The organism is Paenibacillus planticolens, assembly GCF_013141725.1.
Classification (GTDB): Bacteria; Bacillota; Bacilli; order Paenibacillales; family NBRC-103111; genus Paenibacillus_E; species Paenibacillus_E planticolens.
In genome coordinates, this window is sequence record NZ_WHNZ01000045.1 from 288,358 (window position 1) to 346,028 (window position 57,671).

The window sequence follows — 57,671 nt, forward strand, 5'->3', positions numbered from 1 at the left end:
CAAAATCGATAGTGCTTTTACATCATACTTAGCGGCTAAAGTATAAAGGGCTGTGCTTTCCATTTCTACCGCTAATACGCCGAAATCCATAAACTTGTGAAGGCGATCTAAGGTCTCACGGTAAAATTCATCAGAATTATAGATGTTGCCAACAAAGACATTTAAATTCTTACCTTGTGCTTGTTGATAGGCTTTCATTAACAATGAAAAATCTGCCGTAGGAGCATAATTACATCCATGGAAAATTTTCTCCGTATAGTTACTATCTGAAGAAACGGCTTGAGCTAATACAATATCGCGGATATTAATTTCTTCCTGCATCGCGCCGCAAGTACCGATGCGAACCAATGTCTTAACTTCATAATCAACAATCAATTCCGTTGTATAGATACTCATCGATGGATTTCCCATCCCTGTCCCCTGAACCGACACCGGCACACCTTTGTATAATCCCGTATATCCATACATGCCTCTTACTTCGTTATAACAATAGGCTTCATCTAAAAAGTGTTCTGCTACAAATTTTGCACGCAAAGGATCTCCTGGAAGCAGAACACGGTCCGCTATTTCTCCTTTTTTTGCGCCTAAATGTCTACTCATATTTTCCCTCCAACTTTTCATGTTAAACTCTGGTTTACCGAAATCGCTTCCATCAAGAAAATCAGCTCCGGAACTACCTTGAGCATAACGGTTTTCTATCCTAGCAAACTAGACCAAAATCTTACGTAGGATACGGAAAATAATTGGTCAAATCATATGAGCAATTCTTGACGAATATTGTCTATATCCCTTTTGGAGGGGATTGTAGAGATCATAACAACAGGCACTGTCTTTAATGCAACCGGGATATTACTGATGACAAAATCAATATTATTTTGCTGCATCATTTCGTCGGTTAGCCCTTTCATGATGGAAGTATTAATGATCAACTGCTCCCCAATTTCCTTCTTTATCAAATCCGCTATGTAATGACGAATTGAAAATTCTTCCCCGATCACTAAGAAGGCCCTCTTCCTTTTATAACGCAAACTTGAACGAACAATTAAGGTTAACTTGGTTAAATGAAAATCATTATACAAAATGGAAGGGTAAGCTTTATTCCACGTTTGCATGCAGGTTTGCAATTCTTGATAAATCGGCTGGCACTCTTTTTGAACATATGCAATTAAATTACTTTTTGAAATCATCATCCATTCAGGAATGGCATTATCGATTAATAGCTTGTCAAAGAACTCGTAGATCTCCAAAATAAATCGTTCTTTCTTATCCAAGTTGGGGTATACCTTTGCCAATAGCGTTAGAAGCAGATTACCCATTTGATATTCTTCTTTACTTTTGTATAATTCGATTTCTTTCATCGGCGTTATTTCTGATCCTTCATAATAATGATATTGGCTGAGACTAACCAGTGATTGCATAAAGAATACTTCACTTTCGGGAAATTCAATGGCGTGCTTTTCTTCGAGACTCTTCGCAAGGGTTTTCACTGGTAAATAAAAAAAACCCTTTCCCCAAGGGTAACTATTCTCGTCGATTTTTACATATTTTCCTTTCGTAACTCTTTCTACAACAATGGCCAACAAAAAGGATAATTTCCTTTTGGAATTGATAAAATAAACAATGTTTTTCTGTTTCTCTATATTTGTGATTAACTGATTTGTATAAGCAAAATCGACATTCTCAAAGGGCCATCCTGTGAACTCATACGCATCACAATATAGCTTCCAATAGAAATATCTAATATTCATTTCATTCCCTTTGATCATAGGTGTAGAATAAGTAATGCTTAACTTATACGCTTTTAGATCATTATTATTTAAGTGCACAATCAGTTTCTTCAAAGACGAGGTACTCATAAACATAGCCCCGGCAAGCTCCTCCACGGACAGTCGACCCACATTCGTAAACAACACATTCATCAGCCTATAAAAGGTGGTTTGTCTGAACATAGAAGAAATCACTTCACTAATCGGCTCACTTCGCCCATCACGTCGAAGAAATATTCCCTTTCCTCTAGAAACTTCAATGGTAACACTAGGTGGCAATTGCTTGCTGATTTCCTCAACCATCTTACGGATTGTTTTATCTGAGATACCAGAACTTTTTTCAACTTCGGCTAAGGTAAACCATCTTTGTTCCGTATCCAGCAGCGTTAATAGTTGGCTAGCTAATTTAAATTCCTTATCCATTTTTCCACCCTGTTTCAATTCAATTTGAATGTTTAGGCAACGCTTAAGTCTATTTGCAGTTTATATCAAATTGTTCTTGGGTAAATTCAAGATTACATTAAATTGATCGCCATGAATCTCGATTTTGATATCTCCTTTGTGCAGCTCGACGATACTTTTGACAATTGCGAGGCCTAGTCCAGAACCTTCTGTCTGACGGGACTCGTCCGCTCTTTTAAACCGTTCGAATAACTCTTCCGCAGCAAAATCAATTTCATAGACAGCTGTATTTTGGATTTTGAATAAAACGTTATCTGTAGATTCGTCCAAATAAATATATATTCTGGTGCCAGGAAGAGAATACTTCTTAGCGTTGCCAATTAAATTTTCAAATACACGCCAAATTTTATTTCCGTCTAAATTCGCATACATAGGCGATTTGGCTATTTTTACACGAACCTCAATGGAAGCATCGCCAACATTTGTGCTGAATTCAGCAATGGCCTGCGTCAGCAATGTTGCCACATCGATGGTTTGAATATCCATTTCCACCGCGCCACTGGTCATTTTGGACACCTCAAACAGGTCTTCAATTAATAGCTTGAGCCTTAAAGCTTTACGATCTAGAACTTGGACGTAAGACTGTGCTGTTTCTGAATGTAGCTCTTCTTTTTTTAATAAATCTACGAAGTTGATAATGGAAGTAAGCGGTGTCTTCAAATCATGCGACACGTTCGTGATAAGCTCAGTCTTTAACCGTTCGCCTTTAATTTGACTATCTAGTGCATTCTGATACCCTACCTTCATATTATTGATGTAACCCGCAAGCTTGGAAAGAGCGCCTCTCCCGGTTTCTTGAATCGTATATTGAATATTCCCTTCAGCGATTTCTTTGGTCCCGTTGACAATCTCAATGAATCGCCTGAATCTGCTAATTGTATAAGGAATAACAAGCAGAATATACAACACCTCGTAGAGAATGAGCCACACCATCTCATACCTACTAGAATAAGTTGCTGCTATCCAACCACAAATACCTGCTATTGCTGTTAAAACAAAAATAATAATGATGGCAAGCGTAATATTTCTGTCTTTAACCGCACCTTTCCATAAATGAATATAGTACACCAGCGCACTCCCCCGCCAAAGTTCACGTTGCTTAGGTGTATAGTTCGAATGAAAAAGCGCCTTTCCCACTATTAAGCAGACAACAGTAGCTACTAAAAAGCTTTGTATAAATTCAGAAATTCCTTGAGCCACGTAAAAGTAATAACGCAGAGATAGAGCACAAATCGACAATACGGTCGCAACAGATATTGTTATAAGATCAATAGGGACTCGTCGTTTTGATTTATTTTTTTTCAATTTTGTATCCAATCCCCCATACCACCTTCAAGTATTTCGGGTCCTTGGGATTAATCTCAATTTTCTCCCGGATATTTCTGATATGCACAGCGACAGTATTTTCCGAGGCTAAGATGGGCTCATTCCATACCCTCTCATAAATCTGTTCAATCGAAAAGACCCGGCCCTTGTTCTCCATCAGCAGTTCTAGAATTTTATATTCTTTTGAGGTCAGCCTGACATCTTCGCCATCCACCTCAACGGTCTTCGAGCTTTTATTTAGGACCAAACCTCTTACCTGAATGATCTCGTCCCCAGTCATCTGAAATGCACCTAAATTCGTAAATCTTCGCAGCTGGGATCGAACTCTCGCGACTAGCTCTAAAGGATTAAACGGTTTTGTAATATAATCGTCGGCTCCTACGTTAAGTCCAAGAATCTTGTCATTAGCTTCCGACTTGGCAGAAAGCATAATAATCGGTATATTTTTACTTTCGCGAATTTTAAATGTAGTCTTGATCCCGTCCAATTGCGGCATCATTAAATCCATGATGATTAGATGGATTGTTTCTTTTTCTAGTATTTCAAGAGCTTCTAGACCGTTAGAGGCTGTAAAGACCTCAACGCTGTCGCTTTTTAAGTAAATCACGAGCGCTTCTCTGATTTCCAATTCATCATCTACGATAAGAATATTATTTTTAGCTATTTTTTTTCACCTTCATTAATATTTTACTTATACTGCTTATTTTCGCCAAACCAGCGTTGATATATCCCTGAAAACTTACATTGCTTGGGTTAGCGGTTGCTTGCGCTAGTGTATCCGGGGAAGCCTCTTGATCCGTGTAGAATCCATGCACCCCGAAGCTGCGTAATAATGTCATGGTTTGTGTTTTATCAACTGTGTGAACATAACTTTTTACCCCTAGCTCATTTAGAGAGTGAACCAGATTAGGGTTGATGAATACCCGGTATGTGGGCATAGCCACGACCGAAATATGATTATCCTTCACAAATTTTACTATACTTGCTGCCGAAGCGTCAGATTTGTATAGCGAGTAAATTTTATTGGGAAAGGGGTAGATTCCCATTACAATATTATACATTTCGGAACTGAAAATTTCGGGAATCATTCGTTCTAGTAAAGAAGGATCTGTCCTAAGCGTCTCATTTACTAAAGACTCAAATTGTTGCTGGATTTTTTCTTTGCTATTTGCTTTCGTATCGATTATCAAATTAAAATCAGGATATTTCTGCATCAATCGTAAGATGTCATGTAATGCAAGCGGATGATATTTGCCCAGTATAAGTGAGCTCTCGAATTGCGACATCGTTAATACACGACCTGGCTGATCTAAGAGACCTCGCTGTAACTTCTGCGACCAATCATGCCTTGCAATAAGTTCCCCATCTGTCGTTTGCAAAAGATCTACTTCGAATAAACGATACCCTCTGTTATAGTTTGATAGGAATGCCTCATAAGAGTTCGTATAGCTGGAACCATCGACTCCGCCTAATGCATGTGCAATAAATTCATTTTCTTCCCAATTGCTACTATGACTGGTGGAAGCCTGATTCTCCTTCCCGAACCAGATAACTCCCCATCCGCACCAAACAAGAGTAAGTGTTATCAATAAGCTTAAGAATACTGTTTTCTTAACCATTTGTTTTCCTCCTTAATAATACCTGTAAGCCATGTTACAGGACTGTTTTTAAGGAGGACTGGCGAAAAAACGAAAAAAAGTATGAAGTTTATAGAAAATAGAATAAACCCATGCGTAATTGCATGGGCTTCTCATAAATCCAGACGTGTGGGTTATCGAAATTGTAATTTAAAGCAACTTAATCAGCCCTTCTAGCTCATCAACCAATACTTTTGCAAGTTCAAAATTAGTATCTTTTAAAGCCAATTCTATTTTCATTTCAACCGATTTTTTATTTTGCTCAGTTTCTAAATAGTCTTTATCAAAATGACTAGCATAAATCATCTGTCTAAATTTCCGCATACTCATTTTTCTAATCGTCTTATCGTCAATGATTAAAACATAATCCATACCATTTACAACAGAATAGAAATCATGAGAAATCATGAGAATCGCACCTTTATAGTCTTCAATGGCTTTCTCCAGTGCTATTTGTGTATAGGTGTCTAAATGGCTTGTCGGCTCATCAAGAAGCAATATGTTTGCTTTACTGGCAGAAACTTTAGCCAATTGAAGCATATTTTTTTCTCCACCAGATAGAGATTCTATCTTTTGATTAACGATTTCTCCTTCAAAGCCATAGTTTGAAATATACGATCTAACATCATCATACGTTTTAAACCCAGCATCGATGAATTCTTCCAGTATTGTATTAGAATCCTTTAGCACCTCTCCTTGATTCTGAGATAGATAAGCCACTTTAACATCAGCATTTATTTCAATTGAAGCATGATTATTTTTAAAGATATCTCGGAGTAAAGTCGTTTTCCCGGTACCGTTTGGACCAATAATGGCTACTTTATCCGTAGATTTTATCTCAAAATTAACATTGTCTAAAAGCAACTCATCAAAGGTAACACTATAATTATTGACATTTACAACAATGGTGTCTTCAATTTCATTCTCAATACCGAAACTGATATTCGGTTGCTTAATTTCAACAAATGGTGCCTTAATTCTACGCGCTTCCAATCTCTCTTGAAACCTAACTCTAGCTTTTAACGCTCTACCTCTAGATGCTTCTGAATTATACGTTGCGATAGCTCTAAGATTATCAATAATGTTATCGTATCTCTCAATTTCTTCTTGTTCAGCGACTGCGATTTCTTGCAACTCAATTTTTGTCTGAAGTAATGAGAAATTATACTCAATATACCGCCCATCAAACTCTTGGATCTCCATGTTTTCAAGGTGTATAATTTTGTTGAAACAATGATTCAAGAGATATCGGTTGTGCGTAACGACTAGCAGCATTCCTTTGTGAGAATTAATAAGATTTTTAAGCGCATTTAGGTTTTCAAAGTCTAAAAATACATCTGGTTCGTCCATAATGATTAAGTCTGGACTACTCAGCATTTCCTTCATCACTTGAATAAGTTTGAATTCCCCGCCACTCAGGTCGGATACCCTAAGATCTTTTAGCTTCATGAGGTTTGCTAGATTTAGTTTCTTATTAATGTTGCTTTCAAAATCTTCCCCACCGATTGAATCAAATGCGTCTAAAGCTAATTGATACTTTTCTAATAACGAATCAATATCCGATGATGTTTCCATTTCAGTACAAATAGATGTTATTTCATTTTGTATCTTAATAAATTCTTCCCCTATATATTCAAAAACTGTTGTTTCTTTCGTTTTATCTAGTTGTGAGAATTGACTTACATGCCCAATTTTGCAAGTCGGATCTATTTCTAACATGCCCTCGAACAAATATCTTTCTGGATCCATCAGTATATCGATCAATGTACTTTTCCCACTGCCACTTGTTCCTATAAAAGCGCAATGTTGTGCCTCTTCAAGCGTAAATGAAATGTTTTTATATAGTTCTTTTTGCGGAAATGAGAAGGATAAGTTTTCAACTTTTATCATAGTATTACCTTTCTTTATAACTAAAATAGTGACTATTATTAGATGTATTGCAAAACATTGACTTTGAGTTTACCGTTGTTAGAGTAACACTGTTTACAACCAACTTCAATCCCTTTGGGTTACAGAATGGGTCTTCTTACATATTATTTAATCAGTCATTTTTTTAAGCTCAAAAATAGTTGCCTCTGATAACAAGATAAGCCTGTTGTTATTAACAACAAAAAAACTTACACTTACAGGTATGCTTTGTTTTGTAGAAGGGTCACTTATAACTATTGCTTTTACTACATCATTTATATTTAAGTCTGGGATATCTATTTTATATAATCTATAAAAAGAGAGGGAGTTTTCGCATGCCGCTGTAATCTCATATAATGGATTTTTTAGTTCATATTGATATTTCTTATAGTTTTTTAGTCCTTTTGATGAAAAAAAGTCTTTTTTGATGATAATTTCATCTCCAATAAATTTTTGCCCTGTTGGATATTCAGAAGCATCATTATATGAATTTGCAAATCCTAAAAGCTTCTCAACTTTCCAAGTTCCATAGAAATATTTTTCAGTTTCACTATCCAAATTTATACGTTCTACAGTACAATATTCGGATGTGTTTTTTGGAATAATAGACTCATCCGTTTCAGGTTTAGGCTCACTAGAAGTATTTGGATTTGATGTCATTTCAACATTTCCACAAGCCGATGCTAGCATCAACATTATCATAATATAAACCAATAATATTTTTTTCATATTTCACACTCCCACTATAAAGTTATGTTTTCGCCCTGTTTACTCGCTTGCTAACTGGAAGATTTGCTCAATGAACCGGAAGTTGAGTAATAATAAATCCTAGCCGTTGCGACAATCTACCTTCAGTTTAAACTTGATTCACTACCATCAGGTATCTTTAAATTTTGTAGACAATAAAAAGCTCGCATAAGCCTGTTTACACATTGTTTTCCATAGAGAGTGGCCTATCCCACTCCTTACGGTCTGCATGCTGCAAATACAGGCTCTTGCGAGCTTTCTTTCAAAAAAACTTGCCGCTACTTATGATACGGTTCAGCATATCACTCTAACGACGAATATTCAAATAGATTTTGACTTAGCTCTTTTGAAAGCCCTCTATTCTCAAGAGGAAAACAACCCGAAAATAGAACCATGATAATCCGAAAAATTAATATGTCCCCCTAGAAAATACCCAATTGAAATAAAAATCGCACACCAGCACAGGGCTCCCAAGCCCGAGTAGAGTATATATTTCCGTGGGTTCATGGCGCTTATCCCTGCCAGATAACAAGTCAGATGGCGGAGCCCAGGAATATAGTAGCCGACGCATATCGCCCAGGGGCCGTAACGCTCGAACCAGTTCTCTGTTTTCTCTATCCTTTTGGTCGTGAGCTTGACCCATTTTCCATACTTCGACAGCAGCGGCTTGCCGAACTTCCGCCCAAGGGCGTAGCTGCACAGCATGCCACACATAGCCCCGAGGACGCTGATCACAAGGGTTACCGGGAAGTAAAGCAGACCAATTGAAGAAAGATAACCAACAATCATCATGAGAATCTCATCAGGCACAGGCAAACCAATAATGCCAAGCGTAAGACATAGGAAGATGGCAATATAACCGTATTGGATAACGATATCTTGTAAGAAAGCGATGATGTTCACACTCCAGTTCTAATGATTTTGGGCAAGGAAGACTGTCATGTGCTCCACCGGAAAATCCACACCCCAAGTCAACCCGTTTTCCATAAAGGTTAATGAGGCGGGCTTGTCCTTGTACGCTGTGAAGCATCTCGTCTCCTGAATGATTCACCGCCCTTTCAGTATCTTAATGCCTCCCTTGTCAATAAACCTAGTGCCGAATTGTCACATGACGCTTTCAAAGTGGCTGGATGTCATGGATGACGAAATGCAGCTTGTTGGTGTGACAACTCCTTTGCCATACTGGGCTCAGCCGATTGTTAAGCGGCAAATCTAATGGTCAAGGAGACATCATTTATGAAGAAATGGATTCGCACAAATCGAAAAGTTCAGCTAGTAACTGCACTACTATTAACTGCTACGGTCATTACCGCATGTATGGGACCAGGGAACGCACCCAATACCCCGCAGGCTTCTGCGCCAGTTACATCAGTGAAGCCCGGCCTGGAGGGGCCGCGGGATGCCAAGGAACTGGAGGCCTTTGCAGATGGCATTTTTGCGGACGCGATGAAGAAGTATAATACGGTTGGTTCTAATTTTGCGGTCGTATCGAATGGGAAAGTGCTGCTAAGCAAGGGTTACGGTTATGCCGATAGGGAAAATAAAATTCCGGTAGACAGCAGCACCGTATTCCAAATTGGTTCTGTGACGAAGCAGTTCACGGCATTGGCAGCTATGCAACTAGTTGATAAGGGAAAGATTGATTTGCATCACGATATCCAGGAATATCTGGGAGGGATGAAGGTACCGAATACAACAGGAAAAAAACTGACGATGTACGACCTGCTTACGTATACAAGCGGCTTTGACAAACCGGATATCCTCTCGGGATCGGAACCGGAATATGTGAATCAATTCTTCCCGATGAAAGAATCTCTCGAATCGAATATGCCGACTGTTGTCAGGCCTCCGGGGGAAGCGTACACCTACGATAATTTTGGATTCACACTGGCGGGGTACGCGGTAGGGGAAGTATCGGGCATGTCATTCGCCCAGTATATGGAGGAAAATATTTTCAAGCCGTTAGGCATGAACTCGACGAATGTGCGGTTTAAACCCGAACTGCTCAGCAGAATGGCTGCCCATTATGGGCCAAAAGGTGAGCTGATCGCCCTGGAGGGATTCAAACCAACCGATCGGCCTAGCGGCGGCATGGTATCAACCGCAGATGACATGGTGAAGTACCTTATGATGCATCTGAACAATGGAACGTATGAAGGCAAAGAAATCTTAAGTCCCAAGAGCATCGAGCAAATGCACACCTACCAGGTGTTCCCTGACAAAGAGTTCCCTGTCACAACCATCGGATTCGAAGGCTACTTCAAAGAGAAGATGAATGGTCAACATGTGGTTCTCAAAGGGGGAAATGTGACCGGTCATTCTTCCTTGATTGTTCTTCTGCCGGAGAAAAATACAGCGTTCTACATGTCCTACAATAACGACTCCATGATGAGTCTCGACGTGTATGAGGCATTTATGAATCATTATTATCCGAGAAAAGATGAGGCTCCACAGCCATCCTACTCTTCAATCAGTGAGCAGCAGGCCAAGGACTACACAGGATTGTACCAAAACACGCGTCTTGGATCCATGAGGACCCGCGTTTCCTATTCAGACGGAAAATTGGTTATGGAGACAGGAGATCTGGGCAAAAGTACGTTGAAAATGATCCACCCTTTACTCTTTGAGGATGAATCCGGCAATAAAGTAGCCTTTCAAAAAAATGGGGCAGGCCAAATCACCTATTTCTATTACATGAAGCTTCCGCACTACGTGGGTTATGCACAAAAAGTTAATATGGATGCGCCATTCACTGATGTACCGGCGGACAGCAAGTATACGTCTTATATTCACAATCTCCATGCTTTAAAGATCATGGACGGAAAGTCGGCTACCCTCTTCGATCCGGAAGGAACGTTAACTCAGGGTGAGTTCTCGGAGTTGCTACTTCACGCCCATGGCTGGGAATCCATGCCTTATACGATTGAACCAAACAAGAAGCAGATGTTGTCCGGATTGCCTAATTATCAGCCTGATTCTCCTGTCACCAGACAAATGGCGGCAGTCATGATCCAAAATCTGAGACAAGCTGAGCCTGGAGCCAAGGTTACATTACGTGGCGAAACGGATGCCTGGGCAGTTGAAGCCATTACAGCCCTTGTATCCCAAGGCATCATGGACCCGGATACCAAGATCAATTCGGACGGCTCCATCAACTTCCGTTCCAAGCAGCCTCTGAAGCGGCAGGAAGCGAGTGCCTTATTGGATCTGGCATTTGATTACTACACATTGCCAATCGGTAAATGAACGGAAACCATAATTCCGAAAAAGTAAAAACCGGCCTTTAAAAATCCAAATGGCGGGTGTTCGATCTTACGAAGCAGAATCACTCCGTAAGTCGGCACCCGCCACTTTGATAAATAACTTGAGGGTTATTCCAGAAGCCCGGCCTCCCTCGCTTTTTGCACCGCTTCCTCCCGGTTGCGGACCCCCAGCTTCATATAAGCCGATGATGCATAGTTTCGAACCGTACCATCGGATAAATACAATTTGGAAGCAATGCTTTTATATCGCTGCCCTTTCGACACAAACTGTAAAATTTCAAGCTCCCGCGGCGTTAACTCATAGGCCGATGACGCTTTGATTGGCGAAGGATCATCCCCGCTATTGTCCGCTTCCAACTGGGCAAACAATTTGTGCGACATGCCCTGATCGATCAGCGTACCCCCGCGGTAGACGGTACGTATCGTTTCGGCCAGCTCTAACGGTTGCATAGACTTCAATAAGTATCCATCCACCCCGCTTCGCATCGCCTCCAGAGCCTGTTTGGTATCCTCAAACGTGGTGAGAATCAGAATGCGGATATGGGGCCACTTTTCTTTTATCGTACGGGATGCGGAGATTCCATCCACATTCGGCATTTCCAAATCCATAAGCACCAGCTGCGGCTGAAGCTGCCTGCACAGCTCGATCGCTTGCTCGCCATCCTCTGCCGTCCCAACAACTTGCAAATCCTTCTGCTCCTCCAGCAGAGTCCGCAGACTTTCACGGAAAAAGGGTTGGTCATCGACGACCAACAGGCGGATAACTTCATCCTTAAGCTCCGTTTGTCTGGGCAGTGTACAGGTAACGAGAGTGCCTTCTCCCGGCTCCGAATAGACGGCCACATGGCCTTGCAAATTCATCGCCCGCTCCTTCATGGCGCTTAAGCCAAAGCCCTCCCTCCCATTCTCCATCCCGCGGCCGTTATCTTGAATTTCCAGTCTCGTCTGCTGGGGCTCGAATTGCACGGAAACCTTAATCTCTGTCGAGTTTCCATGACGCACAGCATTCGTCAGCGACTCTTGCAGGCAGCGATAAAGTGCTGTCTTCGCTTGCTTCGTTACAGGGTATTCCTCCCCGTAGGCATGGAAACGAACCGTCACCTTGGCATGCTCCTGAAACTCCTCCGCCAGCTTTCTCAAAGACTGAAGAAGCGGGAGCGCCTCATGCGGCGATTCGATTTGATGCACGTAGTTTCTGACCTCCTCCATATTTTGGCGGGCCAGGTTCAATAGGGCGTCAAGCCTTTCCGTTCCTGTATCCGTTGCCAACTCAGGACGCAACGTTTCCAATCCCATAATGAGCGAAGTATAGGCGAGACCGACGGTATCATGAAGCTCTTTGGACAGTCGGCTCCGCTCTTCGGCAAGCGTGATGCGCTCGATTTGGGAGAGGTACTGCTCCAGCACCGCATTTTGCTCGCCAATAATTTCGCCTTGACGATGATTGAGCACGAGTAAATGGAAGGAAAATCCGAAGACATATGCCATCCCTATGTGGACAGCCATGACCCAGTATTCACTCTGCTCTGCAAGCAGCTTGATTATGGCAGGCAGGAGCAATATGGATACAGGCCCTGACCAGAAATAGGCCCTTTGCGCGCTGTGGGCGGCAATTAAAAAGGCATACAGCAGGAATGAGAAGTAGGCTTGCGGAAAAAATGAAGCCAGATACAAGCACAACCCGCCCGAGATCACGATTTCGGCAAACAGGTAGTATTTATAATCAAGCTGCAAGCAAAGCCATGGAACGGAAAAAGCAATCAGCTGCCACAGCACAAGGACCACAATTGGCAGCGTGAAATATTCTTGCAGCTTTATGCTCGTAAACACGAGAGAAATGCTGCATATCAGGCGGATTATGAACATGAGCCAGTCGTACCAGTACCATCGCTTGACCATATCGAACAAAACCATCAACCCCTAAGACCTTCAGTATGACATTACGTAACTAGTATAGAGTAAACTGCTATAGAGTAAACTACCACCCGACGACCTACGAGGCCAAGCCGGGCATGACGTCTACCGGTTCACATGCTTGATCATCAGACGCGTGTAGCCGCCTATCAAGCGCACCAAGCGGCCCGCAAGCCTGTAGCTCACCATCATCAATACGACCCCTGCGGCCGACACCATCACGGCTTTGGCAACCGTATCTATCGACGCACCCATAATGGAAAGGTTGATAAACCGATAAAGAAACGGGACCACAATCAATACAAGCGGCGCCGCGTAGAGCAACGTCGCACTGATCAGACTTAAAATCCCTATCGGAAATTTCAACAGCAGCCAACCAATTACGATCCAGTTGCTTAGGTTCAGCAGCTCCTTTTTCGCTTGAAGCCAGTTGGACACATCGGGGTTGACGGATTTAACGCAAGGCTCGGTGGTAACGTCCGTATAGATCTTGGTCTGTACTCGTTCAAATTGCAGGAAAGCGGTCGTCGTCCGCAAAACGTGAGTCAGGAGAGGAACGCCCGCGACGGTAAACGAAAGACTCAAGCCCAATGTAAGAGCGACCAGATAGAAGCTGAAGTAAAACAATCCGGTGACAAAAGTAAGCAGCAGGAAATAGCCGTTTTGAACAAAACTGACGACGGTTCTGGCCATCAAAGAGCCCACATCCTTTCCAAGTAGTAGATGTATTCTACGGATCTTGATGTCAAATCCGCCAGTGTCATAATGTCATGTGACATAAAATGAACGGAGCTATCCGCAGCAACGTTAATAACTTTCAAAGCAGAAGTAAATTTTTTCTGCGGCGTCGACGACGAGCATTAAAATACCAAGCACATCGTACGGGTTATAAGCCGTCGATCGTTTTTTCGCCGTCACTTAACGGCTAAATTTTGTCCACTTGTGGCAAAGACTTTTACAAGAAACAAAGGACAGTGAAACTTTATATGGGCTTTATCCAACAGATAATTCATTTAGCAGCACAAATCAGAATTAAAGCATTGCATCTCAGTTCTGTGCTAACCAACTTTAGTTAGGAGTGGCAACGATGCACGATAAGGTATCTGATATGCAAAAATTTAGTCATCACTTATGATAAGTCTCAGCTTAACGGGTCTATCAGCGAAAAATGCGATAAGACCTACCGCGGCTTGGTTTTTATAGATACCAAGCTTCTCTTATGTACGCTTAGAATTCATCCTCATTTTCCATCACTTCTGACAGTCTTCGATTTAAGAATACTCCATCTATCAATCCTTGCCTGTACATAATTTCAATGGCTAGTGCCAATTGAGCTTGTTCTTTCTCTTCGTAAGAAAAAATTGTTGGGTGTCTGTCTATTGGAACACACTTAAAAATTTCTTTTAATAAGGATTGAAGTTCTTTAGATAATTCTTGATATTCCTCATCTTGCTTCAGAACGTTATTCCCAATTTCATCTGTTCTCATAGCAATAAAATCATACAAATAAGTTCTAAGACTCTTTATCAAATTCAACACTTCCCCTCAAAAAAGTGACATCAAAGTGAATTCTCAATTATTAATATTGTAAGGTGAAATCACTTAGGTGTCAACGTGAACGTATACCCACCATATTCATATTGGTATAATATTGACATCACTTTGAAGGGGTATTGATTTTTATGGCCACAAATAAACGGGTCTTTACCTTACGATTAGAAGAAGAAAACTTTGAGAAAATCAAAATTATTGCGGATAAAAACAAACGCTCCATTGCCATGCAAATTGAGTATCTCATCGAGCAACACATCGCTGAATTTGAACAGAAGAATGGGATTATTGAGATTGAAAAGTAATATTTCTCAGGTAATTCCGATTTGGTTGATTACGGCTATTTGTCTTTTGCGCCGATTGAAATTTTAGTTTCCTTGGAATAAAATCGCCTTGAGTATTGTTTGCATGGCTGCATTATACTCAAGGTGAAATCATTTATGGTATTTTCTCCGAATCACAAATAGGGCGAAATTTAGCTTCATAATGTACTTTTGAATGCACCATCTAATTTAATAGCGCATTCTACTTCAGTTGATACGGGTGGTCATGCGACCGTAATGCCGCTAGTCAGTGCAGGATGTGTCCACCGACTCCGCTTTCTTGCTAATTCTCGGATGGACCAATTGAATGGCGTTAACCACCCCAACGCGTAAATTGTTATGGTATCAAATACCGATTACTTCAGTGATTAACGTTCACTGTTTTTATTTGATAACTCCTCAATATGAGAATGTAATTCTTCAATCCTCTTTGGTAATACATATAAATATTCAATCAGATAATCGAGCATATCAATTATGTACTTTGAAACAACCTCATCAGGTTCCCTTTCCAAATCAAAATGAGCTCCCAGATTTCCTCCAATTCTTATTGCATGAGCTAATGTTAATAATGGTTTCTGCAGTTCAGCATGACCTGCTATAACTTCAAGTTGTTTATTTAATGGCTTATTTTGCTCACTTTCTGGTAATAGTGATTTTGTAATGCCTTCAAGTAGACGTCTGCATAACACAACGGCCCCAGACCACTCACCAAGATTATACACATTTACTGCTGAGTTATATGCTCTCAGCATACTACTAGAAAACTTTTCGGTAATTTCCACCCCATCAGCAATTCTTCTTAATTCTGCACTTGGAGATATATATAAATCACCGGTCAATGTTTCTTGTTCATTTTCTTTTATTTCAACAAAGTAGAATCTTGATTCTTCCCCACATCCAGAGCACCTTGAAGATGTAAACATAGAACTCTCATTATATGAATCCCAAACTAATAAGAAATTGACTGTTCTTGAGCAATGTCCACATTTGAAATCTACAGATTTGGCTATCTTATACTTATTCGAGTCTTGATATTTTGCAATATTCTTAGGTTCGATAAATCGCAACGATATACATCCTTTCAAATTAATTTGGATTTAGCAATGTCTTTGTTTGCGAAATTCATAAATAGTCGTAAGTGTTTCTTTAGCCATTCAAGGGTTAAACATTTCTATAACACCCTTCATTGCCAATCCTACTAGCCTCCAGAGCCTCCTCCATCAACAAATTTTTCTGCCGTAACATGATTCTATTTTCCTTAAAACTCCCGATATGCCTATTCCTGCAACAACATCAGCATCAATTAATACTAATTAGTCGTACAGACCGAAGAGCCGGCCGCGATGCGGATAGTAGGTGCAGGCGATCCGCTTCACTACCAACTGCTCCAGGCAGACCAAGGGATGGCAACAGCCGATCCGCCACGTGAATACGGTATTATATGAAATTTTGTACATCCCGGATCACTCGCAAGTTTTCTCAATAAATGCTTCGCAAATAAATTGTGCATTTCTTTTGAAAATCTGCTCTCGCTTAAAATCTCCTTGCCTTAGCAAACAAGTAATTTCAATTTTACCTTGTGGAATTGCACAACATTTATTACAAAGCTGCGGTTTCTCAATACTATCCGATAATTCTTGAACAGTCCTCAGAGTATCTCGGTCGTATAATCCCCTTAAGAATTCAAACGTCATTTCTAAATTATCATTGATTTGTTCCATATCATATCCTAATTGCTTAGCTATAATTAATGTTGAGTTACATATTCTATGGACTTCAACACCACAAGCAAAAAAATAAATAATTGAGGTATATGTTGAAGTCTTTTCTTCTTCATTGACTAGTAATGCTCTATTTGTAACTTCAATTGGGAAACTCATTAGTCCACCTAACGGATTGGCGTGTTTTGCCATTGAAAATCTTTTGTAATTTTCTTGTTCTGCATTCAATTCATTTTGATTCAAGTATAATGAACGAAATAAGAAACCTACTTTCCATGGTTTTGTATATTCTTTATCATGATTTAGCCATTCATTAGCATGTATATCATCCAAAGCTATATACATAAGATCTAATCTCATTTCAATTAGATTCAATATCAAAATAGATGCATCTCTTCTATGTCCCAATGTAATTAATAGTTTAATAGAACTAATACATTCTAGCATTCTCTTCATCATGACTATACCAATAAATAGGGATGGTTTAGTTTTTTTAATCCTTTTAGATTCAGAAATCACTTCAGATAGAACTTTATTCCCTATATGCTGGAGTTCTTCAACTACTTCAATGTATTTATAAAGTTTTGAATCTATCAATTCTTGTGGAATCGTTATCTTCAAATTCTACAACCACCTTTTATTAATTTGCCACATTTCATATAACATCACGAACTTCATTGAATTTCCCGATATAGCCAATTTCGAAGACTATTAGCCATATCTTTATGTTAATTATCTTTCATCACAACGGCTAGAAACAGGGTGAATGTATGGCGAGACGAACTTTTCCAGTTAATTTTTCACCGTCACTTATGGTAGGGCTCCCCCTCTACGCTATAACGGCTAAAAAAGTGAAAGGAGCTTGCCTCGGCAGCTCCTTTCTGGTCAAAAAAACCTTTATTGTTTCTTTCGTTTTATTTGTTTACCTCCAAAAGGACCACCTTTGACTTGGACACTGTAATCTTTCTCTCTTAAAGCAGATGCATCCTTTTTCTTATACTCATCAACCAGAGTAAATTTGTTTTGAGAACAGTAGATTTGGCGTTCACATCCGATTATTTGCATAGAATTATAGTATTTAATTACTCCCGGCTCGTAAATAGGGAAAAACAAGTTTTCAATCGGCTCCACAGCCTTGTGATAGCTACGCTCACACAGTGTAATAATTAATTTGTCCGAAATTGGAAAGGCAAGTTCTATGCCCCTAGAGGCCAATCCACTATAACTCATAAAATCCTCAGGCAAGTGGGCTCTTTTAACCAGAGGTGCATCTGATGTATAAAATGGATCATCAGTTAAATTAACACCAACAAACCAAATATGTGAGTTAAGTACTGATGCGAACTCTATTAATTTCTTGGGATCGAATAAGAACGATAATTGATCAATAACCGCATGTGCTGGGTCTAGTTCAACGAAAAATTCCCCGGGCATGTAATTTTTGTCCTCGCTGTACATTTCCAGATCAAATATCATTTGCGCAATTGCTTTTTTCATTTCTGAAACTTGTCTTCTTGAGTCGCGAGTACGTAGATCCTGAATAATCAAGTGAATTGATAAGACTTGACGATCTTCATTGGATAGTGCCTTTTTGAAGTAAGGATCTGTGCTAAGGAAATACTTGATGCACAAGTTATTTAGCAGAGAATTAAACTCTCTTTCGAGTTTACTAAACTCCTTTTCAATAAATTCAATGTCCTGATACTCTGGAGGGAATTGATCTTTTGTCTGATTAAAAATATCTTCGGGGATATCGTAAAAATATGATTCGGCAGCAACATTCCTTATGTTTGTCTTATAAGGAGTCTTATTTATTATTTTGTCATAAACAAAAAGCTGTTCGTTAATTGAAAAACGCTTTAGATATGATTGAGGCACAAAATGCTGATTTTTAACTTTGGACACCAAAAATCACCACTCAAAAATTATTTCCCAAACGATTCCGCTTTTTCAATGTCCTTCTCAAGCAAACTCCACGCCTGCTGCGGTGATAACAGAAGTTTAAGACCGGATGAAATCTGTTCTACTTTAGCAAGGAACGCTGCTTTAAATTCCTCTTTAGTCATTCCTTCCTCATCACGCAGTCTGAGCATGTAACTAATAACCCCAGGTGCAGTGAATCCAAGATCTTTCGGACGGAATGGAGCGCCGTAGCCACCATTCGATGGGCCATTTACATCCAGTGTCGTCACTTCCATGAGCATGTCGAGAGCGCCCTTGTATCGCTTCTCGCGCATGAGGTGTTCACCCATGGAAAGCCTCACATTCCGGTATAGACCCCAGTCATCTTTCACGGCGAAGTCCATTGATCGCTCATTAAATAAGCCCCACAAGATGTCCGATTCGGAATAGCCGGGCTGAGCTTTTTTGCGCTTCTCAAATTCCGATTCGGAAACGCCTAGGTTGCCTAAGTGCTTCTTCAGGGCATTTTGATCAGCAATGATCTTCCGCTCTTGCTCAAATCGTTCTTTGCCTTCTTCGTCGAGTAACATCTTGTGTCCGCTCTCAGGGTCGGTACGAACATAAATCTGCTCCTTGCAGTTCGGACATTTTCGGTTCCGCTGAGGGGGCTGATCGTTCAGAAACCCACAATATGGACAGCGCGGATATGGAGCTGGAATCGTTTCTTTTTTAGTCACTGACGATCGGGGTATTACCGAAATGGGAGGCTGAATGATCGTTCCTTTGCCTCCGCGAGAAGTCATTCGCACGGCTGCTTGTTTTTTATGCTCGCCATTTAAAGCCAATTGGATCAATTTTACAATGAGCAAGATTGGCCAAAAGCAAAGCCAAAGTAAGATTTTAAAAATCTCTTTCATTGTGCCTCTCCTCAAAGTTCCTCTGTTCATATTTAATCCTCTATATGTCATGGTTCATATACAACTTACTCTACATGAGTTCGACTATTTATGATAGTTTCCTTCCACTAATAGAGGATTATTGATGATGAAGGCTGTGTATCGCAGCAGTATGAGCTTAGAGCCATCAACCCTCTCTGTATACGCATGTAAGTATCATTAGTTCAACTTATATAGACAATACATTGGCGAACTGTGAGATAACGTTGTGATCGATCAAATACCTCTAATCTACAACGTGTGCTGTAATACTTATTCATCTTCGATAAATCCCATATTTATTTCATCCCTAGCCTTTAAAAGGCTTCTCATTTCGTCAGGAAAACATTCTAAACATATAGACCAAAAAGACGACGAGTCATCGAGTGTAATCATTTCCTTGGAATAGACTGTTTTATTGCAATTTCTACATACATTAGTTCCCTTAAAATCTTTTGCACACATAACTGAATAGGTATCCTTATAATTTAATCCTGAGACAAACGATGATGTATTAAAAATAATACCAAAGTGAGTTAAAGGATCCTCCACCTTTTCCTTACAGAAATCACAGGTATCATATTTAAGTTTATCTCTGACTGCTTCACCTATTAACCACATATACTCAAACTCATCTGTAAATTTTTGAATCCTTGAGAAGTCAGTAATGCGTATCATATTCTCCCAATTCCTAAAACTCGCTTGTGAGGTGAAATTAAATGAACCTGTCCAAACAATATTGTCAAGAATAATAAACTTATGATGCATATGGTTAGGATAGTTATCTCCAATCTTTGTACCTAAAATAGTAGTTTTTGCCCGTATTGCACTGTAAATATTACGTGCTTTAACATCACGAAATATATCAGAATAATTAACAATTATCCTTTTATCATCACATCTGACATCATTGATTTTTTCTGCTATAATCTCATCATTAAAGTATGCGACTGCAATAAGTAATCTTTCCTTTACTTTTGAAATATCCTCAATCAAGCGATCTCGAACTTCACACTTTGTCCCAGGTCTTGTAAAATAGACTTCCATGTGCCACTTCCCTAAGATACTATGTATTTTTGCATTTAAACGTCTTATTCACGAACTTAATAGATATCCCCTTCATAGCCCTATGGCCAAAAGTAATTACTTAATCTACAACATCCCCATCAATTGTCCCCAATAAAATTTTCCGCCGTCACTTGCACACGGTTCTCCGTGTTGTCTGTAACTGCAAGTTTAGAGCCGTCCAATATAGGAATACTATTCCTAGTCATCTTGCTTTAATCTGACGGATTTATGAAGAAAGACAGTGATATATTGATAATTAATATAAAATCATTGCCTCGATTAATCTGCCGGGATAGATGCCCCGATGCGTAAACATGGTGTTAGAAGAAGCTCCCTTATTACTTTGAATTTTTAAGTCTCAATTTAGATCATTAGGAAGCGCATCTATTAGTTCTTGTTTTAAATAAATAATATATTTCAAATTCCGATTGTCCCTCATGTCCTCATCTTGCAACTTAATAATTCTAACCGCATCAAAGCAAACAAGTGAAAAATGATTGCAATAAAATCCTCACAGTAACTATATCCGTTACAGAGAGTGACATCCCTTTATTCTCTTAAGGTTACTCATTTCTCGGCAATTTCAGGAATTCTTATTAAAATTTTCTCTTTAACTATAAATACTTCGAAGTTTTTAATACAAATTTCGGAATGTTCTTCAGCCCCCCTTATATAATAAAGCTCCACATACCACTCGGTGTCTTCTTCGAGCATCTTTAGATAAAGTTCATCATTTTTAAGCCTCTTCCTGAGAAACGTCAATAATTTTTTAGGTCCATCAAACTTCTCATTCAGCACAAGTTCAGCTACCTTGTTATTGTTCTTCTTTAAAGCAATAACACTACGCATTACAAACATTTCAAACTCTTTAACTAATGGAATTGTAGGATCATCATACTGCAATGAATTTAAAAACATAGTTACCACTTGAAATAGTTTAAATTCCCAAATTTTATATTTTTAGGAATTAATGAAAAGAATCTTCTGCACTCAATAAATCTTTCATGCTTTCAAAAATATTTAAATTTATCATATTCTTCTGCTTCTCTTCAACTTGAATAAATCCTGATTTAAGCATCTCAGAATATTGAAGATTAATTCGATTTATTATCGCATTATCAGTTCCCTGCTTTAATATCTTAGTTAGCTTAAACATATACCCCTCCTAGTTACAAACCCGTAAGACTAAGTCGAAAACAGTGCCGGTTGCGAAATATAAATAGTAAACAATTGTGCTCCACCTGAATCCGCTACCCTTAAAATGCCTCAGCCGGCTGAGGACCATTTAGCTCGAAGATCAATATGGTGTTATGGAAAGAATGAGTTGCTCAAAAAACACTTACAAGTCTATCTTAATTTCACACTCAATGATTCTATAAGATTCCTTAGTATTTTCAATTGGATACAAAAATTCAAAATATTGATTATTTAAAACATGAGGTGCCGTCAACCTATAAACTGTTTCGAGAATATTTGATATAAAATAACCATAAGCTAGTCCTGGTCCATTATCATTAAATATCTTTCTGTAAGAAAGATCATAAACGCTAAAAGAGCTTCTAAAATCATTATTCGTAACTTTGTCAATTGGATTTCCTTCTGGCCAAAATCGCATAAAAATATTGTCATCAAAACAAATATGATTCAAATAACCATGTTTCTCCTTTAACTGTTGAACCAGTTTATGAGAGCGGATTCCCGTTTCAAAACTCAATTGTCGTTCGAATGAAAAAATCCCATTAAATATATTCCTATTACCAATAATTTCACCATTTCTATTGCATTTATCAATAGTAGATGGCTTATCGCGATTATAGACTTTCCTATTACAGAGAACCTCTGGAGTTACTTTAGATTTAACTTCCACGATTCCTAAAACACTTTCAGGCATAAGTATTACAAAATCATCAGCAGAGAAGAGCTTGGGATCATTCTTTTTATATATAAGAATATCAATTTGGTCTGTTAACTCATTTCTTGCATTCTTAACAAATCCAGTACCAACTGATATATTATCAGGTAAAACTTTCTTTAAGTAATTCATTAATATAAGCTCCTTATATCTTCCATCTTCACCCCAATGGTTATCTTCTATAAAAAATCTAACTCTGTCCTTAATTGAATTTATTTCTGCTGCAATAGATTGCTGATATCTGATATTATTGTTAGGCATGAAAAATCCCCCTGGAAATGCTATATATATTTACCATAATCATACCATGAATTTGGAAAACATTATCTTTTTTAGTTACACAAAATCCCCTAGAACTTACCTCTAGGGGTATAGCATATCTCTATAGCTCCTAACTCCATCACACCACCAAGCCACTACATCCTTCTTGCCACATATATTTCGCCGCCACTTGTGATACCGTTCACTGTAACGTTAAAAAAGCGAAAACCAGAACCATGTTGTGGTAGCTGCTTTTTCAATCTATCAGGATCTATTAACAATATATTGATTGTTAGTTTGATGCTGTTTGATTTTCAGTGATGTACTGTTGAATTCTAGAAAGGTATTTTTTTAACGAGTCATTGTACTGTATATGAAAATTCTCAAGACCATACTCGCAGACATCCAAAGCGTAGTCAAGCTTTTTTATCCTTATACAGATTTCAATAAATTTATACAAACCTGCCTCAATATTCTGCCTGGCCGCTGGAGAATACTCGTTTAACTTTTTATTTTTTACCGCATTAAATAAGATGTGTCCTTGGTTCCTAAATATATCCTTCATTTCCTCCGATTGATTTACAAACTCTTGATTTAAAAGTTCCCTTTGTTCTTTCGAAATATATTGATTATGTTGTCTACTTTTCACCTCTTCCCTCTCATTAATCCAATAGGTTGACCTTATTGTTAACAAAAAGCCAAATAGTTCGATGTTTTCTTTATTTGTTTTACTATTAATCGAAAAGTATTCAGACAGTACTCGAATTCCGTCCTTGTAGTAACCCTTTGTAATTAGATAACTTACGAACATTTTCAATACTGCTTTGTCCGACAAAAATTCACTATATTCTTTAAATATATCAATAGCATAATCGTGATTACCAGTTGTTGTAACTATATGACTAGTTAAGTTTAATAAAGCTTTAACTCTTATTTCTACAACACTTTTTTTCCTGTTGAGAATTTGCCTATATAAGTCCTCTACTTCCTTTAAGTTTCTAGAATATCTAGCTTCATCTGCATTCTGCAACAATACACTATCAATGTCTAAGTTATTTTTGTACCTTTTAACTTGATTAAGTCTTGAATTAATTCCGCCAATAAAGCCGCTATTTTTTTTGTTTCTATGTTCTTTCATTACAGTCAATAATTCTTTTGAATATACCCTAAATGTTGACTCGTCGAGTTCCTCAACAATTCTGAGTTTTACTAGTTCTTTCATTGCTCTATTAAACTTATCAGAATCATCTTCCATGTTTACTATGTATTTTAAACGCTCAGTTAAATATTTATCATCGGCATTATTTAGAAGCATACCAATAGTTATAAACAAGTCAGTTGCATCATCTGATAAATAGTTATAAATTCTACCATATAGGAAATCCTTTGCCGCTTCAGACTGACTAAGTTCTCTCCATAAGCTATCATTAAATCCCCTAGCCATTAACATGTATGCGAATTGATAGATAAAGATGGGCCTACCGGATGTTACAAAATGAATTTTGTTTTTTATTTGATCTGTTAATCCTCTTTCAAATATATCTTTATAGTTAGCGTACTCTGCAGAAAAAATAGCTCTTATAAACTCAATAGTCTTATCACTGTCTAACTCATTTGTTGGTATCTCTTCACCTACAATCAGATTTGCTCTAGTTGTGATGATTACCTTATGTTTAGTTACATCTAATTGGTTTATAAATTCTTGTATTTTATTTTTTTCATCTTTACTAAACGTTTCAAAATCATCAATAATTAGCAACATTCTCCTCTCGTGGTTTGCTATATAATTAACATCAATTGTTTCACCATTGCCAAGAACTTCGTTGACTTTTTTTATTACAAGGTCGAAGGTATCTACACTATCTTGAATTTCCTCAATACCCCCAGTAATTACATTATATTGGCGATCTTTGGCTGAAGTAAAAACAATATAGTCAAAGCTTAATGATCCTTGATTAAGAAAATCATCAATAACACTTTGAACTGTTGCAGTTTTTCCAACCCCTCCATGGCCCCATAATGTTGCTGCTACGAACGACCGGTTGTTAAGGAACTCCGTAATCCTTTTCTTCATTCCGAAATCATAATAATTTTTATAGTTCTTCGCATAATTATTAACGATTGTCCCATTCGGTACTTTTCTTCTGATCGCATCCTCTTGCGTGGAAAGGCAAAGAAAATCTTCCCATGTAATATACTCTTTTGCAGTTTGGTTAATTTGGTTGTACTTGGCATTACCTGTCAACCTATCTTCAACAGATACATAAATAAAGTATTGGTCATCCGAATTTACATGTATAAATGGCGAAATTCTATAATATTGCATTTCTTCTGAAAGAATATAAACATTATTAATTTTAAATCCATTTGCAGTTTTCGGGGATATCCATGGTATTGGGACCACATCTGTTCCTTTAAAGTTAATACCCGTATAGTTTTCACCATCAAAATTTCGAACAAAAATAATGTCCAGGTTTTGATTCAATAACTTAACTGTACTACTTTCCAACTGATTTATAATTGACTTAAGTTCATCTAATAACATATCAATTCCATCGTCATAAACAAACCCGTGACCAATCTCTTCATTACGTGTACTTAAATAGTTAGTCATTACATTATTTATCGTTGGATCAGATAAGAATTCATTACTGACATCAAGTTTCCTAATAACATAGATTATTTGTCCAATTGTCGGTTTAAAAATCCTTTTATTTACTTCTTCTTTTGTTTTATCAGATATATTATCTTTATAATTTTTATTCCAGAGATACCCCAAAATTAACATTAAGCTATACTCTATTCTAACTTGATAATGTATCCTTAGTTTATCCTTTTCATTAAATCCACTATGAAATTGTATTTTTTGATCAATTTTTTTGAGAATGTAATCCATGTCCTTATCCTCCCACCTAATAATAGATTCACACTCTACCAATTTCTACTATTTCCCCTGATATCCTTCTTTTCCCTAAGGAATTATAGTGCTTTTATGCATGGATTATACACCCAAGAGTTATTATAATTCGCCGTCACTTATGATACGGCTCCCCCCGATTTATCCGCATAGCGCGATAAATCTGCTCCACCAACACCAGCCGCATCAACTGGTGCGGCAGCGTCATGCGGCCAAAGCTCAGCCGCACGTCCGCACGGCGCAGCAGCTCGCTCGAGAGCCCCAGCGAGCCGCCAATCACGAAGGCCACCTGGCTGCGCCCATAGGTGGCCAGCTTATCGAGCGAAGCCGCCAGCTGCTCGCTCGACCACATCTCGCCGTCGATGGCCAACGCCACGACGTACACATCCGGACGCAGCGCAGCCAACAGACGCGCGCCCTCCTTAACCCGCACCTGCTGCTCCTCAGCAGGGCTCATATTCTCCGGTGCCTTCTCATCAGGCACCTCTATCATTTGCACCTTGGCATACGGCCCAAGGCGCTTGACGTACTCCGCGATCCCATCAACCAGATAGCGCTCCTTCAACTTCCCAACCGTTAAAATCTGTATCTGCATAAACGAATGCTCCTTTTTTTAATCTATTCTCTCATCTATCCCTTCCCCACCAAAACAAAAAGGAAGGCATCAGCCTTCCTCATACAACCAGAAATCGCGCTAACTCCTTGCAATGCTCGCAATGTGACGGAGGCTCCCACTTGCTGAAGTGGGTTTTCTGCAAATCCACAACGTCCGGCGCTTCCTCGTATTCATCGACAAACTCATCAATCGCGATTTCCACATGATCCTTACAAACTACGTGCATGCAACTACCTCTCATCCGCTGATTCTGTCTATTATTTATCGGTTGCTTCCACCAAAGTGACCACCACATTCATCTTCTTGCCGCCGCGGTAGTAAGTGACATTCACTTTATCGCCGATATGCTTCTCGTTGTATAAATATTTACGCAAGCTGATCGTACTATCAATTTTCCGATCATCCAACTGCACAATGACATCCTGCGGCTTGAGACCCGCTTCTTTGGAGGGACCGGACACATCGAAGACAATAACTCCAGTTTTCACATCTGCAGGCAGCTTTAATACATCCGTCCCTTTAAAAGCTTGCAGTTCCTGCGTAGACACGCCCATCAGCGGTCTTTTGACCTTGTGGTCCGTGATCAGATTGTCGATAATCGGCTTCACGCTGTTAATAGGAATGGCAAAACCTAATCCCTCCACGCCCGTATCCGAAATTTTCATCGAGTTAATGCCGACGACCTTGCCTTCGATGTTGACTAGGGGTCCTCCGCTGTTGCCTTGGTTAATCGCTGCATCGGTCTGAATGACGTCCATTTCCCAGTCATAGTCCGTGCCCTCCCGGGATAAAGATACTGGGATCGTCCGCTTCGGCGATGAGATGATGCCCTGCGTGACCGTCGGGGAGAAGCCCAATCCTAGCGGATTACCTACCGCAATCGCCATTTCGCCGGCGCGCAGCGTCTCGGAGTCGCCAAACTCGGCAATCACTTTAATGTCTTTGCCATCCGCTTCCAAAACGGCCAAATCCGTAATCCGATCCCGCCCGACAAGTGTAGCTTTGCGATGCTCGCCTTGAAAGTTCACGATTTCATACTGATTCCCATTCTCGACCACATGGCTGTTAGTCACGATACGGACCTTATCGCCGTTCCGGGCAAAAATGACGCCCGACCCGATCCCAATCCCGGTCTCTTGACCCTTATCATCCTTCTTAGAGGAGATCACGCTGACGACGGCCGGCTTAATTTTCTCCGTTGCCGCTACGACAGAATCGTTGATGTTCATAGGGCGCGTCTCCGCACTAGCCACAACTGGAACCGCTATCGCATCTGCGTGCAAATCGCTTTTACCCAACCCGTTAACTAATCCGACTAACAAAAGCATCGCTAACGCCCCGCCTACTCCAGCTACAAGGGCCACATTTCGTCTGCGTTCCGTAAAGCCCGCAAGTCCTCCCGAACGTTTAGGACGCCACACAGGTTGGCGCTGCTTGGTTCTTTTGGTCGAATAGAAATCATCATCAAACAAACTCACAGGGTGTCCCTCCTTGCTGACAGGGCGCAGATCATGCCGCTCTTGCCTCATAATCATATTTGCAAAAAATAGGAATGTTTCGTTCCGTTCTTGCCTACAATAATAGTAAACCAAATCTCTCAAGGAATTACTAGAGTTAACAGTAACTTTAAATCAGAAAGTCAAAGGAGAATGCACATTATGAATCGAATTCCATCCCATATCAACGAAATCAACATGATCGGTAAGCTCGCTGATCTCAAAGACAGTCACTACCATCAATCCCTCATTCTCTCATCTCTCATTCAAACGCTAATTGATAAGGGCCTGATCACGCCGCAGGACATACAGCTCAAATCCAAAGAAATCGATGCCGCGCTTACTCCGAACCCAATACATCCCATTTCGTAGACCGATCGAAGTACGTATCCATTAACCGCAGCTGCTTAGACTCGGGGGCGCGCTCTTGTACTATGTTATTCACCGTTAGCCTGGCCAAATCCATTAAATTATGGTCACGGCTTAAATGTGCCATATAGACGGATTTCGTCTTATTCGTCATCACGTCACAGAGCGCTTCCCCCGCGGCCTCGTTGGATAAATGCCCCTTATCTCCGAGAATGCGGCGCTTAATGCTCCAAGGATAATGCCCGACCCGCAGCATGTCCACATCGTGATTCGTCTCCAGCACCAAAGCATCCGAATCGGTAATTTTCTCCTTCACCTTCTCGCTCATATAACCCAAATCCGTAACGACGCTTAACTTCTGATCCCCTTCATAAAAGCAATAGCCCACCGGCTCCGCCGCATCATGGGAGATCCCGAATGACTCCACGCGCAGCGTGCCGAATTCTTCGAAGCCGCCGGTTTCCATAACTCGCTTGTTCTCTTCCGCGATCACACCGATCTGGCGATCCAATTCCACCCACGTCTTCTCGTTGGCATAGATGGGCAAATCATATTTGCGCGCCAGCGCGCCTAAGCCTTTGATATGATCCGAATGCTCGTGCGTGATCACAATGGCGTCAATACTGTCCGCTGCGAGCTCGCGTTCCTTCATCAACGCCTCCATCTTCTTGGCGCTGAAGCCCACATCGATAAGCACCTTGGTCTCCCCATTGTCGACGACCGTCGCATTCCCCGTCGAACCGCTCGACAGCACTGTAAACCTAATACCCATCTTACCCTGCTCCTCTATGCATACATGTACACATGCTATTTAATCAACGTACTTTGGCTGTCTATGTAAGCCGAATTATTTTACTTCTTATCCTGATCCTGCTTGTTCTTGTCATCGGGGCTTTTCGTATGTTCAGGTTTGCCGTCATCTTGTACTCCGAAAGGAGCGATGTCCGACCCTTTTTGCGGAGATTCCACTGCGCCATTGAAAGCTTGCAAATAATAAATATCTCTTGCATCTCCATTATCAACCGTAATCCGCCAGTGCGGAAACATCGGCTGTGTCTGGGAATTGTACGGCTGTCCATGATACCCCAGTCTGACTTCGGTAATAATGGAGCCTTCGCTCAAATAATTATCCACTAGACTGCGTACCGCTAACTGGGCGGGAATCAGTTTCTGCTCCGTTTGTTCTACTCCTGATTCTACTTCAACGTACGCTTGACGGTAACTGGTAATTTCTCCATTTTCCTCATTCAACTCTACTGTCACATCGAAGAGCGGAAGCTTGCCGTACAACTGATCAAATACATAAACACCTTTTTTTCTTACCTCCGAATCGAACTGATACAGGTTAAAATTCGGAATTTCCGATTGGGCTTGAACTTCTTTGCTGGCCCCTTTGCCGAGCAGCGCACTCATGCTGATAGGCGTCTTCAATGCTTTCTCTTCTCCGGGCTTTATACTATCATCATACTTTACCGTAATAACCTTCATCTTCGTTACATCCGTCGGTAATTCATCGGTCAGCCGAATATTTTTACTTTGGAGCGCACGGTTCATCTCTTCAATCGTTCCTGAGGTATCCAACGATATTTCCGTCTGATTGGAGCGATTGGTGGACCACAGCTGGAAGCCAAGAATCATATTGAGCATCAAAAAAGAACAAATCAGGATCGTTTTGGCCCTGCTCCAATTCATGATCTCACCAACCTTTCCTTGAGAATATTGCTTAATCCACCTTATTCAATGAAATCATACGTGCCGTCTCGCAGCTCCAAGGCCCATACCGGGACCAGCATAAGCGACTTTTCCGATACAACCGGATGATACGCCGGGAAAATAGAAACGATACTGGAACGCCGCTGATAATACTGCAGCCGCTCTTCTAGCGCATCGCCGGCTAATATTTCCCCATCGCGCCGCTGAACCGACTTCAAATCGGGAATAATCATCGACCGCTCGAAGCCGGAGATGATTCCCTTCTGTACTTGCATTTTCAATGAACCATAGCCCTCTGGCTGCGTTGTCACAATAGGCAAGGATTCATAATACTGCCGGAACAAGAACGTCTGATTGTTAAAAAGCTGCTTCTGCGGCGTTCGAGCCACCATATATTTGCCATCCCAGCCGATATGCTGGTTAATAAATTTAATGCCGGCCAGCAAGTTTTCAAGCACTTCGCTTTTGCTCTCCACCGGGGCGACAGGGTCGGAATACGTTATCCATCGCAGATCGCGGTTAAGCTGAAAACCGCGTTTGCTGTCCGTGTAGATTTCCGAACCGTCGCGCTCTTTGAGATAGCGGGTAATCCCGGGATCTACGAAAAGGCTTTGCTTCAATTGATCCGCCGTTAGCTGGCTATAATTGAATGTAAAACTAGGCAGCCTGAGCGGCTTAATCGGCAAATAGTAATCGCCGCTGTTCGTCGTCTTATACAAATTCGTAACATCCCCGAAAGCCGCGAAATTTTCCACGTCTTTACTTGTAAAATCGGCCCCGATTACCTCGTACCCGACACCCGGAGAATCGGTGAAGAAGAAAGCGCGAACATCCTCGTTATTGCCTTTCGAGTAAATCCAAATCCGCGTCACTTTATCATTATCCGTCGGCAGCTCGCCTTCAATCCGAAGCACTTGCTGAAGAATGGTGAAGGGGAGGCCGTCCCGGAACCGGATCTCAACGCCCTGTTGTTTGGACCGAACTTCTTCCCAGTTCACATTTACCAAGTACATCGATGTTTTGCGGAAGCCCTTGAAGCTCCGCTGCTTAATATTATCGAACAATCTGGTGTAATAGTAATTGCTTGGATACAGCACAGAATGCTGCTGATTGCCCAAGTGAACGATAATCTGATCCGGAAAAAGCATATCCTGAAGCTCGACCTGCTTTCCCAAAGTCTCCGTTTGCACGTAGTTACTTTGTTGGATAGGCTCGATCTTAGGCGGATTGTACGACGCCAGCAAAAAGCTTTGATACAGCGAGGTGCCGATCAGGACGACAAGCAAGACAGATTTTAAACTCTCAATCATAGCTCATCTTCCTCCTCCTGCTGAATCGGCAGTGTAAATATAACACGGGTGCCTTGTCCTAATTCGGACTCCAACTGAATCGTGCCTCCGTGCGCTTTGACTATTTCCCGGGCAATGGACAAGCCAAGACCTGTGCCGCCCATATTCCGTGAGCGCGCTTTGTCTACCCGGTAGAACCGTTCGAAAATACGGGTTAAATCCTTCTTCGGAATCCCTATACCGTTATCTTGGACGGAAATCTCCAGCATATCCTTCTCGATCTTCCGCGCTTCCAGCCGGATAGCTCCTTCATCGCCTGTGTACTTAATCGCATTCGAGACCAGGTTATCGAGCACCTGATCAATTTTATCGCGGTCGAGCAGCAAGTTGGTTACGCCATTCTCCACGCGAATAACAATTTGAATCTTGCGCTGCTGCAGCTGAAAAGAAAACCGGTCGGCCACTTCCTCCAGCATCTCACTCACGAAAGTCGTTGATTTACTCATCATCGACTGCTTGGAATCCAGCCTCGATAAATGTAAAAGGTCCGTCACCAATCGAATCATCCGCTCCGTCTCGCTGCGCGTAACGCTAATGAAGCGCGAGGCCAGCTGCGGCTCCTCAATGGCGCCATCGTCAAGCGCTTCCAGATAGCTCTTGATCGTCGTTAGCGGCGTGCGCAGCTCATGCGACACGTTCGCAACGAACTCGCGTCTGGCTTGCTCCAGCTTCTCCTGATCCGTCACGTCCTGCAGCACCGCGATAATGCCGCTCTGCCCTTCGCCCCGGCGGTGAATCGGCGTGAACGTAATGCGCACCGACAGCTGTTCATCGTCATCGGGAAGCTCAATATCAAGCAGCGTCGTTCGTACCTCTCCTTGAAGCAGCCCCTGTATCGTTCCCTGCGGAATACCGAGCACCTCCGAGATGTCCAGGCCGATCGTCGTCTCTTCCTCCGTCTGCAGGATTTGCTTCGCCCTGCGGTTCAGGACGATGACATGCCCTTTGTCATCCGTTGCAATGACCCCGTCGTTCATATTCGTCAGGATGGATGCCAGCTTCTCCTTCTCCTCTTCGTTGAGAGACAGCGCCTCCTTGAGCCGGTTCATCATGAAATTGAACGTTTGACCGAGCTGCCCGATCTCATCCGTCCCTTGGATAATCACCTGCTGATCGAAATTCCCCTCCGCAACCGCGGTCGCTTGCTTCGTAATCTCTTTGATCGGATTCGTGATCGTACTGGTAAGGATGACACCGAGAATAGCCGTTAGCCCCAGAGCAATCAACGTACCTGAAATGAGGATCCGATTAATCGAACGGATTGTTTTGTAGACATCCTCCATGGAGGCGATCAGATAAACAGCGCCCAAGACGCGCACACCGCTGCCTACAGGCTTCGCAATGATCACCTTCCGATAGCCGTCCTCATCGGTGAAAATACGCTGGTTATCCTTAATCCCCTGCAGCGCCCTGATCACTTCTGGCTGCGTATTTTTTTGTTTCAGATGGTTGGGAACCGACGTGGAGATGACGTTCCCGTTAGCATCTATAATTTGAATTTCGGCATTATTAATCGAAAATAAATTGCTGACAAACTCGTTTAAATCGGCATAAGTTTTCTTGCCTTCGGCAGCGTTCTTGCTGTCCTGATCGCCTGTGAGGTAAGACCCCACAAAACCGGCCAGCAGCGTAACCTGGCTGTTGCGCGAAACCAAGAAGTCATTCTTGAAATATGTCTCCACCGTCTTGTAGAAATACACCCCAATGAGCTGCATCGCAATCAAAATAAGCAGGACATACACAATAATCAGCTTCGCTTGGATCGATTGGAAGAAGCGGATGCCCCTCATGCTTAGAAGCCTCCGGCTTTAGGGCTGCGCATCAAATAGCCAAGCCCCCTGCGCGTCATTATGTATTCCGGACGGCTTGGATCTGTCTCCAGCTTCTCGCGCAGCCGGCGTATCGTCACATCGACGGTGCGCACGTCGCCGAAATATTCAAAGCCCCACACCGCTTGCAGCAGGTGCTCGCGCGTCATGACTTTGCCGGAATTTTTGGCCAAATATTGAATCAGCTCGAACTCGCGATGCGTCAAATCGAGCGGCACCCCATCTTTATACACCATGTACATGTCGTTATCGATGAATAAAGCATGAATCCGCATCCCGTTGCGCTGCGTGTCCGACTCGCTCGGAGCCGTCTGCGCTTTCGTCTGCCGGCGCAAGTGCGCCTTGACGCGGGCCAGCAGCTCTCTCGTGCCGAATGGCTTGGTCACATAGTCGTCTGCGCCCATTTCAAGGCCAAGCACTTTATCCAACTCGGTATCTTTGGCCGTCAACATAATAATCGGTGTGTTCAGCTTCGAACGAACCTCCCGGCACACATCCATGCCGTCCTTTACGGGAAGCATGAGATCCAGCAATATAAGATCGGGCTGCTCAGAGAAAGCAAGCTCTACAGCGCTTCCGCCATCATAGGCACATATCACCTGATAGCCCTCTTTTTCCAAATTAAATTTCAAAATATCTGCAATCGGTTGTTCGTCATCCACCACGAGAATTTTTCCAAACAAACCTACCACCGCCTACTTCAGAATAAACTACAGCCTCGTCCAATTCCTTGCATACTACCCTCTATTTTATCATATATTCAACTAAAAAGAGACAAGGCCCCCCGATTGTCCGGTTTGACCTTGCCTCTATGTAAGTTAACGATTTAAATACTTCAAAGGATTTTCCAAGCTGCCGCTTTTGTGAATTTCAAAATGCAAATGGACGCCTGTGGAATCGCCTGTACTTCCCATAATGCCGATTTTATCGCCTTTTTCAACGATCGTACCTTCGGTCGTCGTAATTTTGCTCAGATGGCCGTACAACGTCTCGTAACCGTTCAAATGATTAATAATAATATAATTGCCGTAATCCGATTTGTACCCGGTTTCCGTTACTTTGCCGTTGTCTGCCGTCATAATGTTTTTGTTGCCTGTAATATCGATACCTTTGTGGAGCTTGCCCCACCGGACGCCGAACGTGCTCGAGATACTCGGGGAAACGACAGGCCACGCGAATTTCCCTGTGCCTTCGCCTTTAATGACTTTCGTCCCTTTTTTCACCTTGGCCGTAACGGGTTGATCAATGATTTCTTCGTCAACGAGCTGCTCGTTCGTCATCAATCCATCGACTTTCGTTACTTGGATCGTCACCTTCTTCAGCCCGTTCTTCCCTGGTGAGATCGGTTGAACAACGCCAACGCGAAGCGAATCGTCCTTCTCATAGTCCGTATCGTACTGAATCTCTTGATTCTTCACAATCTTTTCCGTTGTTTTGACGGACAATGTCGGTTTAAGCACCGTTACATCAAGCTGATTGCCAATCTTCAATTTATCATCCTGAAGACCAGGATTTTTATCATAAATAAATTGCTTCGTAATTCCTAATTTCTTCGCGATGCAGGAGACGCAATCTCCCTCAACAACCGTATACTTCGCAGGCGTCACATCGCCAGTCGTCAATTTCTTCACGACATCGTCGGGTTTAGCCAATTCCTCCGGCTCGATCGCCACTTCCACTTTATCGACTTGCTGGACGAATTCTACTTTCTCAAGCTCCGATGGTGCCGTCGAAATATCCTCGCCCAAGCCTGCGGATAGAGCAGCAACCTTAGTGGATTCCTTAGCTTTTGGCGCAAAAGGCGCGCTTACCTGTTCAAGAATTTGATCTGCCGTCTGCTGATCCTTCACAATCGCGATGACTTTGCCGTCTACTCTCAACTCGACCCCGACCGGTTGGGGCACTAATGACTTATTAAGTGTGGCGATGACAGCTGTATCATCCGTTGGCGGGCTGTAAGCCTTTTCAGCTATGTAGGTAACTCCGTCTGTCTTAAGCACGACATGAACATCCGGGAAATTCTTTTGTACTTCTTGTGGTCTTTGCTGCTTATATTCATCAATCAATTTATTGTCGCTGACGACACCTATTTCTTTGCCGTCGAGCATCACGTGATATACATTTACCATATTCGCTTGCACATATTGATGACCTGCAAACGTAATTACTCCTGTTAGTGCGATTGCACCAACTCCCAGAACTAGAGACCATTTATGTCGTTTGATTACCGTTAGCGTCGTAGTTGTCGTTACTTCTTCCAGCTGCTTCTCTGATACTGATTCATTTCCGGTCAAGCTTTCTCGCTTCGGCGTGAATCTCTTGATGAGATCCTTAACAAAGCGCATACCCCTGAAACCTGTCATGATCTTCTCCCTTTGAACGGTTTTGCATCCACAGATACATAAATAAACCTTGATTAGACATAATATCCATATAAGGATGTCTTCCTTTTGTTAAATTTAACACACTTTCTCTGCCTATTTCAACAAAATACTCGATATCCATGTGATAGATTCGTGTCCAGCGCCAAAAGAAGACGTTAAAGATACATTTTTTTGTATAGAAATCCAAGAGATTGTGCACCACATTACGAGAAATGACGAATTTGAATGAAAATTTGAAAGGGGAACTTAGATATGGAAATTAACTTGCAAGCTACGTTCGCTGATCGCTCTACGATGGAGAAAACAGCTGAAATCCTTCGATCTCAAGGCGTGCTGGACATCAAATTCAATTATGGCGGCGAGCCTCATCACGATGCGCTTAGCAGCGGTCTGGCTCAATCTCTGCATAGCTTCTCGGCAGCCGAGCCCTCCTATGCGCTCACAGTATGCGTAGAGAAATCGCGCTACCGTCAAGCCGAGGATACGATTATAAAATACGGCGGACATCTCCATTAGGCATTAGTCCTTCCTCTAGCATTAGGGATGCTAGTACTTGTTCAAGATATCCATCAACTGTTTTAATTCCGTTTCGCTTAAATACTTTTTGAGCATCTCATTGATCTGATCGAGCTCATCCGCCGTAATCCCGTCCTCCAGTAAACCGGATAGATGCTGCACCTCATTTTGCGGCAGCTTCGCAATAACAAGGGAAAATATTTTCATTTTATCCTCGCTGGATAGCGCTTCTTTCTTCTTAGCGAAGTCCTCGGTCGACAGGACAATCTCTTTCTTATGCTCGTTTGCATCGCTCACTCGACCCATGACGGCTACGGCATCATCCTTAACTCCTGGGGATGCAGATGCGCCATTAGCTTCTGCGTCCGTAGACGCGCTTGCAGACGGGCTGGGACTAGGAGCAGGCTTTGCTGCTGAAGGGCTTTGCACCGGGGCAGCTTGCTTCCCCCCGTCTTTACGCATAACTATATTCAACTCTTCCGCCAATCTTGAAGTAAAATCGCTAAATTGAATCTTTTTACCCAAAGCCGGTATCTGATATTGTCGAAATATATCCTCAACATACATGTTTACGACATACCATGTCGTAAACATGGTGATGGATGTAATAAGAACAGTGCTTATGACGATTTTGCCCAGCCACGTTAATACTTTCATTTTCGCAATCACTCCTGCCACATAGATCTGCTTCTTCCCTCCCAGTATTGACGAAATCGCGCCCATTAAATCCCATTTGGCAAAAAAGAAATCCTCTAAGCTGCTGATGAGCCTAGAGGATTTTGAATTTATAGCTATAGAATTAAGCGTAGATCGGACGAACCAAATTCGTTTGCTCGCGGTTGCGGCCTACGGAGAAGATGGCGATTGGAATGCCTGTAAGCTGCGAAACCCGCTCTACGTAATGTCTTGCATTCTCAGGCAGATCGCTCAGCGAACGCGCTTCGGACACATCTTCTGTCCAGCCCGGAAGCTCTTCGTACACGGCTTCGCACTCGGAGATAGCTTTCAAGCTAGCCGGATAGTGCTCAATAAGCTGGCCGCGGTACATGTAGCCTGTGCAAATTTTCACCGTTTCGAGTCCTGTCAGAACGTCGATGGAGTTCAAGGACAGTCCTGTGATTCCGCTAACGCGTCTAGCATGACGCACAACCACGCTGTCGAACCAGCCGACACGGCGCGGACGGCCTGTGACCGTACCGTACTCAAAGCCTTTTTCACGAATCCAATCGCCAATTTCGTTATTCAGTTCCGTTGGGAACGGACCGTCACCGACACGGGTCGTATAGGCTTTAGCTACACCGATGATGTTGTGGATCTTCGTTGGACCTACGCCGGAACCGATACATACGCCGCCAGCCGTCGGGTTGGAGGATGTTACATACGGGTATGTGCCTTGGTCAATATCCAACATAACGCCTTGTGCGCCTTCGAACAGCACTCTGCGTCCTTGATCGATGTACTCGTTCAACACGACAGAAGTGTCCGTTACATAAGGACGAATGATTTCTGCGTATTCGAGGTACTCTTTAAGAATCGGTTCTACATCTAGACCTTTGGAACCGTACACTTGCTCGATCAACACATTTTTCTCTGCAATAATGCGTCTAAGCTTCAATTCGAACTCTTCGGCATCCATCAAATCCGCAATCCGGATTCCGTTGCGTGCTGCTTTATCCATATAACAAGGTCCGATCCCTTTGCGGGTCGTGCCAATTTTGCTATCGCCTTTGCGATCTTCTTCCAGACCGTCCAGCACCAGATGATACGGCATAATAACATGCGCGCGGTCACTGATGTTTAAATTTTTTGTCGAAAAACCATTATCATGAATGTAATTAATTTCTTCAATGAGTGCAGCGGGGTTAATAACCATACCGTTCCCGATGACACAAGCTTTTTCTTGATAAAAAATACCGGAAGGAATCATCGTCAGCTTATACTTTTTGCCGCTGATAATGATCGTATGGCCTGCATTGTTACCACCTTGGTAACGAGCAACAACCTCAGCGGATTCCGCTAAGAAATCCGTGATTTTACCTTTTCCTTCATCTCCCCATTGCGTTCCGACAACAACAACCGTTGACATATGCACTTACCTCCGTACGGTGACGAGTCACCCATAATGAGCCGTTATGGCTTTCGTACCACTGAAAAATTAGACCTCGTTAAAGCACTAAAGCATTCAGCGTCCACTACTCACCGAAGGAACACTTAGGCCTCTCCGGCAGCGATCTGCAGGAAGGGGACCTCCCTTTCGGCATGAAAAACGACCTTAACTCGAAGCTGCCCTGCTAAGTACTAGTCGTGCAGGCAGACGAACAAGGTTTTTCACCGTCTTTAGTGTAGCAGTCCCCCTACGCAAAGTCAATGAAAAACGAACAATAATAAAGGCACTTGTATAATTGTTCGGATATTGGTCAAACTATGAAGTTAGTCCTACGAAACTGCGGAGTTGTGCATCGAATTATCGCGCTCATCGAATTAAATTTGCTGCATTTAACCCTTACCTGCAACTAGCAAGCAACTTAGCACCGACTCAACTTGAAATCCGCCTGATTAGGAGGGGAACTCTATTCCCTAATTTCGGCGAAATGCTGATTTTAGGCGCTCGGAAGGGTGCTGCAGAGTCTGATTTCACCTCAATAATCTTAAACTTGGCGAGGGAGTCCACCTAAATTAAAAGAGGCTGTCCTATAAGTGAGATCCCCAGTCATTTGTATGACATTTGGGACAGCCAGTTATGCTTCTGTGGTCAAAATAAGGGAGAATTTCCCTCTAAATGGACTGCAGTTGCTTGTCAGATCCAATTAGCTGGAAAACCTCCCTCTATTTGCACCGATTTCGTGAAAATCTACTATATCCGCTCAAATTAACGGGAGGTTTTCCTTCTAAATTCCCTGCAAGACCATCATTCGAGCAATTTAGAGGGAGATTTTCCAGTTAATTTACCTTGCCTTCTTCGTTCGCGGAATGTGAATGTCGGTTCCCTTGCCGAAAGTGCTGCTTCTAGCCAAATATCGCCCTGCAGTTCCCCCTCCAGCAAAAAAAAGCAGCAGGCCGCTAATACTGCGCGGCCGCCGCTTCTTGATGACTTCGATCCATGTTCACGAACTTATTGAACTGCTTCAAAAACGCCAGCTCTACCGTTCCTACGGGACCGTTACGCTGTTTGGCAATAATAATCTCGATGATATTTTTCTTCTCGGATTCTTTATCGTAGTAATCGTCCCGGTACAGGAACGCTACGATGTCGGCATCTTGCTCGATGGAACCCGATTCCCTAAGGTCAGACATCATCGGACGCTTGTCCTGCCGCTGCTCAACACCCCGGCTGAGCTGCGAGAGCGCGATAACCGGAACATTGAGCTCACGCGCGATTTGCTTCAGCGTACGGGAGATCTCAGAGACCTCCTGCTGACGGTTGTCGCCTTTGCCACGGCCGGCGATCAACTGCAGGTAGTCGATCAAGATCATACCGAGCCCCTTCTCCTGTTGAAGACGGCGGCATTTCGCGCGGATATCCGCGACCGTAATCGACGGCGAATCATCGATGAAAATATTCGCCTCCGACAAGGCGCCAATGGCCATCGTCAGCTTCTCCCAGTCGTCGCCTTCGAGATACCCCGTCCGCATGCGGTTCGCATCGACGTTCGCCTCGGCGCAGACCATACGTTGAACGAGCTGCGCCGCGCCCATCTCGAGCGAGAAAATCGCGACGGTTTCCTTGGCGCGCACCCCGACGTTCTGTGCAACGTTCAGTGCGAACGCGGTTTTACCTACGGAAGGACGCGCCGCTAGAATAACAAGGTCAGAGCGCTGGAAGCCGGACGTCATCTTGTCCAGGTCAACGAAGCCCGAAGGAATACCGGTTGCTCCTCCTTTATTCGAGTAGAGGGACTCTACTTTCTCGAATACTTCCATGAGCACATCGCGAATGACCACGAAGCCGCTTGAACTGCGGCGCTGCGAGATCTCCAGGATCTTCGCCTCCGCTTCGCTCAGCATCGACCCTACATCATCTTCATTGGCGTAGCCATTGGTGACGATTTGGGTCGCTGTGCGGATCAAGCGGCGAAGCATGGACTTCTCCTCAACGATAGCCGCGTAGTAGTCGATGTTAGCCGCCGTCGGCACCGCATTCGCGAGCTCGGAGAGATACGTAACGCCGCCGATCTCCTCCAACTGCTGCTTGTTCTGCAGGAGTGACGTGAGCGTAATCAGGTCGACTGGCTCCTGATCTTCAGCCAGCTCCACGATCGCCTCAAAAATCCGTTGATGCGATCCCCGGTAGAAATCGTCGCTTGTAATTCGTTCCATCGCCGTAATCAAAGCATCGCTGTTAATCAAAATCGCGCCAAGAACGGCTTGCTCGGCTTCTATATTTTGAGGGGGTACACGATCCATAAACATATTGTCTCCGCTCATGCTTCAGTACCCGCCTTTCTTTTCATAGTTTAGTAGATTTGCTCTAGATACCAAACAATAGAGAAGAGCCCCTCCTAGGGACTCTCATCAGCCTTCTCTGTCACTTACTTCTCTTCGAGAACTTGTACGTTCAAGCTAGCTGTAACTTCGCTGTGCAGCTTCACAGGCACTTTGGTTACGCCAAGCGTACGAATTGGCTCTTCAAGTACGATTTTGCGTTTATCGATCACGATCTTATACTGCTTCTCCAGCACCTCTGCGATTTGCTTGCTCGGAATAGCGCCGAACAATCTACCGCCTTCACCGGCTTTCGCCTTGATTTGAACGGTCATTTCGTTCAACTTCTCGCCCAGTGTTTTCGCATCGGCTTTCTCTTGATCCTTACGGCGCTGTTCCGCTTTCTTCTGATTGTCCAGCACCTTTACCGTTCCGGTAGTCGCGGGAGACGCAAGCCCCTGCGCAATGAGGAAATTCTGTGCATAGCCCTCGGATACTTCTTTGATTTCGCCTTTTTTCCCTTGGCCTTTAACGTCTTTTAGTAAAATGACTTTCATTCGAAAAGTCCCTCCTCTTCCTGCATCTCATCAAGTACTTTCTTCAATCGGTTCGTTGCTTCCTCTATTGTCGTGCCATCCAGCTGAGTCGCCGCATTGGTCAAATGCCCGCCGCCGCCCAGCCGCTCCATCACCAGTTGGACGTTCATCTGTCCCAGCGATCTGGCGCTGATGCCGATAAGTCCATCCGGCCGCTCGGCAATGACAAAGGAAGCCATAATATTCGTCATATTCAACAATGTATCAGCAACTTGCGCAATCATCAACTGAGAATATTTGCGATTTGGCTCAGCAACTGCCAACGCGATGTGCTCGTGAATCGTTTCCGTATGTTTAATCACTTCAGACCGCTCGATATACGAATCAAGATCTTCCTTCAGCAACCGCTGAATGAGCGCGGAATCAGCCCCATTCCGGCGCAAATACGAGGCGGCCTCGAACGTTCTCGCCCCTGTCCGGAGGCTGAAGCTCTTCGTATCGACCACGATGCCGGCCAGCAGCGTCGTAGCTTCCAGCACTTCCATCGTCAGCTTCTCGTTGATGTACTGCAGCAGCTCGGTCACCAGCTCGCACGTAGAGGACGCATAAGGCTCCATATAGACCAGTGTCGCGTCATGGATGAACTCCTCGCTGCGGCGATGGTGATCGACCACGACGATCCTGTGCGTCTGCTGAAGCAGCTTGGGCTCGGCTACCATGGAAGCCTTGTGCGTATCCAGCACAACGGCGAGAGTACGCTGCGTTGTAATCTGCATCGCCTGTTCGGGCGTAATGAACCAGCGGTGCAGCCGCTCATCGCCGGCAATCGTTTCCATCACCTTCTGAATCGATGGATTCACGCTCTCCAGCACGATATAGCCTTCCTTGCCGACTACTTGCACAGCCTTCAAGATGCCGATCGATGCCCCGATACAATCCATATCCGGAAACCGATGGCCCATGATGATGACCTTATCGCTATCCTTCATTAAATCACGCAGAGCGTGAGAAATGACCCTAGCTCTTACACGTGTGCGTTTCTCCACGGCATTCGTTCTTCCGCCATAGAAAGACAGCCTCTGGCCCACCTTGACCGTCACCTGATCGCCGCCGCGGCCCAGGGACATATCCAGCCCCATCTGCGCCATTTGGCCAAGCTCCGTCAACTCTTCGGCGCCGGAAGCAATCCCGATACTCAGCGTCATCGGCAGCTTGTTCTCGATCGTCAAATCCCGCACATCGTCCAGGATTTCAAACCGGGTCTGCTCCAGCTGGCGAAGCGCCTTCTGATCCATCAGAATGAGGAAGCGGTCCGAAGACGTCCGGCGCAAATACAGCTGATGCTTCTGAGCCCATTCCGTAATCTCGCCCGTCACTTTCGCCAGCATAATGCTGCGCGTTTGATCATCCAGCCCCTGCGTCGACTCCTCCAGATTATCCATCATGACGATGCCGATCGCCGTTTTCTCATCCTCGTACTTCCTCGCCAAATTCGCATGCTCTGTGATTTCCCGGAAATAGAGCAGCCTCTCTTCGGGCCGAATCCATACTTGATAAATCAACTTTCCGATGGTCAGATCTACTTTCTCGCTCTTATCTTTCCGGTTCTTCAAGTCCGGGAAATAGTCGTACAGCGGCTCGCCGATAACGGAATCTTGCCCCAGCATTCTCGCCACAAACGGGTTGTGCCATTCGATGCGCTTCTCTTCATTATATAAAATAATTCCGATAGGAAGGGCGCTCATCACCTCGTTGCCCGCCTTTTTGACCCGATGCGTAATCGTGCCGACGTACGTATTCAGCTCATTGCGGAAAGCCGTTTCCGCTTGCAGCGTAAAATACGCCATAACTCCGCATATCAGGAAGGCCGTAACGCCCAGCCACCATTTGAACATATAAATCGTAGCTGTCATGACGATGAGCAGAACGAAAATCCACACGATGTGTTGACCGTGCCACCGCTTTAAAAGGAACTTCGGCATTCGAACTAGCTCCTAATCCTATAAATTTTTCTTGAACCGTTCACGGATTGGAAACGCAACATCAAATACCCCTAATAAGCTGTATACGATAAAAAGTGGAGGCATGAAACAAACGATGATCATCGCAATGATCGGCAGTACAGGTTTCCATTTGTTCGCATGTGCAACAAAAAACAGAAAACAGATCGCTTGAACGGCAAATGCCAGCATCAAGAGCGGCATAGCATTCATCAGCAGCGTAGGGATTAGCGAATTCGACGCCGGATTCATGAATAAATCCAACACGAACACAATCAGGTAAATCCAAACCAACGATTTCTGCAGCATCCATTCGCGCATCGGGCGCAAGCCCGGAATGCCTTCACCTGTCTTATTGAGCAGCCAGCGGCTGATGCCATGAGTGACAAAGGTGTAAAACAGAGCTACAAAAATTAAATACAGCGGAATCACTTGCACAATGAAATTCACATACCAATCCTGGTCTTTGGGCAAAACCTCCCGAATCCCCGGCGGCATGCTCGCAATACTATCCATCATAAAATGCTTGAACTTCACCACCGGATCAAATCCGAGGGAGAAGCCAATGAGCAGAGTGAGGAGCGATTCCGCCAGAATCGTGATGATTCCTGCTGTCAGAACCGATCTAGCGGCTGCTTTGCGTTTATATAAATTACCCATGACCAGTACCGGCGGTAAGAAGAACAGCGATACGGACATGAGGGATATCCCGTGCCATTGGGTAAGCAAATAAACGACGAGCAAGCTTATGACATAGCTAATGACAAAACGCTTAGTACTGGATTTTACATACAACATTAGAACTGGGATCATGAGAAAACTGAATGTGAAAATAATAAAAGGCGTCATTAGAGACAGCAATGACAGGATCGTCACCGCACTCCAGATGATGCTTTGCCAACTTCGATTCCCCAACCGGGCTCACCTCTTACGTAAATGTTCTTCGAGCGATGAAATGTCGCCATACCAATCCTCAAGTTGATGGCCCTCTTGGCGGTGCTTCTTCATTTTCTCTACAATGGCTTCGTCCAAATCGCGATATGAAATACCCAATCTTCTCCCAAGAATATAGCCGCTTGAAATTAAACTGGCTAACCCATCGACAATTTTGACATGGCTGCCTTCCCATATGCCTTTCAGCAGGTGCGCTACGTGATCTACGACTTCTGTCTTGAGCCACTCAATGACTTTGGCCCGTCTGGCTAGGTCTACATCCTTTTCCCTATTCAGCAACCGTCATCTCTCCCCATCCTACAAAAGACTATGGTGTTAATTATACCACAAAATAGACCAAGAAAAGAAAGCCTCTACAGGGCGGTACGATCTTCCGCGGTGGACGGCGTAGAGATGACGAGGAATTCAACAGCCTCCGTTGATTCATTACGGATTTGATGCGGCACGCCAGGCTGAATCGTACAGCCCTCTTGCGGCTTGAGCGTAATCGTCGTACCATCAATCCACATCACAGCTTCGCCTTTTAAAATAAAGAAAAACTGTTTCGCCTTCTGATGCAGATGCTTAATCTCGCTCGTCCCCGGCGGCATGCTCTCTTGAATGATGGTTCTGTCCGCATCCCGCTCCAAGTACCAGCCATCGCAGGCATCGCCCCATATGTAATGTTCAGCTTGCTCTTTGTGAATCTTCATGTGCTTATCTCCTCCCGGTCCTCATCTTCTCGGCATACAAAAAAGACAGCCGTGAAAACAGCTGCCTTCTAAGTAAATCCTATTCCGTTGTGTAAGGCAACAATGCGATTGTACGGGAACGCTTGATAGCGATCGTCAATGCACGTTGGTACTTAGCGGAAGTACCAGTTACACGTCTAGGAAGAATCTTCCCGCGCTCACTGATGAACTTTTTGAGAGTTTCAATGTCTTTATAGTCAATGTGCTTGATTTTGTTAACTGTGAAGTAACAAACTTTACGACGTTTGCCTTTACCGCCTTTGCCACGAGGAGCAAATTTGCGGTCGCCGCGATCTTCACTATTGTTATCTCTTTTTTGGAAAGCCATTAGTTTGTTCAGTCCTTTCTACTTTAGAATGGCAAGTCATCATCGGAAATGTCGATCGGTTTTCCGTCATCGATGAAAGGATCCTGCTGCTCGCGCGATCCACCGCCACGATTGCCACTGCTTCCGCCGCCGTAGCTAGCGTTCGCGTTCGATCCACCTTCTTCACGATTTCCGGCACTGTTACTGGATTCAAGGAAGCGCACATTATCGGCAATCACTTCGGTCACGTAAACTCTCTTGCCCTCGTTGTTGTCGTAATTACGTACCTGAATTCGGCCTTCCACGGCTGTCAAACGACCTTTACGCAAATAGTTCGCGCATGTTTCGGCAAGCTGCCTCCACGTGACGATATTGATAAAGTCCGCTTCACGTTCTTTCGAACCTCCGCTTGTGAAAGGGCGGTCTACCGCAAGAGTAAACTGCGTAACGGCTACACCGGCTGGCGTATAACGAAGTTCTGGATCTCTGGTCAATCTACCGATAAGAATGACACGGTTCAACATAGAACATTCCCCCTGACGAAAATACTGGCATGCAATTAAGCTACGTCGTTTGTGATTAAGTGACGGATAACTTCATCCGTAATCTTAAGTACGCGATCAAGTTCGGATACAACAGCAGGTTCTGCGTTGAAGTGTACAAGCACGTAGTGCCCGTCACGGAACTTATTGATCTCATACGCAAGACGGCGTTTGCCCATCAGGTCATGTTTGGAGACTTCGCCTCCACCGTTCGTGATGATGCCTTGGAACTTTTCTACTGTAGATTGAACAACTTCTTGCTCAACGTCAGTACGAATGATGTACATCAGTTCATATTTGCGCATGTATGTCACCTCCTTTTGGACTAAGCGGCCCCTGTCAAACTTGTTCTCACAAGCGAAGGAGCAAGGAGCGAGGATTCTTTTTCAAAACTCGCACCTGAATACTATAGCAAATTGCACGGCAGATTACAAGTCTTTCACGCAAGGATGAACATGGCAATGCGCTGCGTACATGCTTCCTCTTCAGAAGGGCAATCTAAACCTGATTGAAAATCTTCCGATGAGGTGATCCATGTGGGTGAATGGACAGTATTCAATGAAGGCGATCATGTACCTAACGACGGCGTGTATATCGAAATGGGCGAGAATTCATTTCATATGGGAATTGAAAACCCGAAAATAATCACATTACAAAAGGGAGACAGATTTCCGGCAAATAGTAACCATAATCGGAAATGGCACCGTAAAAAGCCTTAACTAGGAGAAATTCACCATGAGAACATCCACGTTTACTTGGCTGTTTACCTTCATTGGCGCAGCCCTTTGCTTAGTTCATTATTTATTTCACGATCATGATGCCTTCTACATGATTTTCTATGCGCTTAGCGTACCTGCTTGGTTTGCATCCACATTCACGAACGTCCATGAAATATCCATGTTCCGGATGCTTATCATCTATGTGTTGACGATCGCGACATGGGCGCTTGTCGGCTATGTCATCGATCGGTTCTCCGTCAGCTATAGAAACCGCGATAGGAACTATTAGAGGAATCAAAAGCTGGCCCTATTTATGTAGTTCACCTACTTTAGGGCCAGCTTTTCTTTTGGGCGATCAAACCATAAACCTGTATCCCGATCCCCACACTGTTCCTATATATTGGGGTTTAGACGGGATTTCCTCAATTTTCTCTCTGATTCTGGCAATATGGACCGTTACCGTAGAGGCGTCGCTCATCGCATCCATCCCCCAGATTCTCTCAAAAAGCTCCTCTTTGCCAAACACCCGGTTGGCATTCTGCAATAGAAACAAAAGCAGTTCGAACTCCTTTTGCGCCAAAACGACTTCATTTCCGTTCACAAACACTCTTCTGGCATCCTTTTGAATCTCGAGGCCTCGAACCTGGATCGTGCTCCCCTCATTCCCCTTTCCGAACCGCTCTTTCATTCGTTCGAATTTTTTCAAATGAGCGCCAACCCGGGCCACCAGCTCGCCAGAGCTGAACGGTTTCGTGATATAATCATCCGCACCGAGACCCAAGCCGTTGATTTTGTAAATTTCCTCTGCTCGCGCCGAGACAAGCAGCACAGGAATATCATCCTGCTCGCGCACTGTTTTCAAAACCTCGAACCCATCTATATCCGGCAGCATGATATCTAATATAATAAGCTGAAATTCCTCTTCTTTTAGAGCTTTCAGCCCCGCCGATCCGCTGTTCACCGTCTTGACCGAATAACCGCTCAACTCAAGGTAATCCTTCTGCAAGTTGGCAATGCTTTGGTCATCCTCAACAATAAGAATCTTTTTCATCCTAACCTCCCGGCGATCTAGAGCTTCTTAAGAGAAATCATCATACGAGTCCCTTCTCCTACAACGCTCTTTGCCCATATTGTCCCTTCGTGCCCTTCTACAATTTGCTTGGCAATTGCAAGGCCTAGTCCGCTGCCGCTTTTTCTTGAAGGATCTACCTGATAAAATCGTTCAAAAATATAGGGAAGCTTGTCCTCGGGAATTCCTCTCCCGTTATCTTTAATTTCTATAATTGCAGATGTTCGTGTTTCCCTTAGTATAATGGCAATCTTCCCGTTCGCCTTTTCTGCATACATCACCGCATTATCAAGAATGTTCTGTATGACCCTCCTGAATCTTTCGCGATCGATTAGAACTTTGACAGGCTTCTCTAATTCAGTGATTAATGCTAAGGATACTCCGGCCTTTTCACTTTCATACTTATGATCCGCGACACAATCCTCAAAATAACTGGCCAAATCGCTCTTCTCAAAATGATAAGGAAGCTGGTTCAAATCAAGTTTGGAGTATAAAAGAAGATCGTCAATCATCGCGTTCACCAGAATAGCTTTGGATCGCGCCGTTTCCAGGTACTCCTCCAGCTTCTCAGGCGTCTTGGCTACCCCATCTATAATGCCCTCAATATAGCCTTTGATGGAGGTAACAGGCGTCTTTAAATCATGTGAAATGCTTGAAACCAGAAACTTCCGGTTATCGTCATATTTTTGCTGTAAATAGACCGATTCCTTCAGCTTAATCCTCATACTCTCCAGGGCTATGCACAATTCACTAACTTCTCCTTCGCCCTCTTCCGCGATCCCATTGCTTAAATCCCCTTGGCTGATCTTTATAGCGGCGTCCTTCAATCTGGCAATCGGCAAAATAATTCCACGTGAGAACTTGTACGAAACCCAAAAATTCAGCAGCAGAAAAACAACAGCGAAAAAGCCGAACGTAAAAACGCCAAGCAGCATATAAAAGCTTGTCTTCAGCTTGATTGGCGCAAGCAGCAGCAGAATACCCGTATCGCCGGATGGAAGTTTATAATCCGCTCGGGTGAACGTGTAGATCTTGCCATCGAGCTCAAGCTCGCTCCGGTTAGAACCATCTCCGGACAGCATTAGACTTTTCTCAATATCAATCTTGTTAAAATTTTGTGTAGCGTACAGAACTTCTCTATTTACAATAATAATCGCACTGGCATCCAAAGCTTTAACCCGATCAGAGAGCTGCTGCTGATAGTTATGATCCATGAGTTGCTCGAATTTGAGGGTCTGCGCTTCTCTTTGGATTTCGCTGATCGCCGCCCTCGCTTCAAACACCTTTTGAAACTCTTTCATTCCGGCTTCGCGGCCAAAAACCTTCGTATACGCAGCAACGAATATGATTACGGCCAGCATCGTCAAACCAATGGATAGCAGTACAGACAGCGCATTCATCGTGAAAAAACGTTTGGTTAAGTGCATGTTTATTCCTTTCTTATATATCCTTACTGTCAAACAAATAATACCCTGTAGTAAATAACATGATACCACAGCCTGACATGATTAATATCTGACGGAATATCTTAAACATATTGATCGATTCAGAAAGCCATAGCGTGTACCAGTCAAACATCGACGTAATGAAAAAACTCGAATAGGATGAAAACACTATTCCTAAAAAATTAAACCCGATAAACACAAGAATCGAAAGGAAAAAGACGGCTAGTCCTCCCTGAATCACATTAGACAACAGGACTACGATAAGTGCAAACACGAATACAGGAAAAAATGTTAAACCATAGGATAAGAACACCTTTACGATTCCCATAAAGCTCGCAGATGTGGGATTAAATACGAATCCTACAAGCAGAGAAAGCAGCATAACAAACAAAAGGTTCCCCGCAATAAACAAAGCTAAATTTAATACCTTCGCACTAAAAACGCCGAATCGGGAGACCGGCCTTAAAAGTGTTATTTTCATTGTATTCGATGAAGACTCACCGTTAAACATATCGATCGCTACAAAAATAGCAAACAGCGGCAACAACGTATAAGTAATAAACGATAAAACCACTATTGGAAATTCGGCACTCCCTACAACCCTTAATCCAAGGCCATGTTTAATCGTCGTTACGGCAAGCTGCCCAATAATTACGGCAAGAACGGACAAAATTGCGGCTGCCATTATTTTTTTCTTTTTTAACAACTTTACCGATTCATTCCTAAACGCAGCGTTAAACCCGCCCATTCCTGTCCACCTCACTAACAAAAAAGTTTTCAAGCGAAGAATAATATGAAAGGATATTCTGGGTATATTCTACGTTTACAAGCTTGCCTCCGTAAATAATCCCAATCCTAGTGCACGTTAGTTCCACATCATGGATCAAGTGGCTGGAAATAAAAAAGGTCGTACCTTCTTCCTGAGAAAGCTGTTTGATCAATTTCCTCATTTCCAGCATCCCCTCGACATCAAGTCCGTTTAAAGGCTCGTCCAAAATTAGCAGTTTTGGTTTCGACAATATGGCGGCCGCGATCCCCAGCCTCTGTTTCATCCCTAGTGAAAATTTTTGGGATTTTTCATTTTTATATTTCAACATGCCTGTTATCTCCAGACATTGGTCAATTCGTTTCTGATCAACTTCCGGATAAAACCTTGCGAACAATTTCAGATTTTCATTTGCTGTTAAGTATGGATAGGATTCTGCAGTTTCAATCATACAGCCTACATGCTTCATAGCATTGACATAGTCCTCTGAAATACTGGCGCCGAAAATCTTCACATCGCCACGGTCCGGCTTCATGAGTCCCGTTATCATCTTCATGGCTGTCGTCTTCCCTGCGCCGTTAGGTCCCAAAAAACCGAAGATATCTCCTTGATCCACTTCTAAGTTCAGCTCGGTGATTCCCCGGCCATTTTTAAATGATTTGGTTAATCCGCTTATTTCAATCGCCTTGACTGTCAACTTGTATCAGCTCCCGTAAAAATGCTCAGGAAGCCGCATCCGCAGCCTCCTGAACTTCTGTTTTATTCAAATGTGCGATTAAATTCGCCGTCGTAATAAGGTTTGAATTCGGATCTGTACGAATTCTCGTTAATAATCTCAATATTCATTTCAAAATAAATCTTGCCTGAATTGCTTTGATGGATCGAACCGTTTTTCTGTTCACCCTTTTCATTCTTATACGTGAACGTTGTAGACGTCGACGGATTGTACTCAAAATCAAATGCATCTTTATCTGGATATTGGCTCTCATAACCAGGATTAACGGTTTCGGAATATTTTCCTGTTACTTTACCGTCGTCTACGCTTGTGATTTCAACTGTTCTCTCGCCGATTTTTACAAACTTGCCGTCTTTCTCCATGACGATATTGTTTTTATATGTTCCCACGTACTTGCTGCTAAATCCTCCCGAATAGTTTACCTTTTCAACGTTTGCACCTGTCAGGTCCGGCGCGGCAATTTTCGTATTGCCAATCTCAGAAAGCTTTACCATGATATTCAGGTTCAAGTTATGCTCAGTGCCGTTTTTATCTTTTCCTGAAAGCGTGATATCACCCGTGATATTTTCCAGATAGCCTGCTTTATTTTCGACCGCCGAACCTACAACCTTTTTCACAAAAACATCGCTCTCTATGTCTGGAAAACCTTTGTCCTTATTCAGCATCTGCTTAATGCCAAAGGATGAGACGGCATTCATGAGGGCCGGTACCTGCGCTTCAGACAAGCTGCCCGCATATACTTTTCCGCCATTTTGCCCTTCCTCTACTTGCACATAGTCTTTCAGACCGCCAACCACGGCATCAACAATCTTCTCGATTTCCTGTGCGCCCTTCTCTTTGAACGGATTGTTGAACTCGGCAGGCCCTTTCCTATTCACATTAGCCGGATATTCTGTGACATAGTAAGTATTGTCCGTTCCGTTTTTATAAACGGACTGCTTTTTATCGGAATATGTGTACCTGGAGGTCGTTTCGCCTTTTGCGGTTTTAGTCGCCGTATTGTCTTCCTGCATTTGCTTTTCCATATCCATTTTTTGGGTGGAGGAAGACTGAAGAAGAGTTTGATCGTTATCTTTCAATGTATACAGTGTCTCAATCGTATAATTCTTCAAATCCTTTTCCATAAGTGTTGCGGTATTTTTGACTGAACCTTTCAACCGGTCATACCCGGACCCAAGCAGGGTATCGGCGAATGCGGTAGATACGAATAAACAGGCTCCAATCGTAAATGAAAGTACGGTCACTGATTTTTTACTAAGTTTCATCTCGGTTCTCCTTTTAAAAAACAATGTACGGGAAACGTTTCCTTACTATTTATTGTAATATAAGCTTATTGAATACATCTAAATGGATTATTAACAAACTATTAACTCTTATTCGGCCGTTTTTTTGCTCTTTCCGTTCTACTAGCTTTCCTCTATAATTTACTATATCTACCATCCTTTCAGTGAGGTGAGTTCTTTGAACGAAAATAACGATAAACAACGTGAGGGCGCGCTTGCTGATTTGAATCCTTCCCATCAGGATCAGAGTTCCCCCTCTTTTAGCCGTAGAAAACTGCTCTCTTCGCTTGGCGCTGCAGGTCTCGCCTTAGCAGCAGGAGACTTGTTCTCGAACAGTTCCACTGCTCAAGCGGCGGTACCATCATCTACCCTTATCTACAATGTCAAAGATTTCGGAGCCAGCGGCAACCGCCGCTACGATGAAGACGACGCTCCCTATATTCAAAGCGCAATCGATACGGCTGCGGCTTCCGGCGGAATTGTCTTCATCCCCCCAGGAATGTACTCTCTTAAACTTCCGCTGCGCGTAAGCTCCAATGTCACGATTATGGGTGCCGGCAGCAACAGCATTCTTCGTTCGTTCGCCAACAAATTTGGCCTCTTTAATTTAACTGCTGTTCAACATGTGCGCATACAAAGTCTTGCATTTCAAGGAACAGGCTCATACGGAGGTTCTTCGATTCCTATCGCAGAAAGCGGAATCTCGTTGATCCAAGCAACGGATATCCATATTTCAGATTGTACGTTTTCCATGATCGACAATGGCGTCAAATCTCAAGATTCGAGCCGTGTCACTATTGAGAGTTGCTTGTTTGATTCATTAATCGGAGCGCTGGATTACGATACACAAGGGTTCGGCATCTGGTGCAGCAATGGTGCAGATCATCAGATCGTACATAATCAATTCTCGACGATGTTCCAATCTCCCATTTTTTTAACCAATGGCAGCCGCCAGTGTTATATCGCTCGTAACCGCATGCAAAAATGCTTTCAATCCGGGATTGAACTCCTTTCCAAACCGAAAGAAAAGCCATGCTCTTTTAATACTATTTCAGATAACATCATGGAGGCATTCGCTAATTCAAGCGGAAGTACGGGATATACATTCGGTGTACGTCTCAGAGGAAACTGTGTATCTAATAGTATAATGAACAATATAATGAGCGAAATCGACGATGTTGGCATTCAGCTAATCGGCAGCGCAGACGTTAAACTGGAGCGGCCTCGCTGCAATCATATCTCGCATAACCAGCTCGCCAACATTGGTGATTCCGCTATAGTTCTCATCAATGCTTACGATAACCGTGTTGGGCAAAATATCGTCCGCGATGTGAAGATCGACGGTATTCGGATTGCGTCCAATGGAAAGGAAAGCGGCTCCTATTCGGATCGTAATCACCTAGCGGGCAATAGCCTCATTCGCTGCAACAAAGCCCCTATCCGAATCGCTGACGCGAACTGCCGGGAAACCGTACTTTTCGGTAATTTGGGTTCGAATAATGGTGATAAAGTGATAGATAAAGGCACAGATTCAGCAACTTCCTCTTTATAAAAGAAGGCCGTACAGCTAAACTAAGCTGCACGGCCTTCTTCTTATTTCTGATATACTCTCTTCTCCGAAATCTTCCCGTCCGAAAAAAATACGATCTGCATATAGTACCCTGGTTGATTAGAAATCGCAAAATCATACGTCTTCTTGCCGTTCTCATCTTTGACCAGCTTGCCTTTGGCTCCTGTCTCCTTCACCAAATCATCATACGTACTTGTCATGCTTATCTTATCGGCCTGCTCCTTCGTAATCTGAGGAAGCGGCTCTTCCTTTGGCGTGTCCTTGCTGCCAGCCGCAGGCGTGGCTGTAGCTGTTGTCCCTCCACTCGTTCCGTTTGTCGCGCTAGGCGTCCCAGAAGCCCCTGCAGAAGGCGCTACGGTCGCTCCCGTTGTTGGACTAGGGGTTGCACCCTCATTCTTTTTAGCGCATCCTGTGGCGACTAAGGCCAGTACCAAAAACATCATCAACCAACTTCTCATTACGCTTACCTCCTTCGTGTTGCCAAACGCAGATTTGAGCTTATTTTGCTTTTATTTCAACCTTTTTATCCCTGCACGACGGACAAAAGACCATAAGCAAAAAAGCTTTCTACATCCTTCCAGACGTAAAAAGCTTCTAAATTGTTTCACGTGGAACTCAATTAGGTATTAAAAAAAGCCTCCCGCATAGGCAGAAGACTTTCATTATCACAGCTTGTACGGAAAGAGTGGGATTCGAACCCACGCACGCCTCGCGACGCCTAGCTGATTTCGAGTCAGCCCCCTTGGGCCTCTTGGGTACCTTTCCAATAAAACGCGAGAACAGGATTCATTATATCAAAAATTCTCCGCTCTCGCAAGTGCTTTTCCACATCAATTTTAAGTCGTTTCTTCCGCTTGATCTGCGTTGGATCGAAGCACCTTTTTCAACTTGCTTTCGAACTTCGTTCTTGGAACTAGAACACTATGTTTGCAGCCTACACATTTAATTCTAATATCCATACCCATCCGTATGATTTCCATCTCATTGGTGCCACACGGATGGGGCTTTTTCATTTGCACAATATCGCCAAGCTGATACTGCTTTTTCTCCATACGTCCGTCACCGCCCTTTTCAGCTGCTAGTATCGATTTGCACACTGTCGAGTCTTTTCTTAATCTCTATGTTCAAAAGTCTTGTAACATTAAACTGCCGGGTTGGTTTGCATTCCGCGATAATTCGGATTTTCAAATCCGTCGTACCCACTACTTGAACGCCAAGTACCTCGGGCTCCTTCACAATATCGTCCGTAAGCTCTTGTACATGCTTAACCGTGTCTTTGAGTATTTGCGTAGCATCGTCAATATTCAAGTGATGTGGAATCGTTACATCGACGACCGCCAGAGAATTGTAAGTGGAGAAATTGGTGACTTGTTTAATATTTCCGTTAGGAATGATATGTACTTCACCGGTCCAACTTTTAATCCGAGTTACTCGAATTCCGATCTCCTCAACCGTACCTTTAAAAGAATCAATTTGAATAACGTCTCCTACGCCGAACTGATCCTCAAAAATGATGAAGAAACCTGTAATAACATCCTTCACCAAACTTTGTGCTCCGAAACCTATCGCCAACCCAAGTACACCTGCCCCAGCCAGCAAAGGTCCTAAATTCAATCCCACTTGTCCAAGGATCAACATGATACAGATAAGATTTACCGTATAAGCTATTAAATTATGTATAAGGCTTCCTATCGTATTCGTTCTGCGTCTATCAAACTTCAGCGGTGACTTATCTCTAGCAGTCATCATATGTGCAATTGTCTTATCGGCAATTTTGATGCACACTCTTGAAACAATATAAATAAGTATAATCTTTACAACAATCCAAAATATCGAAGCTAGCATCTCGGGTTTCGTTAGATGTTCGCTAATCCACTTCGTCAAATCAGCAAAATAATTCGTAATAAAGGCCACCTTTAGACCTCCCTTTTCATTCCATGGTAACATATTTATCTTCTTTTTTAAAATAAATGCCTCTGATTTCTACGTTTTCAGATGCGATAATCTCTTGGACTTGTGCTAAATTCTCGCCCGGAAATTCAATAGAAAGGGCACAGCCAGCTGTAACTTCCTTCGGAGTTGGTCTGATATCGATTTCAATATCCGCATACTCTAGCAGCATCTCAGCACGCAAGGCTTGTTGCGTAGAATCGAAAGCTAATAACATAACGGAAATATTCAAGGAAAAACCCTCCTTTCCTACGTATAAATGTCTCTATCTATCCATATACTAGTAAAAAAGAAGAAGTACTTGGAGGGATATGATGAAATTCCAATATGGTTTCGACGGAATGAAAAATACGGATCTAGGCCCACTTAAAATCCAGCATACAGATGCCGATACCCCTTTTCTTCTCTCTAAGCATTTACAGAGCATTTTCAGTAAGCTACCAACCTATCAACCTATCGTTGTCATCTGTGTAGGAACCGATCGTTCCACGGGTGACTCGCTTGGACCTTTGGTTGGATCGCATTTGAACCGTACGACGAATCTTCGCAATCTTCACCTGTTCGGCACTTTAGATGAGCCGGTCCATGCCATGAACTTATCTGAAACCGTTGAGAAAGTAAACCGGGAATTCGATAACCCTTTTATCGTTGCCGTTGATGCTTGTTTAGGTCAAGTTGCCAGCGTAGGCTGCATTCAAGTTGCTGATGGGCCGCTCAAGCCTGGTGCCGGGGTGAACAAAGATCTTCCTCCCGTTGGCAACATCCATGTGACCGGTATCGTAAACGTAGGCGGATTCATGGAATATTTCGTTTTGCAGAATACGCGGTTAAGCTTGGTTATGAATATGGCTAACGTCATCGGTGATGCTCTTCACTTGGCTCTGCGCCGCACTCAGGCTTTCGCACCAAGCACTAAGACAGCTTTAAAGTTTGATTAATTGCTTCTTTTTCTTCAGGACTCAATGTAAACGTGGATTGCCCATTTTGAATCGGTTTGGCATACAAGTACATCTGCTCCCTGCTATGTATTCCTGTCAAAACAACACCATCTTGGAATTCATCCAATATGGCAATCGTGAAGCTCAAATTACTTCCACCATCATTGAAGGCATTATAACGGTGAATGGCTACTTTGGACTTCATCTTCTTTAAGGATTGGCGAATCGTTTCAACTTGGGCTGAAGTCGTTGCTGATTCGGCCTTTTGTTCGTTGATGGCATGCTGCATTTCAACAAGGAGCTGCTCCATGTTTTCCGACTGTGAACCGTTCATCATTTTTGTGTACCGCTTGCGCAAAGATGATAATTTTACAGAAAGGATAATCACGAAAATGAATAAAAATAAGATTAACACATAACTAATGATTACGACAAAACTGCCATCCAAACCAAACAGTTCCCCCATGGTTGATCCCTCTTTCTACTTAGCATACTGCGATTGAATCTCTTTCACCGCATAAATTAGAGCATCCACTTCTTCATCCGTTGTAAAATAACCGATACTCGCCCGAACTGCTCCCTTAGCTAATGTACCTGCCGATTCGTGGGCAAGCGGAGAACAATGATAACCGGATCGTACAGCGATCTGGAAAGATTGATCCAAAATAAAGGCAACTTCCGATGAATCCGCATCATCTATATTAAAGGAGACAATTCCTGTTTTATTTTGTCCAAGTGCGGGACCAAGAATCGTCACCCCTTCAATTCCCAGTAAGCCTTCCATCAGTCTTTGCGTTTGACGCCATTCTTTTGCATGAATCTTCTCAATGGTTTCCGCCAATACGAATTTGACGCCTTCGTTCAATCCTGCAATCCCGACAGTGTTTTGCGTTCCAGCTTCGTAACGATCTGGACGTACCGTTGGTTGCTGAATCGCCTCCGATTGACTGCCTGTCCCTCCGTGCAATAGCGGCTCTAAATCAATGCCAGGATGTATGTAAAGCCCACCCGTTCCCTGAGGCCCTAGAAGCCCTTTATGGCCCGGAAAGGCTAACATATCAATATTCATATCATCCACGTGTATAGGCAGTATACCGGCGCTCTGAGCCGCGTCTACGAGCAGCTTCGCGCCATGAGCCCGACATATCTCACCGATCTCCGCTACTGGCATTATCGTTCCCAATAAATTCGAGCTATGATTGACAACAACGAGCGATGTATTCGGTCTTAGCGCCTTTTTGAGCTCATCTATTTGGACATTACCAGCTAGATCATTTTTGATGTACGTAAGTTCTACTCCGATTGTAGACTTCAAGTATTCCAGCGGTCTGCGCACGGAGTTATGCTCGATATTTGTGCAGATCACGTGATCTCCTGGTTTAACAAAGCCTTTGATCGCTTGATTTAGCGCATGCGTTGTATTTAATGCAAACGAAAGATCATTCGGGTTTTTTATTCCGAACAAGCGGGCTAAGTTTTTTCTTGTTTCAAATAACACCCTGCTTGCTTTCACAGCCATCTGGTGGCTTCCCCGTCCGGGATTGGCTGCGTAATCCTGCATGCACGCCATCATCGCATCCATAACAGCCGGCGGCTTAGGCCAGGATGATGCTGCTTGATCAAAGTACATGACACCTTTCATTTGTCTCACCCTCTCCTATGGACACAAGGTCCACTCATAAATATAGCATACCTTAGTTTGATCTTTCTGCTCGAAAGAAAACCATCGGTATGCTATCTAACTTTTAAGAGATTTTACCTTGAAGTAATTCTAGCAGACGGTTTAAGTCATCTTTCGAATAGTAGAGAAGTTCA

The 57,671-nt window shown here is 43.2% G+C and carries 60 protein-coding genes and 1 tRNA gene (2 of these 61 only partly in view); 8 read left to right on the top strand and 53 right to left on the bottom strand.

The window, feature by feature from the left end; genetic code table 11:
• From deoD to GC097_RS22445, 8 genes are all read right to left on the bottom strand, one after another.
• Window positions 1–600 carry the 5' portion of a purine-nucleoside phosphorylase gene (deoD, locus tag GC097_RS22410; RefSeq protein ID WP_171685514.1) on the bottom strand. It extends 108 nt beyond the left edge of the window, so the window shows 600 of its 708 coding nt (coding positions 1–600); the start codon lies at window positions 598–600; the stop codon falls past the left edge of the window.
• Window positions 601–752: 152 nt separating this feature from the next.
• Window positions 753–2,189 (bottom strand): AcpB/EbpR/MafR family transcriptional regulator, encoded by a 1,437-nt coding sequence (locus GC097_RS22415; RefSeq protein WP_171685515.1) that lies wholly within the window; start codon window positions 2,187–2,189, stop codon window positions 753–755.
• Window positions 2,190–2,249: 60 nt separating this feature from the next.
• Entirely contained in the window at window positions 2,250–3,545 is a 1,296-nt protein-coding gene (locus GC097_RS22420) for a sensor histidine kinase (RefSeq protein ID WP_216625854.1), read from the bottom strand.
• On the bottom strand, window positions 3,520–4,218 hold the full coding sequence (locus tag GC097_RS22425) for a response regulator transcription factor (RefSeq protein ID WP_171685602.1): 699 nt from the start codon (window positions 4,216–4,218) through the stop codon (window positions 3,520–3,522). Before GC097_RS22425 ends, GC097_RS22420 begins: the two co-directional genes overlap by 26 nt.
• Window positions 4,211–5,173, bottom strand: a complete 963-nt coding sequence (locus tag GC097_RS22430; RefSeq protein ID WP_171685516.1) for a phosphatidylinositol-specific phospholipase C/glycerophosphodiester phosphodiesterase family protein — start codon at window positions 5,171–5,173, stop codon at window positions 4,211–4,213. Before GC097_RS22430 ends, GC097_RS22425 begins: the two co-directional genes overlap by 8 nt.
• 168 nt (window positions 5,174–5,341) lie before the next feature.
• Window positions 5,342–7,081 (bottom strand): ABC-F family ATP-binding cassette domain-containing protein, encoded by a 1,740-nt coding sequence (locus tag GC097_RS22435; RefSeq protein WP_171685517.1) that lies wholly within the window; start codon window positions 7,079–7,081, stop codon window positions 5,342–5,344.
• A 147-nt stretch (window positions 7,082–7,228) separates the two neighbouring features.
• A complete protein-coding gene (locus tag GC097_RS22440) occupies window positions 7,229–7,828 on the bottom strand; it encodes a hypothetical protein (protein ID WP_171685518.1) in 600 nt (199 codons plus the stop codon).
• A gap of 381 nt (window positions 7,829–8,209) precedes the next feature.
• Window positions 8,210–8,740, bottom strand: coding sequence for a DedA family protein (locus GC097_RS22445; protein ID WP_171685603.1), 531 nt, complete (start codon window positions 8,738–8,740; stop codon window positions 8,210–8,212).
• Between the two features lie 342 nt (window positions 8,741–9,082).
• Between GC097_RS22445 and GC097_RS22450 the strand changes: the two genes are divergently transcribed.
• Window positions 9,083–11,092 (top strand): serine hydrolase domain-containing protein, encoded by a 2,010-nt coding sequence (locus GC097_RS22450; protein ID WP_171685519.1) that lies wholly within the window; start codon window positions 9,083–9,085, stop codon window positions 11,090–11,092.
• 125 nt (window positions 11,093–11,217) lie between these two features.
• On the opposite strand, the gene GC097_RS22455 is transcribed toward GC097_RS22450, so the two are convergent.
• The 3 genes from GC097_RS22455 to GC097_RS22465 all read right to left on the bottom strand — a co-directional run bounded on the left by GC097_RS22455 (window position 11,218) and on the right by GC097_RS22465 (window position 14,511).
• Window positions 11,218–13,008, bottom strand: coding sequence for a helix-turn-helix transcriptional regulator (locus GC097_RS22455; protein WP_171685604.1), 1,791 nt, complete (start codon window positions 13,006–13,008; stop codon window positions 11,218–11,220).
• A 120-nt stretch (window positions 13,009–13,128) separates the two neighbouring features.
• A complete protein-coding gene (locus tag GC097_RS22460) occupies window positions 13,129–13,716 on the bottom strand; it encodes a sensor domain-containing protein (RefSeq protein ID WP_171685605.1) in 588 nt (195 codons plus the stop codon).
• A gap of 534 nt (window positions 13,717–14,250) precedes the next feature.
• The gene (locus GC097_RS22465) at window positions 14,251–14,511 is read right to left on the bottom strand and encodes a hypothetical protein (RefSeq protein WP_171685520.1); all 261 of its coding nucleotides are present in this window, start codon (window positions 14,509–14,511) and stop codon (window positions 14,251–14,253) included.
• Between the two features lie 194 nt (window positions 14,512–14,705).
• On the opposite strand from GC097_RS22465, the gene GC097_RS22470 reads away from it, so the two are divergent.
• Complete coding sequence (locus GC097_RS22470; RefSeq protein ID WP_171685521.1) at window positions 14,706–14,879, top strand: Arc family DNA-binding protein; 174 nt, start codon at window positions 14,706–14,708, stop codon at window positions 14,877–14,879.
• A gap of 386 nt (window positions 14,880–15,265) precedes the next feature.
• On the opposite strand, the gene GC097_RS22475 is transcribed toward GC097_RS22470, so the two are convergent.
• From GC097_RS22475 to GC097_RS22530, 12 genes are all read right to left on the bottom strand, one after another.
• Entirely contained in the window at window positions 15,266–15,967 is a 702-nt protein-coding gene (locus GC097_RS22475; protein ID WP_171685522.1) for a DUF4145 domain-containing protein, read from the bottom strand.
• A 396-nt stretch (window positions 15,968–16,363) separates the two neighbouring features.
• Window positions 16,364–17,242 (bottom strand): hypothetical protein, encoded by an 879-nt coding sequence (locus tag GC097_RS22480; protein WP_171685523.1) that lies wholly within the window; start codon window positions 17,240–17,242, stop codon window positions 16,364–16,366.
• A gap of 276 nt (window positions 17,243–17,518) precedes the next feature.
• Window positions 17,519–18,526 carry a DUF4238 domain-containing protein gene (locus tag GC097_RS22485; RefSeq protein WP_171685524.1) on the bottom strand — a complete coding sequence of 336 codons (1,008 nt, stop codon included), beginning with the start codon at window positions 18,524–18,526 and terminating at the stop codon, window positions 17,519–17,521.
• A gap of 20 nt (window positions 18,527–18,546) precedes the next feature.
• Window positions 18,547–19,440: a hypothetical protein gene (locus tag GC097_RS22490; protein WP_171685525.1), complete on the bottom strand. Its 894-nt coding sequence runs from the start codon at window positions 19,438–19,440 to the stop codon at window positions 18,547–18,549.
• 291 nt (window positions 19,441–19,731) lie between these two features.
• Window positions 19,732–20,505: a phospholipase D family protein gene (locus GC097_RS22495; protein WP_171685526.1), complete on the bottom strand. Its 774-nt coding sequence runs from the start codon at window positions 20,503–20,505 to the stop codon at window positions 19,732–19,734.
• Window positions 20,506–21,093: 588 nt separating this feature from the next.
• Entirely contained in the window at window positions 21,094–21,453 is a 360-nt protein-coding gene (locus tag GC097_RS22500) for a hypothetical protein (protein ID WP_171685527.1), read from the bottom strand.
• 40 nt (window positions 21,454–21,493) lie between these two features.
• Entirely contained in the window at window positions 21,494–21,682 is a 189-nt protein-coding gene (locus GC097_RS22505; protein ID WP_171685528.1) for a hypothetical protein, read from the bottom strand.
• Between the two features lie 183 nt (window positions 21,683–21,865).
• Window positions 21,866–22,699, bottom strand: coding sequence for a DUF6602 domain-containing protein (locus tag GC097_RS22510; protein WP_171685529.1), 834 nt, complete (start codon window positions 22,697–22,699; stop codon window positions 21,866–21,868).
• 292 nt (window positions 22,700–22,991) lie between these two features.
• Window positions 22,992–25,595, bottom strand: a complete 2,604-nt coding sequence (locus GC097_RS22515; RefSeq protein ID WP_171685530.1) for an NB-ARC domain-containing protein — start codon at window positions 25,593–25,595, stop codon at window positions 22,992–22,994.
• 136 nt (window positions 25,596–25,731) lie between these two features.
• Window positions 25,732–26,211 (bottom strand): 23S rRNA (pseudouridine(1915)-N(3))-methyltransferase RlmH, encoded by a 480-nt coding sequence (gene rlmH / locus GC097_RS22520; protein ID WP_171685531.1) that lies wholly within the window; start codon window positions 26,209–26,211, stop codon window positions 25,732–25,734.
• A 79-nt stretch (window positions 26,212–26,290) separates the two neighbouring features.
• Complete coding sequence (locus GC097_RS22525) at window positions 26,291–26,458, bottom strand: CxxH/CxxC protein (RefSeq protein WP_171685532.1); 168 nt, start codon at window positions 26,456–26,458, stop codon at window positions 26,291–26,293.
• A 31-nt stretch (window positions 26,459–26,489) separates the two neighbouring features.
• Window positions 26,490–27,710 (bottom strand): S1C family serine protease, encoded by a 1,221-nt coding sequence (locus GC097_RS22530; protein ID WP_312875719.1) that lies wholly within the window; start codon window positions 27,708–27,710, stop codon window positions 26,490–26,492.
• A 180-nt stretch (window positions 27,711–27,890) separates the two neighbouring features.
• On the opposite strand from GC097_RS22530, the gene GC097_RS22535 reads away from it, so the two are divergent.
• Window positions 27,891–28,100 (top strand): hypothetical protein, encoded by a 210-nt coding sequence (locus tag GC097_RS22535; RefSeq protein WP_246294400.1) that lies wholly within the window; start codon window positions 27,891–27,893, stop codon window positions 28,098–28,100.
• Here the strand turns inward: GC097_RS22535 and GC097_RS22540 are convergent.
• From GC097_RS22540 to GC097_RS22565, 6 genes are all read right to left on the bottom strand, one after another.
• Window positions 28,069–28,869: an MBL fold metallo-hydrolase gene (locus GC097_RS22540; protein ID WP_171685533.1), complete on the bottom strand. Its 801-nt coding sequence runs from the start codon at window positions 28,867–28,869 to the stop codon at window positions 28,069–28,071. The genes GC097_RS22535 and GC097_RS22540 overlap by 32 nt on opposite strands.
• 80 nt (window positions 28,870–28,949) lie before the next feature.
• Window positions 28,950–29,789 carry a two-component system regulatory protein YycI gene (gene yycI, locus GC097_RS22545; protein ID WP_171685534.1) on the bottom strand — a complete coding sequence of 280 codons (840 nt, stop codon included), beginning with the start codon at window positions 29,787–29,789 and terminating at the stop codon, window positions 28,950–28,952.
• A gap of 41 nt (window positions 29,790–29,830) precedes the next feature.
• Window positions 29,831–31,120, bottom strand: a complete 1,290-nt coding sequence (locus tag GC097_RS22550) for a YycH family regulatory protein (protein WP_171685535.1) — start codon at window positions 31,118–31,120, stop codon at window positions 29,831–29,833.
• Window positions 31,117–32,949, bottom strand: coding sequence for a cell wall metabolism sensor histidine kinase WalK (gene walK, locus GC097_RS22555; protein ID WP_171685536.1), 1,833 nt, complete (start codon window positions 32,947–32,949; stop codon window positions 31,117–31,119). The genes GC097_RS22550 and walK overlap by 4 nt, the downstream gene beginning before the upstream one ends.
• 2 nt (window positions 32,950–32,951) lie before the next feature.
• Entirely contained in the window at window positions 32,952–33,671 is a 720-nt protein-coding gene (gene yycF, locus GC097_RS22560) for a response regulator YycF (RefSeq protein ID WP_167054906.1), read from the bottom strand.
• Window positions 33,672–33,806: 135 nt separating this feature from the next.
• Window positions 33,807–35,351 carry a peptidoglycan DD-metalloendopeptidase family protein gene (locus GC097_RS22565; RefSeq protein WP_171685537.1) on the bottom strand — a complete coding sequence of 515 codons (1,545 nt, stop codon included), beginning with the start codon at window positions 35,349–35,351 and terminating at the stop codon, window positions 33,807–33,809.
• Between the two features lie 273 nt (window positions 35,352–35,624).
• Here GC097_RS22565 and GC097_RS22570 point away from each other — a divergent pair, with 273 nt between their 5' ends.
• Window positions 35,625–35,888, top strand: a complete 264-nt coding sequence (locus tag GC097_RS22570) for a hypothetical protein (protein WP_171685538.1) — start codon at window positions 35,625–35,627, stop codon at window positions 35,886–35,888.
• 30 nt (window positions 35,889–35,918) lie between these two features.
• Here the strand turns inward: GC097_RS22570 and GC097_RS22575 are convergent, their stop codons facing one another.
• The 11 genes from GC097_RS22575 to rpsF form a co-directional block, all read right to left on the bottom strand.
• Window positions 35,919–36,545 carry a hypothetical protein gene (locus tag GC097_RS22575; RefSeq protein ID WP_171685539.1) on the bottom strand — a complete coding sequence of 209 codons (627 nt, stop codon included), beginning with the start codon at window positions 36,543–36,545 and terminating at the stop codon, window positions 35,919–35,921.
• Window positions 36,546–36,687: 142 nt separating this feature from the next.
• On the bottom strand, window positions 36,688–37,974 hold the full coding sequence (locus GC097_RS22580; RefSeq protein WP_171685540.1) for an adenylosuccinate synthase: 1,287 nt from the start codon (window positions 37,972–37,974) through the stop codon (window positions 36,688–36,690).
• A gap of 974 nt (window positions 37,975–38,948) precedes the next feature.
• Window positions 38,949–40,313, bottom strand: coding sequence for a replicative DNA helicase (dnaB, locus tag GC097_RS22585; protein WP_171685541.1), 1,365 nt, complete (start codon window positions 40,311–40,313; stop codon window positions 38,949–38,951).
• A gap of 104 nt (window positions 40,314–40,417) precedes the next feature.
• On the bottom strand, window positions 40,418–40,867 hold the full coding sequence (rplI, locus tag GC097_RS22590; protein WP_171685542.1) for a 50S ribosomal protein L9: 450 nt from the start codon (window positions 40,865–40,867) through the stop codon (window positions 40,418–40,420).
• Entirely contained in the window at window positions 40,864–42,828 is a 1,965-nt protein-coding gene (locus GC097_RS22595; RefSeq protein WP_171685543.1) for a DHH family phosphoesterase, read from the bottom strand. The genes rplI and GC097_RS22595 overlap by 4 nt, the downstream gene beginning before the upstream one ends.
• 18 nt (window positions 42,829–42,846) lie before the next feature.
• A complete protein-coding gene (locus GC097_RS22600; protein ID WP_171685544.1) occupies window positions 42,847–43,761 on the bottom strand; it encodes a DUF2232 domain-containing protein in 915 nt (304 codons plus the stop codon).
• Between the two features lie 6 nt (window positions 43,762–43,767).
• Window positions 43,768–44,079 (bottom strand): MazG-like family protein, encoded by a 312-nt coding sequence (locus tag GC097_RS22605; RefSeq protein WP_145665440.1) that lies wholly within the window; start codon window positions 44,077–44,079, stop codon window positions 43,768–43,770.
• A gap of 74 nt (window positions 44,080–44,153) precedes the next feature.
• The gene (locus tag GC097_RS22610; protein ID WP_171685545.1) at window positions 44,154–44,492 is read right to left on the bottom strand and encodes a cupin domain-containing protein; all 339 of its coding nucleotides are present in this window, start codon (window positions 44,490–44,492) and stop codon (window positions 44,154–44,156) included.
• Between the two features lie 79 nt (window positions 44,493–44,571).
• Complete coding sequence (gene rpsR, locus GC097_RS22615) at window positions 44,572–44,859, bottom strand: 30S ribosomal protein S18 (RefSeq protein WP_029196139.1); 288 nt, start codon at window positions 44,857–44,859, stop codon at window positions 44,572–44,574.
• A gap of 23 nt (window positions 44,860–44,882) precedes the next feature.
• Window positions 44,883–45,362, bottom strand: coding sequence for a single-stranded DNA-binding protein (gene ssb, locus GC097_RS22620; RefSeq protein ID WP_171685546.1), 480 nt, complete (start codon window positions 45,360–45,362; stop codon window positions 44,883–44,885).
• A gap of 35 nt (window positions 45,363–45,397) precedes the next feature.
• Window positions 45,398–45,685 (bottom strand): 30S ribosomal protein S6, encoded by a 288-nt coding sequence (rpsF, locus tag GC097_RS22625; RefSeq protein ID WP_167054928.1) that lies wholly within the window; start codon window positions 45,683–45,685, stop codon window positions 45,398–45,400.
• 231 nt (window positions 45,686–45,916) lie between these two features.
• On the opposite strand from rpsF, the gene GC097_RS22630 reads away from it, so the two are divergent.
• Together GC097_RS22630 and GC097_RS22635 are read left to right on the top strand one after the other, a co-directional pair.
• Complete coding sequence (locus GC097_RS22630; RefSeq protein WP_171685547.1) at window positions 45,917–46,099, top strand: YjzC family protein; 183 nt, start codon at window positions 45,917–45,919, stop codon at window positions 46,097–46,099.
• Window positions 46,100–46,115: 16 nt separating this feature from the next.
• On the top strand, window positions 46,116–46,388 hold the full coding sequence (locus tag GC097_RS22635; RefSeq protein WP_171685548.1) for a hypothetical protein: 273 nt from the start codon (window positions 46,116–46,118) through the stop codon (window positions 46,386–46,388).
• Between the two features lie 66 nt (window positions 46,389–46,454).
• Here GC097_RS22635 and GC097_RS22640 read toward each other — a convergent pair whose 3' ends face one another.
• The 5 genes from GC097_RS22640 to GC097_RS22660 all read right to left on the bottom strand — a co-directional run bounded on the left by GC097_RS22640 (window position 46,455) and on the right by GC097_RS22660 (window position 51,380).
• Window positions 46,455–47,150: a response regulator transcription factor gene (locus tag GC097_RS22640; RefSeq protein WP_171685549.1), complete on the bottom strand. Its 696-nt coding sequence runs from the start codon at window positions 47,148–47,150 to the stop codon at window positions 46,455–46,457.
• A 17-nt stretch (window positions 47,151–47,167) separates the two neighbouring features.
• Window positions 47,168–48,595 (bottom strand): sensor histidine kinase, encoded by a 1,428-nt coding sequence (locus tag GC097_RS22645; RefSeq protein ID WP_171685550.1) that lies wholly within the window; start codon window positions 48,593–48,595, stop codon window positions 47,168–47,170.
• 13 nt (window positions 48,596–48,608) lie between these two features.
• A complete protein-coding gene (locus GC097_RS22650; RefSeq protein ID WP_171685551.1) occupies window positions 48,609–49,361 on the bottom strand; it encodes an ABC transporter permease in 753 nt (250 codons plus the stop codon).
• On the bottom strand, window positions 49,348–50,076 hold the full coding sequence (locus tag GC097_RS22655) for an ABC transporter ATP-binding protein (RefSeq protein ID WP_171685552.1): 729 nt from the start codon (window positions 50,074–50,076) through the stop codon (window positions 49,348–49,350). Before GC097_RS22655 ends, GC097_RS22650 begins: the two co-directional genes overlap by 14 nt.
• A 62-nt stretch (window positions 50,077–50,138) precedes the next feature.
• Window positions 50,139–51,380 (bottom strand): hypothetical protein, encoded by a 1,242-nt coding sequence (locus tag GC097_RS22660; protein WP_171685553.1) that lies wholly within the window; start codon window positions 51,378–51,380, stop codon window positions 50,139–50,141.
• Window positions 51,381–51,576: 196 nt separating this feature from the next.
• Between GC097_RS22660 and GC097_RS22665 the strand changes: the two genes are divergently transcribed.
• Window positions 51,577–52,950 (top strand): right-handed parallel beta-helix repeat-containing protein, encoded by a 1,374-nt coding sequence (locus GC097_RS22665; protein WP_171685554.1) that lies wholly within the window; start codon window positions 51,577–51,579, stop codon window positions 52,948–52,950.
• 41 nt (window positions 52,951–52,991) lie between these two features.
• Here the strand turns inward: GC097_RS22665 and GC097_RS22670 are convergent, their stop codons facing one another.
• The 5 genes from GC097_RS22670 to GC097_RS22690 all read right to left on the bottom strand — a co-directional run bounded on the left by GC097_RS22670 (window position 52,992) and on the right by GC097_RS22690 (window position 55,135).
• Complete coding sequence (locus GC097_RS22670) at window positions 52,992–53,426, bottom strand: hypothetical protein (RefSeq protein WP_171685555.1); 435 nt, start codon at window positions 53,424–53,426, stop codon at window positions 52,992–52,994.
• 219 nt (window positions 53,427–53,645) lie between these two features.
• A tRNA-Ser gene (locus GC097_RS22675) sits at window positions 53,646–53,733 on the bottom strand.
• Between the two features lie 71 nt (window positions 53,734–53,804).
• The gene (locus tag GC097_RS22680) at window positions 53,805–54,020 is read right to left on the bottom strand and encodes a DUF951 domain-containing protein (RefSeq protein ID WP_171685556.1); all 216 of its coding nucleotides are present in this window, start codon (window positions 54,018–54,020) and stop codon (window positions 53,805–53,807) included.
• A 19-nt stretch (window positions 54,021–54,039) separates the two neighbouring features.
• On the bottom strand, window positions 54,040–54,882 hold the full coding sequence (locus GC097_RS22685; protein WP_312875720.1) for a mechanosensitive ion channel family protein: 843 nt from the start codon (window positions 54,880–54,882) through the stop codon (window positions 54,040–54,042).
• A 16-nt stretch (window positions 54,883–54,898) separates the two neighbouring features.
• Window positions 54,899–55,135 carry a putative Se/S carrier protein gene (locus GC097_RS22690; protein ID WP_171685608.1) on the bottom strand — a complete coding sequence of 79 codons (237 nt, stop codon included), beginning with the start codon at window positions 55,133–55,135 and terminating at the stop codon, window positions 54,899–54,901.
• A 97-nt stretch (window positions 55,136–55,232) separates the two neighbouring features.
• On the opposite strand from GC097_RS22690, the gene yyaC reads away from it, so the two are divergent.
• Entirely contained in the window at window positions 55,233–55,856 is a 624-nt protein-coding gene (gene yyaC / locus GC097_RS22695) for a spore protease YyaC (protein WP_246294401.1), read from the top strand.
• Here yyaC and GC097_RS22700 read toward each other — a convergent pair.
• The 3 genes from GC097_RS22700 to GC097_RS22710 all read right to left on the bottom strand — a co-directional run.
• Window positions 55,831–56,322 (bottom strand): DUF4446 family protein, encoded by a 492-nt coding sequence (locus GC097_RS22700; protein WP_171685558.1) that lies wholly within the window; start codon window positions 56,320–56,322, stop codon window positions 55,831–55,833. The two genes, yyaC and GC097_RS22700, sit on opposite strands and share 26 nt — an antisense overlap.
• A gap of 15 nt (window positions 56,323–56,337) precedes the next feature.
• Complete coding sequence (locus tag GC097_RS22705) at window positions 56,338–57,498, bottom strand: aminotransferase class V-fold PLP-dependent enzyme (RefSeq protein ID WP_171685559.1); 1,161 nt, start codon at window positions 57,496–57,498, stop codon at window positions 56,338–56,340.
• Window positions 57,499–57,601: 103 nt separating this feature from the next.
• Window positions 57,602–57,671 carry the 3' portion of a ParB/RepB/Spo0J family partition protein gene (locus tag GC097_RS22710; protein ID WP_171685560.1) on the bottom strand. Its footprint extends 803 nt past the window's final position, so only the last 70 of its 873 coding nucleotides appear in the window; the start codon falls outside the window, past its right edge; its stop codon occupies window positions 57,602–57,604.

Excerpts from the sequence above, each read along its gene's own strand:
- walK (WP_171685536.1), bottom strand. The coding sequence starts at position 32,949 with ATGAGGGGCATCCGCTTCTTCCAATCGATCCAAGCGAAGCTGATTATT.
- ssb (WP_171685546.1), bottom strand. The coding sequence starts at position 45,362 with ATGTTGAACCGTGTCATTCTTATCGGTAGATTGACCAGAGATCCAGAA.
- GC097_RS22670 (WP_171685555.1), bottom strand. The coding sequence starts at position 53,426 with ATGAGAAGTTGGTTGATGATGTTTTTGGTACTGGCCTTAGTCGCCACA.
- yycI (WP_171685534.1), bottom strand. The coding sequence starts at position 29,789 with ATGAATTGGAGCAGGGCCAAAACGATCCTGATTTGTTCTTTTTTGATG.
- GC097_RS22440 (WP_171685518.1), bottom strand. The coding sequence starts at position 7,828 with ATGAAAAAAATATTATTGGTTTATATTATGATAATGTTGATGCTAGCA.
- GC097_RS22525 (WP_171685532.1), bottom strand. The coding sequence starts at position 26,458 with ATGCACGTAGTTTGTAAGGATCATGTGGAAATCGCGATTGATGAGTTT.
- GC097_RS22465 (WP_171685520.1), bottom strand. The coding sequence starts at position 14,511 with ATGAGAACAGATGAAATTGGGAATAACGTTCTGAAGCAAGATGAGGAA.
- GC097_RS22490 (WP_171685525.1), bottom strand. The coding sequence starts at position 19,440 with ATGAAAGAGATTTTTAAAATCTTACTTTGGCTTTGCTTTTGGCCAATC.
- GC097_RS22580 (WP_171685540.1), bottom strand. The coding sequence starts at position 37,974 with ATGTCAACGGTTGTTGTTGTCGGAACGCAATGGGGAGATGAAGGAAAA.
- GC097_RS22550 (WP_171685535.1), bottom strand. The coding sequence starts at position 31,120 with ATGATTGAGAGTTTAAAATCTGTCTTGCTTGTCGTCCTGATCGGCACC.
- GC097_RS22635 (WP_171685548.1), top strand. The coding sequence starts at position 46,116 with ATGAGAACATCCACGTTTACTTGGCTGTTTACCTTCATTGGCGCAGCC.
- GC097_RS22570 (WP_171685538.1), top strand. The coding sequence starts at position 35,625 with ATGGAAATTAACTTGCAAGCTACGTTCGCTGATCGCTCTACGATGGAG.
- GC097_RS22690 (WP_171685608.1), bottom strand. The coding sequence starts at position 55,135 with ATGTTATTAGCTTTCGATTCTACGCAACAAGCCTTGCGTGCTGAGATG.
- GC097_RS22705 (WP_171685559.1), bottom strand. The coding sequence starts at position 57,498 with ATGAAAGGTGTCATGTACTTTGATCAAGCAGCATCATCCTGGCCTAAG.
- GC097_RS22540 (WP_171685533.1), bottom strand. The coding sequence starts at position 28,869 with ATGGGTATTAGGTTTACAGTGCTGTCGAGCGGTTCGACGGGGAATGCG.
- GC097_RS22610 (WP_171685545.1), bottom strand. The coding sequence starts at position 44,492 with ATGAAGATTCACAAAGAGCAAGCTGAACATTACATATGGGGCGATGCC.
- GC097_RS22650 (WP_171685551.1), bottom strand. The coding sequence starts at position 49,361 with ATGGGCGGGTTTAACGCTGCGTTTAGGAATGAATCGGTAAAGTTGTTA.
- GC097_RS22565 (WP_171685537.1), bottom strand. The coding sequence starts at position 35,351 with ATGACAGGTTTCAGGGGTATGCGCTTTGTTAAGGATCTCATCAAGAGA.
- rpsF (WP_167054928.1), bottom strand. The coding sequence starts at position 45,685 with ATGCGCAAATATGAACTGATGTACATCATTCGTACTGACGTTGAGCAA.
- GC097_RS22700 (WP_171685558.1), bottom strand. The coding sequence starts at position 56,322 with ATGGGGGAACTGTTTGGTTTGGATGGCAGTTTTGTCGTAATCATTAGT.
- GC097_RS22640 (WP_171685549.1), bottom strand. The coding sequence starts at position 47,150 with ATGAAAAAGATTCTTATTGTTGAGGATGACCAAAGCATTGCCAACTTG.
- rpsR (WP_029196139.1), bottom strand. The coding sequence starts at position 44,859 with ATGGCTTTCCAAAAAAGAGATAACAATAGTGAAGATCGCGGCGACCGC.
- GC097_RS22645 (WP_171685550.1), bottom strand. The coding sequence starts at position 48,595 with ATGCACTTAACCAAACGTTTTTTCACGATGAATGCGCTGTCTGTACTG.
- GC097_RS22535 (WP_246294400.1), top strand. The coding sequence starts at position 27,891 with ATGAATCGAATTCCATCCCATATCAACGAAATCAACATGATCGGTAAG.
- GC097_RS22575 (WP_171685539.1), bottom strand. The coding sequence starts at position 36,545 with ATGAAAGTATTAACGTGGCTGGGCAAAATCGTCATAAGCACTGTTCTT.
- GC097_RS22495 (WP_171685526.1), bottom strand. The coding sequence starts at position 20,505 with ATGGAAGTCTATTTTACAAGACCTGGGACAAAGTGTGAAGTTCGAGAT.
- GC097_RS22680 (WP_171685556.1), bottom strand. The coding sequence starts at position 54,020 with ATGGAGAAAAAGCAGTATCAGCTTGGCGATATTGTGCAAATGAAAAAG.
- rplI (WP_171685542.1), bottom strand. The coding sequence starts at position 40,867 with ATGAAAGTCATTTTACTAAAAGACGTTAAAGGCCAAGGGAAAAAAGGC.
- GC097_RS22415 (WP_171685515.1), bottom strand. The coding sequence starts at position 2,189 with ATGGATAAGGAATTTAAATTAGCTAGCCAACTATTAACGCTGCTGGAT.
- GC097_RS22505 (WP_171685528.1), bottom strand. The coding sequence starts at position 21,682 with ATGTTTAAGCTAACTAAGATATTAAAGCAGGGAACTGATAATGCGATA.
- GC097_RS22510 (WP_171685529.1), bottom strand. The coding sequence starts at position 22,699 with ATGCCTAACAATAATATCAGATATCAGCAATCTATTGCAGCAGAAATA.
- GC097_RS22595 (WP_171685543.1), bottom strand. The coding sequence starts at position 42,828 with ATGCCGAAGTTCCTTTTAAAGCGGTGGCACGGTCAACACATCGTGTGG.
- dnaB (WP_171685541.1), bottom strand. The coding sequence starts at position 40,313 with ATGAGCGGAGACAATATGTTTATGGATCGTGTACCCCCTCAAAATATA.
- GC097_RS22460 (WP_171685605.1), bottom strand. The coding sequence starts at position 13,716 with ATGGCCAGAACCGTCGTCAGTTTTGTTCAAAACGGCTATTTCCTGCTG.
- rlmH (WP_171685531.1), bottom strand. The coding sequence starts at position 26,211 with ATGCAGATACAGATTTTAACGGTTGGGAAGTTGAAGGAGCGCTATCTG.
- GC097_RS22660 (WP_171685553.1), bottom strand. The coding sequence starts at position 51,380 with ATGAAACTTAGTAAAAAATCAGTGACCGTACTTTCATTTACGATTGGA.
- GC097_RS22450 (WP_171685519.1), top strand. The coding sequence starts at position 9,083 with ATGAAGAAATGGATTCGCACAAATCGAAAAGTTCAGCTAGTAACTGCA.
- GC097_RS22455 (WP_171685604.1), bottom strand. The coding sequence starts at position 13,008 with ATGGTCAAGCGATGGTACTGGTACGACTGGCTCATGTTCATAATCCGC.
- GC097_RS22435 (WP_171685517.1), bottom strand. The coding sequence starts at position 7,081 with ATGATAAAAGTTGAAAACTTATCCTTCTCATTTCCGCAAAAAGAACTA.
- yyaC (WP_246294401.1), top strand. The coding sequence starts at position 55,233 with ATGAAATTCCAATATGGTTTCGACGGAATGAAAAATACGGATCTAGGC.
- GC097_RS22430 (WP_171685516.1), bottom strand. The coding sequence starts at position 5,173 with ATGGTTAAGAAAACAGTATTCTTAAGCTTATTGATAACACTTACTCTT.
- GC097_RS22470 (WP_171685521.1), top strand. The coding sequence starts at position 14,706 with ATGGCCACAAATAAACGGGTCTTTACCTTACGATTAGAAGAAGAAAAC.
- GC097_RS22515 (WP_171685530.1), bottom strand. The coding sequence starts at position 25,595 with ATGGATTACATTCTCAAAAAAATTGATCAAAAAATACAATTTCATAGT.